The organism is Cupriavidus sp. MPR-AND1C (assembly GCF_058809705.1).
In genome coordinates this window covers 1-55,265 of sequence record NZ_JBXASU010000016.1, presented here as the reverse complement: position 1 = coordinate 55,265, position 55,265 = coordinate 1, and the positions used below count along the sequence as shown (strand labels likewise).

Annotated in this window: 54 protein-coding genes and 1 pseudogene (1 of these 55 running past the window's edge); 34 read left to right on the top strand and 21 right to left on the bottom strand. The window is 66.0% G+C overall.

Annotation, left to right across the window (positions count from 1 at the left end; genetic code table 11):
• A protein-coding gene (locus tag AC1RWI_RS11875) for a site-specific integrase (RefSeq protein ID WP_236702228.1) crosses the window boundary here: on the top strand, positions 1-28 show its final stretch. Its footprint begins 1,169 nt before the window's first position; 28 of the gene's 1,197 nt are visible here — the last part of the coding sequence; the start codon falls outside the window, past its left edge; it ends in the stop codon at positions 26-28.
• 299 nt (positions 29-327) lie between these two features.
• Here the strand turns inward: AC1RWI_RS11875 and AC1RWI_RS11870 are convergent, their stop codons facing one another.
• The 5 genes from AC1RWI_RS11870 to AC1RWI_RS11850 all read right to left on the bottom strand — a co-directional run bounded on the left by AC1RWI_RS11870 (position 328) and on the right by AC1RWI_RS11850 (position 6,969).
• Positions 328-642 (bottom strand): hypothetical protein, encoded by a 315-nt coding sequence (locus tag AC1RWI_RS11870; RefSeq protein WP_492866572.1) that lies wholly within the window; start codon positions 640-642, stop codon positions 328-330.
• 71 nt (positions 643-713) lie between these two features.
• A complete protein-coding gene (locus tag AC1RWI_RS11865) occupies positions 714-1,874 on the bottom strand; it encodes a porin (protein WP_492866571.1) in 1,161 nt (386 codons plus the stop codon).
• 159 nt (positions 1,875-2,033) lie between these two features.
• Positions 2,034-5,156 carry an efflux RND transporter permease subunit gene (locus AC1RWI_RS11860; RefSeq protein ID WP_043355149.1) on the bottom strand — a complete coding sequence of 1,041 codons (3,123 nt, stop codon included), beginning with the start codon at positions 5,154-5,156 and terminating at the stop codon, positions 2,034-2,036.
• Positions 5,153-6,268, bottom strand: a complete 1,116-nt coding sequence (locus AC1RWI_RS11855) for an efflux RND transporter periplasmic adaptor subunit (protein ID WP_043355146.1) — start codon at positions 6,266-6,268, stop codon at positions 5,153-5,155. The genes AC1RWI_RS11860 and AC1RWI_RS11855 overlap by 4 nt, the downstream gene beginning before the upstream one ends.
• A gap of 86 nt (positions 6,269-6,354) precedes the next feature.
• A complete protein-coding gene (locus AC1RWI_RS11850; RefSeq protein WP_043358169.1) occupies positions 6,355-6,969 on the bottom strand; it encodes a TetR/AcrR family transcriptional regulator in 615 nt (204 codons plus the stop codon).
• An 87-nt stretch (positions 6,970-7,056) separates the two neighbouring features.
• Here AC1RWI_RS11850 and AC1RWI_RS11845 point away from each other — a divergent pair, with 87 nt between their 5' ends.
• The 7 genes and pseudogenes from AC1RWI_RS11845 to AC1RWI_RS11815 all read left to right on the top strand — a co-directional run bounded on the left by AC1RWI_RS11845 (position 7,057) and on the right by AC1RWI_RS11815 (position 12,385).
• Positions 7,057-8,517, top strand: coding sequence for an efflux transporter outer membrane subunit (locus AC1RWI_RS11845; RefSeq protein ID WP_492866568.1), 1,461 nt, complete (start codon positions 7,057-7,059; stop codon positions 8,515-8,517).
• A gap of 92 nt (positions 8,518-8,609) precedes the next feature.
• Positions 8,610-9,416, top strand: coding sequence for an oxidoreductase (locus tag AC1RWI_RS11840; RefSeq protein WP_043358168.1), 807 nt, complete (start codon positions 8,610-8,612; stop codon positions 9,414-9,416).
• Between the two features lie 49 nt (positions 9,417-9,465).
• Positions 9,466-9,804 (top strand): annotated as a pseudogene (locus tag AC1RWI_RS11835) (MFS transporter); the annotation flags it as partial.
• 35 nt (positions 9,805-9,839) lie between these two features.
• Entirely contained in the window at positions 9,840-10,118 is a 279-nt protein-coding gene (locus AC1RWI_RS11830) for an NAD(P)-binding domain-containing protein (RefSeq protein ID WP_492866567.1), read from the top strand.
• Positions 10,119-10,316: 198 nt separating this feature from the next.
• Positions 10,317-10,733 carry a hypothetical protein gene (locus tag AC1RWI_RS11825; protein WP_492866565.1) on the top strand — a complete coding sequence of 139 codons (417 nt, stop codon included), beginning with the start codon at positions 10,317-10,319 and terminating at the stop codon, positions 10,731-10,733.
• A gap of 159 nt (positions 10,734-10,892) precedes the next feature.
• Complete coding sequence (locus tag AC1RWI_RS11820) at positions 10,893-11,864, top strand: GGDEF domain-containing protein (RefSeq protein WP_043355135.1); 972 nt, start codon at positions 10,893-10,895, stop codon at positions 11,862-11,864.
• Between the two features lie 95 nt (positions 11,865-11,959).
• Positions 11,960-12,385, top strand: a complete 426-nt coding sequence (locus AC1RWI_RS11815; RefSeq protein WP_043355133.1) for a hypothetical protein — start codon at positions 11,960-11,962, stop codon at positions 12,383-12,385.
• Between the two features lie 34 nt (positions 12,386-12,419).
• On the opposite strand, the gene AC1RWI_RS11810 is transcribed toward AC1RWI_RS11815, so the two are convergent.
• Together AC1RWI_RS11810 and AC1RWI_RS11805 are read right to left on the bottom strand one after the other, a co-directional pair.
• Positions 12,420-12,599, bottom strand: a complete 180-nt coding sequence (locus AC1RWI_RS11810) for a hypothetical protein (protein ID WP_043355131.1) — start codon at positions 12,597-12,599, stop codon at positions 12,420-12,422.
• Between the two features lie 89 nt (positions 12,600-12,688).
• Positions 12,689-13,498 (bottom strand): sulfite exporter TauE/SafE family protein, encoded by an 810-nt coding sequence (locus tag AC1RWI_RS11805; protein ID WP_492866631.1) that lies wholly within the window; start codon positions 13,496-13,498, stop codon positions 12,689-12,691.
• Positions 13,499-13,621: 123 nt separating this feature from the next.
• Here AC1RWI_RS11805 and AC1RWI_RS11800 point away from each other — a divergent pair, with 123 nt between their 5' ends.
• Both AC1RWI_RS11800 and cqsA read left to right on the top strand, forming a co-directional pair.
• Positions 13,622-14,473, top strand: a complete 852-nt coding sequence (locus tag AC1RWI_RS11800; RefSeq protein WP_043355127.1) for an AraC family transcriptional regulator — start codon at positions 13,622-13,624, stop codon at positions 14,471-14,473.
• A gap of 219 nt (positions 14,474-14,692) precedes the next feature.
• Positions 14,693-16,021: an alpha-hydroxyketone-type quorum-sensing autoinducer synthase gene (gene cqsA / locus AC1RWI_RS11795; RefSeq protein WP_236702226.1), complete on the top strand. Its 1,329-nt coding sequence runs from the start codon at positions 14,693-14,695 to the stop codon at positions 16,019-16,021.
• Positions 16,022-16,028: 7 nt separating this feature from the next.
• On the opposite strand, the gene AC1RWI_RS11790 is transcribed toward cqsA, so the two are convergent.
• The 5 genes from AC1RWI_RS11790 to nthA all read right to left on the bottom strand — a co-directional run bounded on the left by AC1RWI_RS11790 (position 16,029) and on the right by nthA (position 20,018).
• The gene (locus AC1RWI_RS11790; RefSeq protein WP_492866562.1) at positions 16,029-17,378 is read right to left on the bottom strand and encodes a sensor histidine kinase; all 1,350 of its coding nucleotides are present in this window, start codon (positions 17,376-17,378) and stop codon (positions 16,029-16,031) included.
• 129 nt (positions 17,379-17,507) lie between these two features.
• The gene (gene ribA / locus AC1RWI_RS11785; RefSeq protein WP_043355124.1) at positions 17,508-18,104 is read right to left on the bottom strand and encodes a GTP cyclohydrolase II; all 597 of its coding nucleotides are present in this window, start codon (positions 18,102-18,104) and stop codon (positions 17,508-17,510) included.
• 174 nt (positions 18,105-18,278) lie between these two features.
• Entirely contained in the window at positions 18,279-18,665 is a 387-nt protein-coding gene (locus AC1RWI_RS11780) for a nitrile hydratase accessory protein (protein ID WP_492866560.1), read from the bottom strand.
• Positions 18,658-19,329 (bottom strand): nitrile hydratase subunit beta, encoded by a 672-nt coding sequence (gene nthB / locus AC1RWI_RS11775; protein ID WP_043355120.1) that lies wholly within the window; start codon positions 19,327-19,329, stop codon positions 18,658-18,660. Before nthB ends, AC1RWI_RS11780 begins: the two co-directional genes overlap by 8 nt.
• Entirely contained in the window at positions 19,326-20,018 is a 693-nt protein-coding gene (nthA, locus tag AC1RWI_RS11770) for a nitrile hydratase subunit alpha (protein WP_492866558.1), read from the bottom strand. The genes nthB and nthA overlap by 4 nt, the downstream gene beginning before the upstream one ends.
• A 379-nt stretch (positions 20,019-20,397) precedes the next feature.
• Here nthA and AC1RWI_RS11765 point away from each other — a divergent pair, with 379 nt between their 5' ends.
• On the top strand, positions 20,398-20,667 hold the full coding sequence (locus AC1RWI_RS11765; protein WP_043355118.1) for a hypothetical protein: 270 nt from the start codon (positions 20,398-20,400) through the stop codon (positions 20,665-20,667).
• A gap of 105 nt (positions 20,668-20,772) precedes the next feature.
• On the opposite strand, the gene AC1RWI_RS11760 is transcribed toward AC1RWI_RS11765, so the two are convergent.
• Positions 20,773-21,387 (bottom strand): TetR/AcrR family transcriptional regulator, encoded by a 615-nt coding sequence (locus AC1RWI_RS11760; protein WP_043355116.1) that lies wholly within the window; start codon positions 21,385-21,387, stop codon positions 20,773-20,775.
• 188 nt (positions 21,388-21,575) lie between these two features.
• Between AC1RWI_RS11760 and AC1RWI_RS11755 the strand changes: the two genes are divergently transcribed.
• The 9 genes from AC1RWI_RS11755 (at position 21,576) to AC1RWI_RS11715 (ending at position 29,387) form a co-directional block, all read left to right on the top strand.
• Entirely contained in the window at positions 21,576-22,898 is a 1,323-nt protein-coding gene (locus AC1RWI_RS11755; protein ID WP_492866556.1) for an NAD(P)/FAD-dependent oxidoreductase, read from the top strand.
• Between the two features lie 5 nt (positions 22,899-22,903).
• On the top strand, positions 22,904-23,752 hold the full coding sequence (locus AC1RWI_RS11750; RefSeq protein WP_492866554.1) for a DUF1365 domain-containing protein: 849 nt from the start codon (positions 22,904-22,906) through the stop codon (positions 23,750-23,752).
• Complete coding sequence (locus AC1RWI_RS11745; protein ID WP_492866552.1) at positions 23,749-24,963, top strand: class I SAM-dependent methyltransferase; 1,215 nt, start codon at positions 23,749-23,751, stop codon at positions 24,961-24,963. The genes AC1RWI_RS11750 and AC1RWI_RS11745 overlap by 4 nt, the downstream gene beginning before the upstream one ends.
• A 28-nt stretch (positions 24,964-24,991) precedes the next feature.
• Positions 24,992-25,504 carry a chalcone isomerase family protein gene (locus AC1RWI_RS11740; RefSeq protein ID WP_492866550.1) on the top strand — a complete coding sequence of 171 codons (513 nt, stop codon included), beginning with the start codon at positions 24,992-24,994 and terminating at the stop codon, positions 25,502-25,504.
• On the top strand, positions 25,501-26,847 hold the full coding sequence (locus tag AC1RWI_RS11735) for an MFS transporter (protein ID WP_492866548.1): 1,347 nt from the start codon (positions 25,501-25,503) through the stop codon (positions 26,845-26,847). The genes AC1RWI_RS11740 and AC1RWI_RS11735 overlap by 4 nt, the downstream gene beginning before the upstream one ends.
• Complete coding sequence (locus AC1RWI_RS11730) at positions 26,844-27,437, top strand: DUF3833 domain-containing protein (protein ID WP_492866546.1); 594 nt, start codon at positions 26,844-26,846, stop codon at positions 27,435-27,437. Before AC1RWI_RS11735 ends, AC1RWI_RS11730 begins: the two co-directional genes overlap by 4 nt.
• A 46-nt stretch (positions 27,438-27,483) precedes the next feature.
• Positions 27,484-28,269, top strand: coding sequence for an SDR family NAD(P)-dependent oxidoreductase (locus AC1RWI_RS11725; RefSeq protein ID WP_492866544.1), 786 nt, complete (start codon positions 27,484-27,486; stop codon positions 28,267-28,269).
• Positions 28,269-28,742: a nuclear transport factor 2 family protein gene (locus tag AC1RWI_RS11720; protein ID WP_082055142.1), complete on the top strand. Its 474-nt coding sequence runs from the start codon at positions 28,269-28,271 to the stop codon at positions 28,740-28,742. Before AC1RWI_RS11725 ends, AC1RWI_RS11720 begins: the two co-directional genes overlap by 1 nt.
• Positions 28,743-28,916: 174 nt before the next feature.
• Entirely contained in the window at positions 28,917-29,387 is a 471-nt protein-coding gene (locus AC1RWI_RS11715) for an ion channel (RefSeq protein WP_043355107.1), read from the top strand.
• A 13-nt stretch (positions 29,388-29,400) separates the two neighbouring features.
• Here AC1RWI_RS11715 and cls read toward each other — a convergent pair whose 3' ends face one another.
• Positions 29,401-30,834, bottom strand: a complete 1,434-nt coding sequence (gene cls / locus AC1RWI_RS11710; protein ID WP_144409987.1) for a cardiolipin synthase — start codon at positions 30,832-30,834, stop codon at positions 29,401-29,403.
• Positions 30,835-30,989: 155 nt separating this feature from the next.
• On the opposite strand from cls, the gene AC1RWI_RS11705 reads away from it, so the two are divergent.
• From AC1RWI_RS11705 to AC1RWI_RS11695, 3 genes are all read left to right on the top strand, one after another.
• Positions 30,990-32,015 (top strand): aldo/keto reductase, encoded by a 1,026-nt coding sequence (locus tag AC1RWI_RS11705; protein WP_492866542.1) that lies wholly within the window; start codon positions 30,990-30,992, stop codon positions 32,013-32,015.
• Between the two features lie 272 nt (positions 32,016-32,287).
• Positions 32,288-32,431: a KUP/HAK/KT family potassium transporter gene (locus AC1RWI_RS11700; RefSeq protein ID WP_162484921.1), complete on the top strand. Its 144-nt coding sequence runs from the start codon at positions 32,288-32,290 to the stop codon at positions 32,429-32,431.
• A gap of 482 nt (positions 32,432-32,913) precedes the next feature.
• Positions 32,914-33,639 (top strand): response regulator transcription factor, encoded by a 726-nt coding sequence (locus tag AC1RWI_RS11695; protein ID WP_043355101.1) that lies wholly within the window; start codon positions 32,914-32,916, stop codon positions 33,637-33,639.
• Here AC1RWI_RS11695 and AC1RWI_RS11690 read toward each other — a convergent pair.
• Positions 33,626-34,375, bottom strand: a complete 750-nt coding sequence (locus AC1RWI_RS11690; protein WP_492866540.1) for an EAL domain-containing protein — start codon at positions 34,373-34,375, stop codon at positions 33,626-33,628. The genes AC1RWI_RS11695 and AC1RWI_RS11690 overlap by 14 nt on opposite strands.
• 288 nt (positions 34,376-34,663) lie before the next feature.
• Here AC1RWI_RS11690 and AC1RWI_RS11685 point away from each other — a divergent pair, with 288 nt between their 5' ends.
• The 4 genes from AC1RWI_RS11685 to AC1RWI_RS11670 all read left to right on the top strand — a co-directional run bounded on the left by AC1RWI_RS11685 (position 34,664) and on the right by AC1RWI_RS11670 (position 39,537).
• Complete coding sequence (locus AC1RWI_RS11685) at positions 34,664-36,268, top strand: methyl-accepting chemotaxis protein (RefSeq protein ID WP_492866538.1); 1,605 nt, start codon at positions 34,664-34,666, stop codon at positions 36,266-36,268.
• A gap of 133 nt (positions 36,269-36,401) precedes the next feature.
• Positions 36,402-37,946, top strand: coding sequence for a class I adenylate-forming enzyme family protein (locus AC1RWI_RS11680; RefSeq protein ID WP_492866536.1), 1,545 nt, complete (start codon positions 36,402-36,404; stop codon positions 37,944-37,946).
• Positions 37,947-38,036: 90 nt separating this feature from the next.
• Positions 38,037-38,831, top strand: a complete 795-nt coding sequence (locus AC1RWI_RS11675; RefSeq protein ID WP_492866629.1) for an IclR family transcriptional regulator — start codon at positions 38,037-38,039, stop codon at positions 38,829-38,831.
• A 142-nt stretch (positions 38,832-38,973) separates the two neighbouring features.
• Positions 38,974-39,537, top strand: a complete 564-nt coding sequence (locus AC1RWI_RS11670; RefSeq protein WP_492866534.1) for a nucleoside deaminase — start codon at positions 38,974-38,976, stop codon at positions 39,535-39,537.
• Between the two features lie 97 nt (positions 39,538-39,634).
• Here the strand turns inward: AC1RWI_RS11670 and AC1RWI_RS11665 are convergent, their stop codons facing one another.
• Positions 39,635-41,338 (bottom strand): thiamine pyrophosphate-binding protein, encoded by a 1,704-nt coding sequence (locus AC1RWI_RS11665; protein ID WP_492866532.1) that lies wholly within the window; start codon positions 41,336-41,338, stop codon positions 39,635-39,637.
• 280 nt (positions 41,339-41,618) lie between these two features.
• Between AC1RWI_RS11665 and AC1RWI_RS11660 the strand changes: the two genes are divergently transcribed.
• The 6 genes from AC1RWI_RS11660 (at position 41,619) to AC1RWI_RS11635 (ending at position 46,868) form a co-directional block, all read left to right on the top strand.
• Entirely contained in the window at positions 41,619-42,725 is a 1,107-nt protein-coding gene (locus tag AC1RWI_RS11660; protein ID WP_492866530.1) for a Bug family tripartite tricarboxylate transporter substrate binding protein, read from the top strand.
• Between the two features lie 135 nt (positions 42,726-42,860).
• Positions 42,861-43,955: a malate/lactate/ureidoglycolate dehydrogenase gene (locus AC1RWI_RS11655; protein WP_043355098.1), complete on the top strand. Its 1,095-nt coding sequence runs from the start codon at positions 42,861-42,863 to the stop codon at positions 43,953-43,955.
• Between the two features lie 45 nt (positions 43,956-44,000).
• Positions 44,001-44,375 carry a 5-carboxymethyl-2-hydroxymuconate Delta-isomerase gene (locus AC1RWI_RS11650; RefSeq protein WP_043355096.1) on the top strand — a complete coding sequence of 125 codons (375 nt, stop codon included), beginning with the start codon at positions 44,001-44,003 and terminating at the stop codon, positions 44,373-44,375.
• Positions 44,376-44,527: 152 nt separating this feature from the next.
• A complete protein-coding gene (gene garL, locus AC1RWI_RS11645; RefSeq protein WP_492866528.1) occupies positions 44,528-45,319 on the top strand; it encodes a 2-dehydro-3-deoxyglucarate aldolase in 792 nt (263 codons plus the stop codon).
• A gap of 8 nt (positions 45,320-45,327) precedes the next feature.
• Positions 45,328-46,254 (top strand): LysR family transcriptional regulator, encoded by a 927-nt coding sequence (locus AC1RWI_RS11640; protein WP_492866526.1) that lies wholly within the window; start codon positions 45,328-45,330, stop codon positions 46,252-46,254.
• Positions 46,255-46,346: 92 nt separating this feature from the next.
• Positions 46,347-46,868, top strand: coding sequence for an OsmC family protein (locus AC1RWI_RS11635; RefSeq protein ID WP_492866524.1), 522 nt, complete (start codon positions 46,347-46,349; stop codon positions 46,866-46,868).
• Between the two features lie 15 nt (positions 46,869-46,883).
• Here the strand turns inward: AC1RWI_RS11635 and AC1RWI_RS11630 are convergent, their stop codons facing one another.
• The 5 genes from AC1RWI_RS11630 to AC1RWI_RS11610 all read right to left on the bottom strand — a co-directional run bounded on the left by AC1RWI_RS11630 (position 46,884) and on the right by AC1RWI_RS11610 (position 53,763).
• Complete coding sequence (locus AC1RWI_RS11630; protein WP_043355089.1) at positions 46,884-48,266, bottom strand: FAD-binding oxidoreductase; 1,383 nt, start codon at positions 48,264-48,266, stop codon at positions 46,884-46,886.
• Positions 48,267-48,760: 494 nt separating this feature from the next.
• Positions 48,761-50,098 (bottom strand): type II toxin-antitoxin system HipA family toxin, encoded by a 1,338-nt coding sequence (locus tag AC1RWI_RS11625; RefSeq protein ID WP_492866522.1) that lies wholly within the window; start codon positions 50,096-50,098, stop codon positions 48,761-48,763.
• 12 nt (positions 50,099-50,110) lie between these two features.
• On the bottom strand, positions 50,111-50,500 hold the full coding sequence (locus tag AC1RWI_RS11620) for a helix-turn-helix domain-containing protein (protein ID WP_492866520.1): 390 nt from the start codon (positions 50,498-50,500) through the stop codon (positions 50,111-50,113).
• Between the two features lie 233 nt (positions 50,501-50,733).
• Positions 50,734-52,329, bottom strand: coding sequence for a galactarate dehydratase (gene garD / locus AC1RWI_RS11615; protein ID WP_492866518.1), 1,596 nt, complete (start codon positions 52,327-52,329; stop codon positions 50,734-50,736).
• 78 nt (positions 52,330-52,407) lie between these two features.
• A complete protein-coding gene (locus tag AC1RWI_RS11610; RefSeq protein ID WP_492866516.1) occupies positions 52,408-53,763 on the bottom strand; it encodes an MFS transporter in 1,356 nt (451 codons plus the stop codon).
• 523 nt (positions 53,764-54,286) lie between these two features.
• On the opposite strand from AC1RWI_RS11610, the gene kdgD reads away from it, so the two are divergent.
• A complete protein-coding gene (gene kdgD / locus AC1RWI_RS11605) occupies positions 54,287-55,201 on the top strand; it encodes a 5-dehydro-4-deoxyglucarate dehydratase (protein WP_006160033.1) in 915 nt (304 codons plus the stop codon).
• Positions 55,202-55,265 lie beyond the last annotated feature (64 nt).

The following is a 55,265-nucleotide window of genomic DNA, read 5'->3' as shown; positions in this document are numbered from 1 at the left end:
GGTGTCTCAATCATTGACAGCGCGCTAAACGAAAGTCCGTGGGTGACGCCTTGAACGAGGCAATTCCTCGCGGAATCGTGATGGCGCGCGTCGTCTGATATTTGTGAGGAAGCGATCGCCTGTCACGAAGCCCACGTAACCGTAGCAGCATGATGGTCGCACCCCGGCGTCGCGGAAGTGCCCGTGTCGGACATGGCTCGGAAAGCAATCGGACAAGAAAAAAGACCGCCTGCCCCAAGGTCAAGAGAACCACGGAGGTAGACAAGGGCAGGCGGGTACAGAAATTTGCCACTGCTTACGCAGCGTCCAGCATCGAAAGCATCGGATTCAGGTCAAGCCGTTACTTGGCGAATCGCGGCCGGTCGGTCGCATGTCGAAGCCAGCACCGAACGTGTCGAGCACCTTGCGCTTTGCCATGTCCACATGTGGATCGGGCGCGCCAGTTCGCGTGCCGTCGCTGAACGGATCGAAGGGCCCCAACTTCGCCGCACTGCCTTTGGCGTCCAGCTTGACATGGAGCACAACGTCCACCCAAGGGCGTGCCTTTGCGCCCTTGCTTCCAGCGAGCGCTACGGTGGTGAAGCTCGAAGCCGCCAGCACCGCGACGGTAAGCCCACTAAAAATGACCGATTTGGTAATCATTTTCTCTCCTTGGTGTAAACACCATCTGACTAAAACGCCGAGAATTCTTGCAGGGCATCTCAAAACGTCACTCAAAACGTGTGACGGATTCCAAGCCCCACCCCGACCATGGACGTTTCGCCTGCACCGAGAGCGTAGCTATTCCCCGTCCCCAGACTGTTGGCGTAATTTATGGCGGCATTGTCAAGATTGAGCCCCGCGTTCTTTGCGAAAGAAGTTGCGACGTAGGCGCTCGTACGTTTTGAAAATGAATAGTTCGCGATTACCGTTACTTGCCATGGATTGCCCAATTTTGATTCGCTCACTATGCGATGGATCTTGTCGTACGCATACTCAAAAGTGAGATCCACATTTCCGGTCATCTTGTAGTTTGCACCGATCCAATAGAAATCGTCTCGCAGGATTTCATTACCGGCTCCATCATTATTCTTTCCCCAACGGTATCCTGCCATGAGCTTTGCGGGCCCCGCAGCATAGCTTCCTGCAATCGCGAGTTTTTTGAAACCTCCCGTCCCGTTCACCATGCTGGGGTTGAATTCATCAAAAGCCAGCGCGGCGCCAAGACCGCCGGCAAAGTAATTCACGCCAACGCCATATGCCGAATCTCGGCGGAACTGCCCCGGAACCTCCCCAGTTCCTGTGAGCGGGCTTGTACTAGCTGCGGTGGCGGGTAACGCAAGACCTGTCCCAAACGACCAATGGGCGCCGACAACGAAGGGGCCAAAGACACCGCTATACTTCGCCGTGTTGTCTTCTCGATAGGCCGCGCCAAGAAGCAGTACCGTTGGGGAGTACTGCGTCGCGTAGATCGTTGGTGAAAAATTCGCAATGGAATCGAACAGCGATGTGTATTGGCGGCCGAATGTGAATTTCCCGAGTGAGCTGCTTTGCAATCCAACAAACGCCTGGCGTCCAAAAAGTCGGCCTTGCATCTGATTACCATTATCCATACTCACGCCGCTTTCCAGGACAAAAACGGACTGCAGGCCGCCACCAATATCCTCTGTGCCGCGAATCCCCCAGCGCGATCCGGACAGACCACCAGAATCCATGCGATAGACGCTTTTTCCGGCTCCGCTATTGAACCCATTGCTGGCCAATGGCACCGTCCCGACGTGACTTGCGTATTCCACGCTCATGTCGGCAACGCCATACAGAACGACGCTCGACTGAGCCCAGGTCGTGCCAGAAAAAAGGCTCAAAGCACCCAGAATAATTGGATTTACTTTCATTATTTGTCTCCCCACCATGATTTATACGGCCTCTCGCACAGCAGCCCGCATTGGGCGGAGGCCACGCACCCAATGTCCCGTCTCGTCTAGAAGACGCTTTAATGCAAGTGGTCTAAAATCAAGGGCAATGCGGCGAGCGCATGCCCTTGCTGGTCGGCATTACTCCGGCACCAGTTGTCCGGCTGGCTGCGCTTGCTCATGCCGATCCTGCTGGGCGTTGGCCGCATTGCCGGGCCGGATCTTGAACCAGATGGAGTACATGGCCGGCAGGAATACCAGGGTCAAAATCGTCCCGGCAAATGTCCCGCCGATGAGCGTGTAAGCGAGTGCCCCCCAGAACACCGAATGGGTCAGCGGAATAAAGGCCAGGATGGCGGCCAACGCAGTCAGAATCACCGGCCGCGCACGCTGGACGGTGGCTTCCACGACGGCCCTGAACGGGTCCAACCCTTCCTCTTTGTTGTGCTGAATCTGCCCGATCAGGATCAGCGTGTTGCGCATCAAGATGCCCGACAGCGCAATCAGGCCGACCAGCGCGTTGATGCCAAACGGCTGCCCGAACAGAATCAGCATCGGCACCACGCCGATCAGGCCGAGGGGGCTGGTCAGGAACACCATGACCATCGCCGCGATGGACCGCACCTGGAAGATGAGAATCAGCAGGGTAACCGCCAGCATGATCGGGAACAGCGGCAGCATGGCCTTCGTCGCCTTGCCCGATTCCTCGATCGACCCCGCTTGTTCAATGCGGTATCCGCTGGGCAGTTTCTCGATGATCGGCGCAAGCTGCTTGCTGATGGCTGTCGACACGTCGGGCGGTTGCAGTCCATCGGCAATATCGCCCCGGACCGTAATGGTCGGCATGCGATCGCGCCGGCGGATGATGGGCTCCTCCATGCGCACATCGATCTTGCCCACCTGCGAGAGCGGGATGCGCTGCCCGTTGGCGCCAGCCAGCGTGAAGTCGCCAATCCTGGCCGGATCCAGCCGGATGTCGCCGGCCGAGCGCGCGGTCACCTGCACGGTGCGGATGTCCTCGCGCACGGCCGTCACCGGAATGCCGTTAAGCAGGAATTGCAGTTGTTGCGCGACCGCGCTGGAGGTCAGCCCCACGGCCTGCAAGCGGTCCTGCTCCAAGGTGAAGTGCAGCGTGGGCACGCGCATCCCCCAGTCGGTGTTGACCGTGCGCATCATCGGGCTCGCGTCCATGACTTGCCGGACATCGGCCGCGATGCGGCGCAACGTCTGCGCATCCGGGCCGGTCACGCGGTAGGCTACCGGGAACGGCGAATACGGACCGAACACGAGCTGGGTGACCCGTACGCGCGCCTCCGGGGCAAGACCGTCGGCAACGGCCTGGCGCAGGCGCTGCTTCAACGCGTCGCGCTCTTCCTGGCTATCGGTGCGCACTACGATCTTGGCGAACGACGGATCTGGCAGTTCCGGCCCCATCGCGAAATAGAAGCGCGGCGCACCCTGGCCAACATAAGCCGTCACGATCCTGGCTTCCTTCTGTTTGGCCAGCCACGCTTCGAGCTTCGCCGTGGCGGCGCTGGTCTGGTTGATCGACGTGCCATAGGGCATCTGCACTTCGACCAGCACTTCGGGTCGATCCGAGATCGGAAAGAACTGTTTCTTGACCACCGCCATGCCAAGGATGGCCAAGACGAAGAGCCCGACGACCGAACCCGCGACCAGCCATTTGCGCGCAATCACATACCCGAGCAGCGCACGGAAGCGGTTGTAGCGCGGGGTGTCGTAAATCGCATCGTGGCCGCCTTCGACCTTTTTGAAGTCGGGCAGCATCTTCACGCCCAGGTAAGGCGTGAACACCACCGCGACCACCCAGGACGCAATCAACGCAATGCCCACGATCCAGAACATATTGCTGGTGTATTCACCCGCGGAAGAACGGGCAAAGCCGTTGGGCATGAAGCCGACGGCGGTCACCAGCGTGCCCGACAGCATGGGCGCGGCGGTGTGGCTCCACGCATAGGCCGAAGCGGCCACGCGGCTATAGCCCTCTTCCATCTTCACCACCATCATTTCGATGGCGATGATCGCGTCGTCCACCAGCAGGCCTAGCGCCAGAATCAAAGAGCCGAGGGTGATGCGATCGAAGTTCTTGCCTGTCGCGACCATCACCACGAACACCACCGCCAGGGTCAACGGCACGGCCGCGGCCACCACCAGGCCCGCGCGCCAGCCCATGCTGACGAAGCTCACCAGCATGACCACCACAAGCGCAGCGAAGAACTTGAGCATGAACTCATCGACGGCAGCGCTGATGTTGACCGCCTGGTCCGTTACCTTGGTCAGGCTCATGCCGAGCGGCATATCAGCGTTGATGGCGCCGACCTCCTTGTCCAGCGCCTTGCCAAGGTCCAGCCCGTTCCAGCCTTCGCGCATGACGATGCCCAGCAGCAAGGCGGGCTGCCCACCGTTGCGCACCATGAACGTGGCCGGATCTTCATAGCCGCGCTTGACCGTAGCAATGTCCGACAGCTTCAACGTGCGGCCCTGAGAGACAACCGGCGTATCGCGAATCTTCTGCAGTTGGTCGAACGCGCCGTCCAGACGGATGAAGACCTGCGGCCCTTTCGTTTCTACCGAGCCGGCAGCCGTCAGAGCATTCTGGCCGTTGAGCGCCGCAAACACGTCTTGCGGACTCACTCCCAGCGTCGCCAGCCGGTCATGTGAAAACTCGACGTAGATGCGCTCCGGCTGCTCGCCGATGATGTTGACTTTCTTCACGCCAGGCACGTGCAGCAACCGCTGGCGCAGTGTCTCCGCGTCGCGCACGAGCACGCGTTGCGGCTCGCCCTGCGCCTTGAGTGCAAACAGCGCAAAGGTCACATCCGCATATTCGTCGTTGACCATCGGCCCGATCACGCCGGGCGGAAGGTTAGCCACCTCGTCGCTGACTTTCTTGCGCGCCTGGTAGAACTCCTCCTGGACTTCGGATGGCGGCGTGCTGTCAAGCAGGGACAACGTGGTGAACGCCAGGCCCGGCCGAGTGTACGTTTCCGTGCGGTCATACCAGCGCAGTTCCTGCATGCGCTTCTCGATCTTCTCGGCCACCTGGTCCTGCATTTCCTGTGCGGTCGCGCCGGGCCACGCGGTGATGATGGTCATCACCTTGACCGTAAACGCCGGGTCTTCCGCACGGCCCAGCTTGAAGAAGGAAACGAGCCCAGCCACAGAGATCAGGCCGATCAGGAACAGGGTGATGGCGCGCTCGCGCACCGCGAGCGCCGATAGGTTGAATCGACCTTGGCTCACAGGCGCACCCCCGCGACGGTCGTACTGGCGCCTTGACCCGCCACGCGGACTTGCTGTCCCTCTCGCAGCAGTTGTGCACCAAGCGCGACGATCCGGTCCCCTTGCTTGACTTGGCCGGCAACCCGAGCCCCTTCGTCACCGAGGCGCACGATGCTGACGGATCGCCACGACACCTTGGCCGGATCCCCCTGGATAACCCACACGCCGGGGCCCTTGCCTGCATCGAACACGGCGCCCAGCGGTACCTGCAGATCGCCTTGCGCAGTGGCAAGCCGATCAGGAATCTGGATCGTCACCGTGGCGCCCAGCGGTGCATTGGCCAGTTCGCCATCCAGCACGTAGCGCGCTTCGAAGGTGCGGGTAAGCCGATCCGCAGCATCTGACAATTGCCGCAGCCTGGCAGGCACGCCCGCGCTTTCCCCACCGAAAAGCATTGCCTGTGCGACAGACCCAACTGCCGGCCGCAGCGTTTCAGGCAACTGGACTACCGCTTCGCGGCGGCCAGCGTGGGCCAGGCGCACAACGGCCTGCCCCGCATTGACGACCTGGCCGGGCTCGGCCAGCGTTTCCATGACCACGCCATCGCCATCGGCAACGAGCTCTGCGTAGCGGCTGGCGTTACGCGCGACGTCTGCCTGCGCTTGCGCCGCGCTTAACTGGGCTTTGGCCGCGTCCGCCGCCGCCTTGGCCTGGTCATAGGCCGAGGCGGAAATTGCCCCCGTTCCGCGCAGATCGCGGTAGCGGGCTTCGTCTTCCGCCGTCTGTTGCGCGCGTGCCCGTGCGGCGTTCACGGCTTCTTGCTGTGCATGCGCCGCGAGATTCAGGTCGACAGGGTCGATGCGCATGAGCGGCTGCCCGCGCTTGACGGTTTGCCCCGCATCCACAAGCCGCTCCAGTACCTTGCCGGGCACGCGGAACCCGAGCTCGCTCTGCACCCGGGCAGCGACCACCCCCGTGAAGGAACGCGATGCGGAAGCAACTGGCTGGACGAACGCGGCACGCACCAAGGGCGCCTCGGTGCGCGGATCGGCAGGGGCCTTTTCGCCACAAGCGCTCAACGCGAGCGGCAGCGCACAAATAACGGTAGAGGTAACAAAGCGACGCCAAAACATGACAGCCCCATCGACGAGATGATCTAGGCTTTCATTCTGGTTCTTGTGACCGTTTTAGTCAATGGTCACAACAAAAAATCTGCACGTCAGGGTGAAAGACTTCGGAGCACCAGGCTGGAGAGCAGCGCCGGAGCGCCTTCCGTGTAGTCAAAGCTGTGCTGCAAAAGCAACGGATTGAGGTACGGCCGCATGACCAGGTAGATGGCCATCGTGGCTTCGTCCAGCGGCGTCTTGCGCTCAAAGTCTCCGGTCTCCCGGCCTTCCTGCAGCACATCGCGCAGCAGCTTCTGGATGCGCTCTTCGTAGGCGAGCACCGCTTGCCAGCGTTCAGTCGCCGCCGAAGCCGCAATCTCGTACAGCTTGCGGTCCTGGAAAAACAGCCGCAGGCTGGCTTCCGTCGAGGCTTTGAACATGCGCCGCAGCTTCTCCGGCGGTGAATCGGCCTGCGCCAAGGCGGCGCTAACGTCGGCCTCGATCTCGCGCAGGCAGTTGGCGCAGATCATCTCGCCAATGGCCTGCTTGGACTCGAAGAACTTGTAGATATAGGCCTTGGAAAAACCGATGGCCTTGGCCAGGTCGGAAACGGCGGTCTTCTCATAGCCATAGCGGCTGAAGTGCTCGGTAGCGGCGGCAACGATCTGGTCCCGCACGTCATGGTCCGCCGGGCCGCGGGCGGGAACGGGGTAAGGGGTGGTCTTCATGGGCTCCAGCTTACGCGAGTTGCGATAGTTGAACAACGCGTGACCATTTTGTACTATAGTCACTAAAAATTCCGATGGAAGACCGCCATGTTGCCAAAACACGCCCTTGCGGCCCTCTTCGTTGCCAGTGTGGCAACGGGCTGTGCCGTCGGCCCCGACTACGTGAAGCCCGATGCGCCGGTTCCGGAACGATTCCTGGGCCAGACCGCCGTTGAACAGCGCGCAGCCAATGCCCCAGCGGATCTGTCCGCATGGTGGGCTGGCTTTGGCGATCCGCAACTCACGCGGTTCGTGCAACTCGCGTTGGAACAGAACCTGGACCTCGCACAGGCATTCGCCCGCGTTACCCAGGCGCGCGCAGGCCTTGGCGCCGCCAATGCTGCGTTACTGCCCTCCGGCAATGGCACAGGCCAGGCCGCCCGCGCATACCAGTCGGTCGAAACGCCCTTGGGCAGAGTCTTGAATTCGAGGCCCGGCTTTGACCGCTACGGCAACGCTTTCGAGGCCGATGTCAACGCGAGCTGGGAGTTGGACGTATTCGGCGGTCTTCGCCGTGGCCGCGAGGCAGCACTGGCCGACTACCAGGCCTCCCAGGCGGGCGCAGTCGCCACGCGGCTGGCCGTGGCTGCTCAGACCGCTGACATCTACATCGCCGTGCGTGGCTTGCAGACGCGCCTGAAGGTGGCCCGTCACCAGGTGCAGACGCAAGAGGAATTACTCTCCACCGTCAACCTGCTCTACGGCAAAGGGCTGGCGGCTGAGCTCCAAGTCCGGCAGGCCGAAGGCGCACTCGCTCAGGTTCGCGCGTCCATCCCACAGCTTGAGGCGGGCCTCGACGCGGCGATGAACGCGCTGGACGTGATGCTCGGCTCGCTGCCGGGTACGCGCCGGACCGAACTGGCGCAAGGCGCAGACATCCCGGCCGCTCCGCAGATTGCGATCAGCGGATCGCCTGGCGAATTGCTGAGGCGCCGCCCCGACCTCATCGTCGCCGAGCGTCGCCTTGCGGCCTCCAACGCGCGCATCGGTGTCGCCATTGCGGAGTACTACCCGAAGTTCTCCCTCAGCGGACTGCTCGGCAGCGCCACATCGGTAGGCGCCGGAAGCCTGTTCGGCAGCGGTGCCAGTCAGTTTGCGGGCGTGCTCGGTCTGCGCTGGCGCCTGTTCGACTTCGGCCGTATCAACGCGCAAATCGATCAAGCCAAGGGGCAAGAGGCCGAGATGCTCGCCGCATACCGGCTCGCCGTGCTGCGCGCCACGCAAGACGTGGAAGACGCCTTCTCTGCCCTGGTGAAGCGCGAGGAACAAACGGCCATGCTCACGCAAGGCGTGGATTCACTCGGCCGCGCCCGAAACGCTTCGTTTGCCGCCTACCAGAAAGGCGTCGTCAGCCTGATCGAAGTCCTGCAAGCCGATGAAAGCCTGTTGCGAGCGTCAGACGCGCGCGCCCAGGCGCAAACGGAATCTGCGCGCGCTGCCGTCGCGGCATTCAAAGCGCTGGGCGGCGGCTGGCAGCCGGACGAATCGACCGCCGTTGCAAGCAAATAGTCACCCCGTGAATGAGGCGGCACATCCAGCGCGGCGCATCGCAACAACCGATTTACCGCAGCACCAACCCACTCACACAGAAAGAAACTGCCATGTCGAATTCCAAAGTTGTCGTCATCACAGGCGTGTCTTCGGGCATTGGCCGCGCAACCGCCGCAAGGTTTGCCCTGCGGGGCTGCCGGGTATTCGGCACCGTGCGTCACCTCGCAAAAGCGCAGCCGATGCCGGGCGTTGAACTGGTCGAGATGGATATCCGCGATGAAGCCTCGGTTCAGCAGGGGATCCAGGCCATTCTCGCGAAGGCCAAGCGCGTCGATGTGCTTGTCAACAATGCCGGCGTGGGGCTGCTCGGCGCGACCGAAGAAACATCGATTGCCGAAGCGCAGGCGCTGTTCGACACCAACGTGTTTGGCATCCTGCGCACCACGCGAGCCGTATTGCCGCACATGCGTGCGCAACGTTCGGGAAGAATCATCAACATCAGCTCGGTGCTCGGCTTTCTGCCGGCGCCGTACATGGGGCTCTATTCGGCGTCCAAGCACGCCGTGGAGGGGATGTCAGAAACGCTGGACCATGAGGTGCGCAAATTCGGCGTCCGTGTGGTGCTTGTCGAACCTTCATTCACCAAGACCAGCCTGGATACCAATGCCCCCCACGCGGCTTCCAAGGTATCTGCCTACGACAACGAGCGCAGCGTCGTTTCGCAAGCGATTCAGAAAAGTGTCCAAAAGGCAGCGGAACCCGACGGCGTCGCGAGCACGGTCGTCGATGCCGCCCTGGGTGCGTGGAAGATGCGCCGCACCCCCAAAGGCGAAGCCTCCCTTCTGAGCAAGCTGCGCCGTTTCATGCCGGCAGGGCCGGTCGATGCGAGTCTGCGCAAGACGTTCGGACTCTCCTGAAGCGCGTTGCCAGAAACAGGTCCGGCGCACACATCATCGGAAGAGCCTCATGACGCATCCAGACAGCTCAGCAACCGGGGGTGCTGCCGCAATGGCTCCGGCTTCGCCCAATGCACAGATCAACACCGCACCACCTTGGCCAGCGTTCTGGGTCGCCAGCGTGGCGGTGTTCCTTGTTTCGATGGACGGCACGATGCTGTCCGCCGCCTTCAGTGCCTTACGCGCGGGGTTTCCTCAAGCCACTGCGGCGGACCTTTCCTGGGTGCTCAATGCCTGCACCGTCACCTACGCGGCAACGCGCATTCCCTCGGGCGGATTGGCGGACAAGCATGGGCGCAAGAAGATGTTTCTGGCCGGTGTTGCATTGGAACCGGCAACATCGGCGGCACGCTAACCCGCAAGCTCAGTGCGGCAGGACACGACGTGCGCGTCGCAAATTCGAGCGCTATTGAAGGTGTGCGCGCGTTTGCCCGCGAGATCGGAGCAGAACCAAGGGATGTACACGGAGCCATCACTGGCGCCGACGTCGTCGTCCTGGCCATTCCTCTGCCGGCAATGCGCGAGCCGCCCGCTGCGGCAATCCCTGGCGTTGCCACCATGAAGCGGGACCAATTGCCAGAGCACTTCGCAAAGTTGGGGCCGAATGCCAGCCATGCCGATGTCGTGGCTATGAACCGTAGGGTGAATTCCGTTGTCGGGTAAGTACCGTCACGACGGTGCGCATGGGCGCAATGGGTCTGCGGATTGCGAGGTGGTCGGCCTTGATGTTCCCGCTGGTTGTTGTACTGGACAAGCCGCCCTGGGGAGGACAAGAATATGGGCCGGGTTGCGCACATGCCCACCAGATACCAGATCGACAATCACGGCGGCCGCCACCGGCGGTGCCAACGGGAGACTGCCATGCGGCACTGGCTTGTCCTGCTTGCGCTTGCCTGCTGCATGGGCCTGGCCCACGCGGGCAAATGCGTAAGCGGCAACAAAACGCTCTACACCGACGCGCCCTGCCCGGCCGGCTGGCAGGGCGCGGCGCTGGGCGGCAATCTCTCCCGTATCAGCCCCGAGCCGGCTACCGACGCGGCCAACCAGCAGTTCCTGAAAAAGCGCGAGGCGGAGGAGCGCGAATACCAGGCGCGGCTGATGCGCGAGCAAAACGAGGCCGCCCGCACCGAGGTCAACCAGTGTTACTGGCTGGCCAACCAGATGCGGCTGCTGGAGTCCGACTACAGTGCGCGCCGCCTGGCCCGGCTGCCGGAGCAGGAGGACTACCGCCGGCGCTACCGCAACCTGCGCGACCAGCAGGCGCGGCTGCGCTGCTGAGGCCTGGGACATTGTTCGAATGCTCGTTTGAATCCCTGCTTGAATCCCGCAAGCCATTACAATCCGCGCCGGGTATGCCGATATGCAGGCGGTGCGCGTGCATGTCGCAGCCCGCGAGCGTGACGCCGCACACTATCCCCTGCCAGTAGCTGAACCCCTATGACGCCGCCTCCGATCCCCGCCAACGAACAGCTTCGGCTGGATACGCTGCGCGCCCTGAATATCCTCGACACCTCGGCGGAAGAGCGCTTCGACCGCCTGACCCGGCTGGCGCGGCGCTTGTTTGGCGTGCCCATCGCACTGGTCAGCCTGGTGGACGCTAACCGCCAGTGGTTCAAGTCCTGCATTGGCTTGTCTTCCACCGAGTCCTCTCGCGAAATCTCGTTCTGCGGGCACGCGATCCTCGACGACGGCATCCTGATGGTGCCCGACGCGCTGCTCGACGAACGCTTTCACGACAACCCGCTGGTGGTCGACGAGCCCGGCATCCGCTTTTATGCGGGCTGTCCTTTATCGGTGGCCAACGGCAGCAAGCTGGGTACGCTGTGCCTGATCGATGTGCAGCCCCGCGAGTTTGGCGAGGAGGACCGCGCCTTGTTGCGCGACCTGGCTCACATGGCCGAGCAGGAGTTGGCCGCGCTGCAACTGGCCACCATGGACGAGCTGACGCTGTTGTCCAATCGCCGCGGCTTCTCGGCGCTGGCGCAACACGCGCTCAATGTGTGCAAGCGGCTGGACAAGCCCGCCACGCTGCTGTTCTTCGACCTGGATGGTTTCAAAGGCATCAACGACCGCTTCGGCCATGCCGAGGGCGACCGCGCCCTGTCGGTCTTTGCCTCGCAGTTGCGCCAGTCGCTGCGTGACTGCGATGTGATCGGCCGCCTGGGCGGCGATGAGTTCGTGGCGCTGCTGACCAGCACCGACGCCGCGCTGTGCCAGGCCACGCTGGCGCGCTTGAAGATGGCCATGGATGCGATCAACGAGCAGGCCGCGCGAGGCTATGAGATCGCGTTCAGCGTCGGCTCCGTCGAGTTCGACGCGGCGCGCCACGATGGCACCGCCGCGCTGCTGGCCGAGGCCGACGCGGCCATGTATGCCAACAAGGCATCCCGCAAGGCAAGCCAGCGCTAACCCTAGGGGTTGTTGCCAGGCCACGCGCCCGCCGCCGGGCGCGCCCTCCTGCCTATACTGACAAGCAGCCCCACCGAGCCAACAAGAAAAGGAGAATGGCTATGCCACACGAGCAATTCCTGGCCAAGCAGGAGGACCGCCGCAGCGGCCTGCGCGCCCTGCGGGCCGCGCTCCTGAAGGTGCACAAGGAAGTGATCGCGCTCAATCGCGTGGAGTACGAACGCCTGCACGGCCCGATCCCGGCCGGGCTGTTCGTGCAGGTTGTGACCGAGGAGACCTATTTCCGCTGGCTGGACCCGCTCTCGCGGCTGATCATCGAGATCGACGAAGAACTGGACGCGCCCGAGCATCACGATGAAACCTGCAAGGCGGTGGCCACGGCCACCGAGAAACTGTTTGGGCCAGACAGCGACCCGGCGTTTCGTGACCGATACCAGCAAGCGCTGCAGGACGAATCAGGCGTGATCGTGGCGCACGGGCAACTGATGAAAGTCGTCGCGCAGTTGCGGCAACTGGTCTAGCGGAGCGGCTGGATGCTGCGGCGCGGTGTTTCGTCTATTTTTCCGGGCGGGTGACGCGCCCATGGTCCACCGAAATCGGGTCGCTCGCCGGAAAGGTTTCCCGCAGGGCTTCGTCGAGTTCGTCCTCCACGTGATCCTCCTTGCTACCCGGCGATGGCTTGGCTTTGGACGGCTTGGGGGGCGTTGGCGTTACAGGCTTGCTCAGATTGGTCATGGTGATGTCCCCGCACGGGTGGGTGTGCCTTGATCTTAGAAGGCTCTTGGGCGGGATACCAATCCCGCCCCTGCACGCCAGGCTCGCGCTTACTTGAACATCATGCTGACCATCACCAGGGCCAGCAGGCCGAGATAGACGCGCGCATGCATGCGGTCGGGGATGCGCCCGGCCAGCGGGGCGGCAAGGCGGATGCCAGCCAGGGCACCGATCGATAGCAGGCCGAACGCGGCGAGGTCGATGTACCCCAGGTAACCGCGGCCCAGCGCCACCGGCTGGTACCACGCCATGGCCACGTAAGCCAGGGTGCCCGGCACGGCAACCGGCAGGCTCAAGGGGTTCGCCATCGCCGTAGCTTGCACCATGCTCAGCCCGCGGCGGCGCAGCAGGGGCACGGTCATGACGCTGCCCCCCACGCCGAGGAACGTGGCGACCGCGCCGATCGCCAGGCCGCCCGCCACCGTCCGTGCCTGCCCGAGGCGCTGCGGTGAGTCCTGCCCGGCGCGCGCGAGAAATCCGCGCCGTGCCAGGCAATCGAGCAGCGTGACGCCAAGGTAGGCCACAAAGGCCAGGCGAATCACGTCGCTGCTCGCCAGCGCGGCGGCGCCGGCGCCCATGATGGCACCCAACCCGATGAATCCCGCCAGCGGCCACACATAGGGCCACAGGATGTTGCCCGCCAGGCGATGCTTGCGCGTGGCGAGCGAGGCGCTCAGGATCATCACCGCCGTTGAGGTCGCCACGGCGATATGCATGGCGGACTGGCCTGGCCCATGCGCGTCGGCGGCGCTCAATGCGCGGTAAAGCAAAGGCACCACCACAAACCCGCCGCCGAAGCCGAACAAGACGGTAGTCAGGCCAGTCAGGCAGCCGAACAGGACAAAAAGGAGATAGAGCATCGCAAAGGAGGAGTGGGTTCCAGGTCCGCCCACGATACGTACGGTTGACATGGCCAACTTTCGAAGATTGGTCAATAATGTTTGTGTTTCGGCCATTCCGCTTGTCCGCCGCCCTTTCCTTCCATGCGCAACGCCCGCATCGACGACTACGACCACGTGCCCAGGCCCGTGGTCGCGATCGGCACCGACTATCCCAAGGGCTACCGGCTGCCGTGCCATGCCCATCGCCGCGCGCAGCTGCTCTATGGCGCCACGGGTGTGATGCATGTGTCGACGCGCGATGGCAACTGGATCGTTCCGCCGCAGCGCGCGGTCTGGATTCCGCCGGGGATGGTGCATGAGGTCACGATGCTGGGCGTCAGCACGCGCAGCCTGTATATCGAGCCCGGCGCCGTGCCGGGGCCGGGCGATACGTGCCAGGTGGTGGGGATATCCGCCCTGATGCGGCAGTTGCTGATTGGCGCGGTGGAGATGCCGGCGCACTACGATCCCGATGGCCGGGACGGCGCGCTGGTCGCCCTGCTGCTGTATGAGATCGCGGGCATGACGGCGCTGCCCTTGCATATTCCGCTGCCGCGCGATGCGCGGCTCGCGCCGCTTTGCCACGCCTTTGTCCGGCACCCCGACACGCATGATTCGCCGCAACGCTGGGCCCTGTCGCTGCATATGAGCAGCCGGACCTTCAGCCGGTTTTTCCGCGAGCAGACCGGCATGGCGTTCTCGGCATGGCGCCAGCGCGCCTGCGTGGTCCTGGCCTTGTCGCGGCTGGCCGCCGGCGACGCCGTCACGCGCATTGCCCTAGATTTCGGCTACGACAGCCCGGCGGCCTTCTCGACCATGTTCCGCCGCGTGCTAGGCCACGCCCCCACAGAATATTTGCACCAAGGCATGGCCAGCCCGCGCGCTGCCGGCGAGCCGCTGGCCGCCGCATTGCCGCCTGCCGGCTTGCCCGCCGACGCCTTGGCCCGCCGCTAGGCGTGGCGTCGCCGCGCCATTTATCTGCCAAGGAACGAGGCGAATTCCCGGACACGCGTCAGAATAGCTTGTCGACGCAACATCAGACATACGGCAGGCTGCCATTCCGCCCCGGAACCTATATTGCAAACAAAGGACGCGGGAAGCGCCTGTGTTGCCTCGACCTTCATCGGCCGTTTCGGCCATTTTCTTTAGTCGGAGTACTTCAAGGGGGTTGTAATGAGCAATATGGATTCGGGTTGCCTGCAAGCTAGCCGTACGTCGCACCAGGCCGCCGCCACGGTGGCTGCCTGGCCGGATTTTGTCACCACGCGGGTGGCGGGCCACGAGGTGGAACGCGTACAGAAGCGCTGGGGCGGCAGCCACTTGCTGCACGGCCGGCAACCCGGGCCCGACGCCGTGCATTTCTCCAGCAACGACTATCTTTGCCTGCTCGGCGAAGACAAGCTGGTGCGCGCGCAGACGGCCGCCATGCGCGGGCCGGAGAGCGAGTTGCTGATGTCGGCCGTGTTCCAGTATGGCGACAACCCCACCGCCCGGCTGGAGCGCAAGCTGGCGCAGTTCAGCGGCGCCGAGGACAGCATCCTCTGCCAGTCGGGCTGGGTGGCCAATGTGGGCCTGCTGCAGAGCATCGCCAACGAGCGCACGCCGGTCTACCTGGACATGCTGGCCCATATGTCGCTGTGGGAAGGCGCCCACGCGGCGCGCGCCCGCGCCGTGCCGTTCATGCACAACGACGCGGAGCACGCCGAGCGCCAGATCCGCAAGGAGGGCCCCGGCATCATCGTGGTGGATTCTGTCTACAGCACCAACGGCAGCCTGTGCCCGCTGACCGATTTCGTGGAAGTCGCGGAGCGTACCGGTAGTGTGATCGTAGTGGATGAGTCACATTCTCTCGGCACGCATGGCCCCGGCGGCGCAGGCCTGGTGGCGCAGCTCGGACTGTCGAAGCGGGTCCACTTCCAGACGGCCAGCCTGGCCAAGGCGTTTGGCGGCCGCGCGGGGCTGGTGACGTGCCCGTCGTCGTTCAAGGGGTACTTCGCCGCGGAATCGCGCCCGGCCATTTTCAGCTCAGGGCTGCTCAGCCACGAACTGGCCTGGTTCGACGCCGCAGCGGATTTCATCGTCGGGGCGAACGATCGCCGCAGGCAATTGCATGCAGTATCGGCTCAGGTGCGCGAAGCGCTGTCCGGGCTGGGCTACAACGTCTCGGCGGGATCCGAGCAGATCATCGCGCTGGAGTCTGGCACCGAGGAGCAGACGCTGGTGCTGCGCAATGCCTTGCAGTCACGCGGGATCTTTGGTGCCGTGTTCTGCGCGCCGGCCACCGCGCGGGACCGCGCGCTGATGCGGCTGACCATGCATGCCCATCTCACCGCCGTGGAAATCGAGCGCCTGATCCAGGTCTGCGCGGAAATCCGCGATGAGGTGAACCTGGCCGGCTGGCGTTCCACGCAGCGCAAGCCGCGCACGCCGGTGGCGCGCCCGCCGATGGCCATGCAGACCACGCTGCAAGCCAGCCTCGAAGCGCTGCACGGCACGGCCTGATGCCGGCTCAGCTTGCCGGGCTGTCGCCCTCCGGGTGCGGCTTGGCAAGCGGGAACTCGAGGACGAACTCCGTGTACTCGTGTTCAACCGAGCTGCAATGGATGCGCCCGTCCCAGGCCTCGAGCGTCTCTCGGCAAAAGGCCAGGCCGATGCCGGTTCCCTCGTTGCGCGGGTAGGTGTGGAAACGCTTGAAGATGGACGGCAGCTCGCGCTCCGGCACGCCGGTGCCGGTATCGCGAAAGATCAGCCGGTTGCGCCGGGTGCCGCGCTCCAGCCGAAGCCGGATATCGCCGTGCCCTGCCCGCGCCAGCGCGTGCAGCGCGTTCTTGATCAGGTTGAACAGCACCATGACCATCAGCTTCTGGTCCGCGTGGACCAGGAAATCCTCTTCCAGATCCACGCGCACCAGTTCCCGCTGGCTGGCTTCGAAGGGGTAGCGGGAAATCGCTTCCTCCACGGCCTGGCCGAGCAGGAAAACCTCGCTGGGCCCGTGCAGGGCCTTGGCGCGCGCATTGACCAGCAGCACGTCGATGCCGTGGTTCATGCGGTCGACCTCCAGCTGGATCCGCGGCAGCGCATCCTTGAGCAGGCCAAAATGGGCTCGCGGCAGGTGCAGTGAGTTCTCCGGCGTCTCGTTTTCCTCATAGAAACGGATCAGGCCCGGCAGATACCGGCCCATGCCGAGCGCCGTGGAGCCGATGCTGCGGATCGGCGTGCGCAACTCATGGGCCACCGTGCCCAGCGCAATCGCCATGCCGTCCAGCTTTTCCTGGATCAGGATGCGCTGGTCGATCTTCAGCACGGCAATGGTGCAGATGGTGAAACCGATGATCGGCAACTCCATCGGCCAGTTCACCTCCAGCATCGCGGCCGGCGGCGGCGTCACGCAGTTGTAGACCAGCCACGCCAGGGCCGTCCCCACCACCAGGGAGGTGGCGCCACCCAGCCAGCCGCTGAAGTTGAACAGGATGATGACGGCGATCACTAGCGACTGGGACCACACCAGGTTGCCGTGATTCATCAAATACATGTAGACGAAGAAAAACGACAGGCTGTACGTCAGGGTCGCCAAAAAATGCGCAGGAAGCCATTTTTTGTCACGCAGATCGCGCGAGACGATCAGCGGCAGGCACATGACCATGGCCACCAGCCGCAGGGCCAGGCTCTCGTAAGGCTGGGGAAACCAGAATTTCCAGATCAGGTAGAACGCCGGGTAGCCCGTAAAGGCGAGCCACCCCAGCAGGCGGATGCGCTTGACCTGGGCCGGCTGGCGGATGTCGAGATGGACTTCCCTGGCAAGCACCCGGCGCAGGCGCATCGCGCTTTCACCGCAACTGCGTTGAATCTGGGCAAGCATGTTGAGAACCGGCTGAGGGCTGATGGTGGCAACGATGCGAAAGTGTAGCCGGATAGCGCGGTTCTTTTCTCGATTTTGTGCGCTTTTCGCGGCTTAGGCCGGAATCCGCTGCTGGCTTGCCCCGCAGCGTCAATCCAGCAGGTGGCCCATGCGCTCGCGCTTGGTCTCCAGGTATTTTTCGTTCTCGGCGTTGGACGGCACGATATGGCGCATCTGCTCCACCACCTTGATGCCCGCGGCTTCCAGCGCCTGCTTTTTCTTGGGATTGTTGCTCATCAGCCGGATCGACTTGACGCCCCACTGATGCAGCAGGTCGGCGGCAAAGGCGTAGTTGCGGCTATCGATTTCCTGGCCCAGCGCCAGGTTGGCGTCGACCGTATCGAGCCCGCCGTCCTGCAGCGCATAGGCGCGGATCTTGTGGCCCAGGCCAATCCCGCGCCCTTCCTGGCCGCGCAGGTACAACAGGATGCCGCGGCCTTCCTCGGCGATCTTCTTCATGGCCAGGTCGAGCTGCTCGCCGCAGTCACAACGGCACGAGCCGAACACGTCGCCGGTCAGGCATTCGGAATGCAGGCGGGTCAGCACAGCCTCGCCAGTGATGTCGCCAACGCTCAACGCAAGGTGTTCGATGCCCGAAACGGCACCCTTGAAGGCGTGGGCGGTAAATTCGCCAAAACGGGTCGGCAAGCGGGCCGAGCCGATCAGCTGGATCTCTGTGTCATTCATGTCAGTCGGAGTGTTGCGCCGGCCTTGGCGGCTCGGCATCGGGGCGCTTGATAGCGTCTAGTCCGATACGGTAGCACGAGCGGGGCCGGATCGCTGGCGGGCAAGTGGCCGTGGGCGCTCCGGCGGCATGTCCCTGGCCTGAAAGTCGCGTTAAAACCGGCCCCCTTTGGCGCCTCAGCGAAGCTCGATCGGCTGGCCGTGGGGCGTGCGCCGGGCCGCCGCGTCCCACGCGTCGCGCCGGTTCAGCAGCGCGCTGGCGTCGACCAGGCCTTTGGCCGCGGCGAGCCGCTCCAGCGCGGTCAGCCAGAAGCGGTAGTAATGCTCGCAGTTGTCGGGATCCCCACCCGCCTGGGCTTCGCGGATGACCTGGGACAGGGCGGCCGCCCATTCCGTCCAGGTAAAGGCACCGCGCTCATGCAAGGCCAGCGCCAGCGCAAAGGCCTGTGCTTCCCACGGCTCACGGAACACCGGTCCGGTGCTGTCGCAAGGCAGTGCAGGCAGCGCTGCCCGCATGGCCCGCAGGCTTGCGGGCAAGGGCAAAGTCGACGCCGGATCAGCCATGGGCCACCTCCGCCGGGTCAAGATAGGACTCCCAGCAATCCGCACAGACCGAGGCCGCGGTGGTGTCGGGGCCCCACAACTCGGTGGCGGCAAAGCGCACGGTGTAGAGCCACTGCGGCTGGTCGCCGGCCCCGGCGGCGCTGGCGTCCGGGAACACATGGGCGCCGTGCACGGCCGCGATCTCGCCTTGCCGTCCACGGCAATAGCGTGGCAGCCGGGTGTGGCCGGCGGGATGCATCTGGCGGGTGCGTACCCGGTCGCCCACCTGGAATCGGGCTGCTCCCGGCGCGGGCCGGGCGCTGGGCGTGCCGCGCGCCAGGGCCGGCGCAACCTGATCCGCGCTCAGGATGCGCGCGAGGGGCAGCGGCGGCGTGGTGGATGCGCCGCTGGCGATTTCTTCCGCGTTGGCCATGCCGGTCCTGAGCAGCATGGCTTTGAGGCCTTCGAACCAGATCTGGTAGTAGCTGCTGCCAAGGTACTGCGCCGGCGGCAGGCTTTCGCGGGCCGCGCGCATGGTGTCGATATTCCACTTGCCGAGCGCACCCATGGCGAGCGTCAGCGCGAGCATGCGGCGCTCCCAGCCGGCGTGGAATACCGGCTCATCGGCTTCCGGGCGAACCGGGCCGAAGCCCTGCATGCCGCCGAGATCCTGGCCACCGTTCATCGCGGCTCCCCTGCCGTTGCCGGCGTGGTCACATCCGGCAGCAGGCCCGTGCCGATCATCGCGTCACGGGTCACCAGTTCCGCCAGCGCTTGCTCGCCCCAGCCCTCGGTACCAGCCGGACGCATGGGCAGCACCAGGTAGCGCAGTTCAGCGGTGGAATCCCACACCTGGATCTGCACCGCCTGCGGCAGCGTAAAGCCAAAATCGCGCAACACGCCGCGCGGGTCGATCACCGCCCGCGCGCGGTACGGGGCGGACTTGTACCAGACCGGTGGCAGTCCCAGCACCGGCCAGGGATAGCAGGAGCACAGCGTGCAGACCACCATGTTGTGGGTGGTGGGCGTGTTCTCCAGCACGATCATGTGCTCGCCCTGGCGCCCGGTAAAACCGAGCGAGGCGATGGCCGCTGTGGCGTCCGCCAGCAGCCACGCCTTGTAGGCAGGTTCGGCCCAGGCCTTGGCGACCACGCGCGCCCCGTTGCGTGGGCCGATGTGTTGCTCGTAGGTCTCGATCAGGACATCCAGCGCCGCCGGATCGACATAGCCCTTCTCCACCAGCAGGGATTCCAGCGCGCGCACGCGCAGGTCCATCTCGGAGAGCGCGCTGCCGCCGTGCTCGTGCTCGTGCTCGTGGTCGTGATCAGGGCCATGCGGGGGACTGGATGGCGAGTCGGGAGAGTCTTGGCGCATCGATGTCTGGGGAGATCGTTCCGGGATCGTTCTGGCACGGACACTGCTGAGCGCCCAGTATGGCCGCACCCGCGGCGCCTGGCAATCCGGGCCGCCCGGCGCCTTCGGCAAACCATGATCCCCGCCCACCGGGCATCGAGTGCCCCTCGGCCGATCAATCCCCTCGAAAGAGGGGCAGCAGCACGGCGGGGATCTGCGCAGACTTGTATGCAAAGCCTGTAGGGACATTGACCACCCGGCTGCGTGGCTGGTCACGTTTCAATTTGATTTTGCGTTGCCACCGGTGCGGCAGCATAGCTGCCTGGACCGATTTCCCCGCCCCTGCCCTCTCCTCCCCTTTTCGGCCATTGACGGCCATTGACGGCGACCATTGACGGCGATGAAGGAAAAACAAGAGTACTGCCCGCTTTGCGGCACCCAGGCCGTAGCCCGCGCCCGTCGAGGCAGCTACGGGCAATGGGTGCGGTACGACTGCGGCAACCCGCAGTGCGGCCCGGTCGAGATCAGCACCAAGGCCCGCCGCAGCCTGCGCGAGCCCGCCCGGCAGGCCGAGCTTCGCGCCCTGGCCCGCTCCAGCCGCGAACACGGCAAGGTGCCACGCGTCGGCTTTGACGGGCCGCGCGGCGAGTTCTACGTCGAGTTCGACTAGGCCCCGCCTCACCGGGGCCGGGCGCAGCCGGCGCGCATCCATTCCCTGCAGCGCACCGTACATGTAGGCATCAGGACCACCAGAGCGCGGCTTGCCCGCGCCCGCCTACACGTGACTACGCATTCCCTCGAAGCTGACCTTGAGCATGTGCTCGACGATCGCGTCGGTGCCCAGCTTGCTGTACAGCTGCAGGTACTCCACGGCCGGATCGCAAGTGCGCGCGTAATAGCTGAACAGAATCACCTCGTCGGGCAACGACGGGTCGAGCTCGCCCGCCGCCTTGGCCTCGGCCACGAGCTTTTCCAGTTGCCGGTTGAGCTTGAGCACGCGCGTGACGTAGCGCAGGTTGCGCGTGAGCATTTCGCGCACATGCGGGCTGGTGGATGGCAGGAACGGCAGCCCGCCGGTCAGGCGTACCCGCAGCGCCCACTCGAGCAAGGCGCGCAAGCGCGCCAGCCCCGTGAGATCGCCCGGGAGCTGCTCCAGGTACTCGAGCGCGCCGTCGATCAGCCGGATCAGCGCTTCGCCGACCAGGTCCTCCTTGGATTTGAAGTGCTTGTAGAGGCTGGGCTTGGAGATGCCAACCTCCAGCGCCACGTCGTCCATGGTCATCAGGTCGAAGCCCTTGCCAGCCAGGATGCGGGTCGCCGCGTCGAGGATCGCGTCCTCGCGCAGCTTGAAAGCCTGGTCCTTGAAACTCAGCCTGCCGAAAATACTCATTAGTAAATCTCGCTACTATGTAGTAATCTTTTTTCCAGAGCGGTACGAAACCATCTTAGCACCCATCCAGGCAAAGCGATGTCGAATTCAGGAAATCCCCAGCACTGCCACCCTGCAACCGCCGCCAGCCAAGCTGCCACAAGGGCTGGCGCGATTGGCGAGCGCGCGCTCGCCAGCAAGGATGCGGCATGAGCGGCGCGCCCGGAACCTATCCACGCGGCCAGCGCATCGCCGTAGTCGGCGCAGGCATCTCCGGCCTCGCGAGCGCCTATCTACTGTCGCGTCGGCACAACGTCACACTGTTTGAAGCTGGTAACTACCTGGGTGGGCATACCAACACGGTCGAGGTCGAGCTGGAGGGGGCGCGCCATCCCGTGGACACCGGCTTCCTGGTGTTCAACGACCGCACCTATCCCAACCTGATCGCGCTGTTCGCCGAGCTTGGGGTCACGGCCTATCCCACCGATATGTCGTTCTCCGTATCGCTGGACCAGGGCCGGCTGGAATGGGCCGGCAGCAACCTGAACACCGTGTTCGCGCAGCGCCGCAACCTCTTCTCGCCTAGCTTCCTGTCGATGCTGCGCGATATCGTGCGCTTCAACGGTGCCGCCGAGCGCAACCTGGCGCTGGCCACCCGGAGCGGCTGCTCGGTGGACCAGTTGCTGCTCGACGGCGGCTATGGCCAGCCCTTTCGCCACAACTACCTGCTGCCGATGGCGGCGGCGATCTGGTCCAGCGCAACCGCCGATATCCTGCGTTTTCCTGCCGCCACCTTCCTGCGCTTCTGCCTCAACCACGCCTTGCTGCAGGTCAACAACCGGCCGCAGTGGAAAACGGTGCAGGGCGGCGGGCGTGATTATGTACGGCGGATCTGCGCGCAACTGGCGCAGCGCGATGCCGCCATCCGGATATCGACGCCCGTGCGCAGCATCCGCAGGCATGACTGCGGCGTTGACTTGCTGACCGACGATGGCCCCGAGCATTTCGACGCGGCGGTGCTGGCCACCCACGCGCCCACCACGCTGCGCATGCTGGCGGACGCGGATCCCGGCGAGCGCCGTACGCTTGGCGCGGTGCAGTACCAGCCGAACCTGGCGATCCTGCATACCGACCCGGCCCTGCTGCCGCGCCGGCGCAAGGTGTGGTCAGCCTGGAACTACCTGGGCGGTGCCGTTGGCACGCACGATCATGCCGGCCACAACCGCCCGGTCTGCGTGAGCTACCTGTGCAACCAGCTCCAGCCATTGCCCTTCAAGACCCCGGTGGTGGTGACGCTCAACCCCGTCACCGCGCCGGCGCCCGGCACGGAACTGGGCCGCTACCACTACCAGCATCCGGTCTTCGACCTGGCCGCCGTGGCGGCGCAGTCCGCGCTGCCCGCGTTGCAGGGTCGGCGCCGCACCTGGTTTGCCGGAGCCTGGACGGGCTACGGCTTCCATGAGGACGGGCTCAAGTCCGCGCTGCGCGTGGCCACCGATTTCGATGTGCTGCCGGACTGGGCCAGGCTATGAGCGGCATGGAAGACCACCTTGCCAGCAGCCCCGCCGACGCGCCGCCCGCGTGGTTGCTGCTTGGCCGCGTGATGCATGAACGCCTGCGTCCCACACGCCACCGCTTTGTGTATCCGGTGTTCTACCTGCGCTGCAATCTCGACCGCCTGCCTGCCTTGCGCCACTGGTGGTTCGGCATCGACCGCTGGGCGCCGCTGTCGCTTGCCACGCGCGACTACGGCCCGCGCGATGGCAGCGACCTGGCCGCGTGGATGCGCAGGCTGCTGGTCGAGGCCAACCTGCCGGCCGACGGCGAGATCTGGCTGCAGACGTTCCCGCGCGTGTTCGGCTATGCCTTCAACCCGGTGAGCTTCTGGCATTGCCATGACCGCGCCGGCCAGTTGCGCGCGGTGCTGGCCGAGGTCAACAACACCTTCGGCGCCAGCCACCGTTACTTGCTGTGCGCGCCCGACCGCTGCGCAATCGGCCCCGACACCGTGCTGACCTGCCACAAGGCACTGCATGTGTCGCCGTTCTGCTTGGTCGAGGGCAGTTATGCGTTCCGCCTGCGCGATACCGGCGGCACCAGCTTTGCCGGCATTGACTACTACGACGCCACGGGCCTCGTGATCCGTACCGCGATCGGTGGGCGCCGCCTGCCGTTTTCGCGCGCCAATGTGCTGGGTGCGCTGGCGCGGCAGCCCTGGCTCACGGTGTCGGTGATGGCGCGCATCCACTGGCAGGCCCTGCGCCTGTGGCTGAAGAACGTGCCGTTCCGCGGCAAAGATCCAGGCCCCGGTGCCGGTCCGCACGGCCCGACGAGTTTCCCCAACCCATCCGCCAACCTGTCGCAGTCCGAGGAAAACAAACCATGACGCCCTCTCGCGCGCTAACCCTGCCGCCCGACGGTGCCCCTGCGTCAGCCCGTCTTTTCTTAACCCTGCTCGAGCGCATCCGCGTTGGCCACCTGTTGCTGGTCGCGCCCTCGGGCGAGCAATGCCTGTTTGGCGATCCGCATGCCGGACCCGGCGCGCGCCTGGAGCTGCGCGACTGGCGTGCCTGTGCCGAGATCCTGCGCGCCGGGGACATCGGCTTTGCCGAGGCCTACCGCGCAGGCTGGCTCGATACGCCGGATCTCACCGCGCTGCTGCGCCTGGCCATCCGCAATGAGTCCGCGCTGGCGCGGACCGTGGTCGGCAGCTGGCTGGCGCGGTGGTGGTACGGCCTGCGCCACCGGTTGCGCCCCAACAGCCGCACCGGCAGCCGCCGCAACATCCACGCGCACTACGACCTGGGCAACGCCTTCTACCAGCGCTGGCTGGACCCGACCTGGACTTATTCTGCCGCGCTGTTCCAGGGCGAGCGGAGCCGGCCGCTGGAAGCGGCGCAGGACGCCAAGTACCAGCATATCGTCGACACGCTTGGCCTCAAGCCCGGCATGCGCGTGCTGGAAGTGGGCTGCGGCTGGGGCGGCTTTGCCATGCATGCGGCAAGGCAAGGGATCCACGTGCACGGCATCACCATCTCCGCCGCACAGCTTGAGGTAGCGCAGCAGCGCGTGACCCAGGCCGGTCTGCAAGGGCTCGCCCGGCTGGAGCTGCGCGACTACAGGGACCTTGATGGCGAGTACGACGCCATTGTCTCCATCGAGATGTTCGAGGCCGTGGGCGAGCGCTATTGGCCCGGCTACTTCCAGATGCTGCGCCAGCGCCTGCGGCCCGGCGCGTGCGCGCTGGTCCAGTCGATCACCATCGAAGAGCCGCGCTTCAAGGCCTACCGCGCGAGCAGCGACTTTATCCGCGAGTACGTGTTCCCAGGCGGCATGCTGCCCAGCCCCGGGCGTTTCCTGAAGGCCGGGTTGCGGGCCGGGCTGGAAAGCCGCGTCACGCTGGCGTTTGGCCCGGACTACGCCGAGACGCTGCGGCGCTGGCGCGCGGCCTTCGAGCAGGGGCTTGATGATGTCACCGCGCAAGGCTTCGATGCGGTCTTCATCCGTACCTGGCGCCTGTACCTGTGCTACTGCGAAGCCGGATTCGACGAAGGCCGCACCGACGTCATGCAGTTCGTGCTGCAGCGGCAGGCCTGAGATGCGCCGCGCTGCCGCCGCCCTTGCCATGGCCATCCTATGTGTCCCGGCGCTTGCCGCGGCGGGCTGGCGCGCAGACGTGCAGCCCGCCCGCTTGTCGGGCGAAGGCGAATTCCGCGTGTTCGGGTTTCGCCTCTATTCCGCCCAGCTCTGGAGCGCGCAGCTGCCGATCGCGCCAGACGCGCCGGATGTGCCCTTTGCGCTGCAACTCACCTACGACCGCAGCATCAAGCGCGAGCGCCTGGTCGAAACCAGCCTCGACGAGATGACGCGCATCGGCAGCGCCGGCAATATGCCGCCCAGCCCGCAAATGCTCGATCGCTGGCGCGCAAGCCTGGCACAGGCGTTTGTCGACGTGCGCCCGGGCGACACGCTCACCGGCGTGTTCATGCCCGGCAAGGGCGTGCGCTTCTACGCAGGCGATCGGCTGACCACCGAGATCGACGACTCCGCCTTTGCGCTGGCGTTTTTCTCGATCTGGCTCGACCCCGCCACGCGCGCGCCGGCGCTGCGCCAGCGCCTGCTCGGGCTCGCACGATGAACGCGCCGCACCTCGGCAGCGCGACAGCCGCGACGCCCACCGCGCCCGCCGCGCCCACGGCGCCCAATCCCGATCCGGCCCTGCCCGCGCCCGCCCCGGCATCCGCCATGGCTGCCTATGGCCTGCTCGGCATGCCACTGGCCATGGCTGCCCTGCCGGTCTACGTGCAGGTGCCCGCCTACTACGCGAGCGAGCTCGGGCTGGCCTTGTCCGCGACCGGCACGGTGTTGTTCGCCGCGCGGCTGATCGACACCGTGCAGGACCCGTTCCTCGGCCGCTGGATCGACCACCTGGCACAGCGCGGCAAGCTGGCGCCCGCGTTATGGCTAGCGTGCCTGGTGCTCTCGGCGACCTTTGCCATGCTGTGGCTGCCGCCTGTGCGCGGCGGGGCGCTGGCCGCCTGGCTGGCGCTCTCGCTGATACTGGTCTACAGCGCACACAGCGTGGTCAACATTGCTTATCTGGCCTGGGGCGCGCGCGTGTCTGGCGAGCCGGCCACGCTGACCCGCGCCGCGGCCTGGCGCGAGGCAGCGGGCCTGGCCGGGGTGATGCTGGCCAGCGTCTTGCCTACCTGGCTTCTGGGCGCATCGGGCTGGCCCGCCGCGCCGGCCATGGCGGGCTATGCCTTGGTGTTCGCCGCCTTGCTGCTGGGCGCGCTGGCGTTGCTGCTGCGGCACGCGCCGGCCTGGCGCCACCACAGCGCTGGCGTGCACGGCTGGCGCGCCACGCTCGCCAACCGTGCATTCCGGCGCCTGCTGCTGCCGTATTTCCTTAACGCGATATCGGTCTCGATACCGGCTACGCTGGTTCTGTTCTTCATCCAGGATCGGCTGGGCGCGCCGCAGTGGTCCGGCGCGTTCCTCGCCACCTATTTTGCGGCGGGCGCCTGCGGCCTGCCGCTTTGGACCCGCCTCTGCGCGCGCATCGGCCCCATAGGGGCCTGGCGGCTTGGCATGACGCTGGCGGTGGCCGCCTTTGTCTGGGCGGCCGGCCTGGGCACAGGCGACACCAGCGCCTACCTGGCCGTGTGCGTGCTGGCGGGACTTGCGCTTGGCGCCGACCTGGCGCTGCCGCCGGTGCTGCTGGCCTGCCTGATTCCCCCCGGCGAGCAACCCGGCGGCTACTACGGCATCTGGAGCTTGCTGGGCAAGCTGGCGCTCGCGCTGTCGGGCCTGGCGCTGCCGTTGCTGGCCTGGTGCGGCTACCAGCCGGGCGCCGGCGGCACGGCGCCCGGCAGCCATGCCCTGGCGCTGGTCTACGGCGGCTTGCCCTGCCTGTTCAAGCTCGCCGCCATGCTGTGCCTGCGCACGGCCCCGGCACCACCGATGGAGGACCCGACATGATTCGCCTTGACCCTTCGCACTGCGGCAAACGCCTGCTGCTGTACGCCGCGCTATGGCTGGCTGCCTGCGCCGGCCCGGACGTTTCGCAGTATGCGCAGCAGCAGCCCGTGCTCGATGTGCCGGCTTTCTTCAGTGGCAAGACCGAGGCCTGGGGCATGTTCCAGAAGCGCAGCGGCGAGGTCGTCAAGCGCTTCACGGTAACCATCGAGGGCCGCCGGGAAGGCAGCGATTTCTTACTGGACGAGCACTTCACCTACAGCGACGGCAGCACCGAGCAGCGCACCTGGACGCTGGCGCGCCAGCCCGACGGCACCTGGCGCGGCCGCGCCGGCGACGTGGTGGGCGAAGCGATCGGGCACAGCGCGGGCAACACGCTGAACTGGCGCTACACGCTGCGGCTGCCGGTGGGAGACGCCACGTATGACGTGCAGTTCGACGACTGGATGTACCTGGTCGACGCGCGCACCATGATCAATCGCGCCAGCGTCTCGAAATTCGGTTTCGAGGTTGGCCAGGTCACGGTGTTCTTCCGGCGCCCGCAATCACCGCAATCACCGCAATCTCAGCAATCTCAGCCATCTCAGCAATAGCCGCGATGGCCGAATCGCGCCTGCGGCGCAAATCAGAGAGGCAACCATGGCCAGGACGGCACTCAACCCCCGCTGGACGGATTGGCACGAAAAGCGGGTCTGGCTGGTCGGCGCATCGAGCGGCATCGGCGCGGCGCTGGCGCGCGCCCTGCTTGCGCGCGGCGCCTGGGTAGCCCTGTCGGCGCGCCGGGCTGAAGCCCTCAAGGCGGTTGCCGGCGATCACGCCACGGCGCTGCTGCTGCCGATGGACGCCACCGATCCACACGCCTGGCGCCTGGCGCATGACACACTGCGCGAGGCCTGGGAGGGCGTGGACCTGGTGGTGTTTTGCGCCGCCGATTATCGTGCGTTACGCCCCTGGGAGCTGGAGGCCGAGAGCGTGCGCCACACCATCGAGACCAACCTGAACAGCGTCTACTACGGGCTGCAGGCCACGCTCACCGACATGCTCGCGCGCGGCAGCGGCAGCCTGGTGCTGGTCGCCAGCGTGGCCGGCTACATGGGCCTGCCCAACGCCACCGTCTACGGGCCAACCAAGGCCGCCCTGATCAACCTGGCCGAACTGCTCTACGCCGAACTGCGTCCGCGCGGGCTGGGCGTCTACCTGGTCAACCCGGGATTCGTCAAGACACGCCTGACGGCCAACAACGCGTTCCCGATGCCTGCCCTGCTCACCCCCGAGGCCGCCGCCGAGGCCATCCTGCAGGGGCTGGCGCGCGGCCGCTTCGAGATCGATTTCCCGCGCCGCTTCACCCGCCTGCTCAAGCTCGCCAGCCTGTTACCCTACCGGCTGCGCCTTGCGGCGCTGCAAAGAGTGATGGACGCGCCGTGATGCCCCTGACCGGCCCGAACGCACTGACGGAGTTGACCGCATTGACTGAATTGACCGAGTTGACCGCCCTGCTGCGATGGTACGAAACGCTCTCGCCCGCCTCGCTGGGCGACATCGCGCGCTTCTATGCCGACGATGCCCGCTTCAAGGATCCCTTCAACGATGTGCGCGGACGAGAGGCGATCCGCCGGATCTTTGCGCACATGTTCGTCGCCACGGACAACCCGCGCTTTGTGATCGGTGAGCAATTCCGGCAGCCGGGCCAGGCGTTTGTGCTGTGGGACTTCCACTTCACCCTGAAGGGCAAGCCCTACCAGGTGCACGGTAGCTCGCATTTTCGCTTTGACGGCGATGGACGCGTGACACTCCATCGCGACTACTGGGACGCCGCGCAGGAGCTCTGGCAGCAACTGCCCTGGCTCGGGCCGCTGGTAGGCTGGCTGCGCCGCCGCTTCGCCGCGCCGCTTTCCTAGCCGCGCCAGTGCGCTACTGCGCTTCGGGCTGGCATTGCGCGTGATCCCCCGTTACATTCCAAGCAGTTTGTGACCGTGTGCGCCCATGCCCCGGGGAACATCCCGGCGGCAAGGGCGGTCACTATCGCGTGCCGCGCCCAACCGAGGCGATCCCGGCCCGACAAGGAACGCTCAATGAACCTCACCGTCCACGACCTCCTGGCCTTGGCCTGCGTCAGTATCCTGACCGTAACCGTGGTCGCCATCCACTACGAAGCCCTGCGCCTGCTGTCCGGCATGAATCCGCGCCGCTGGACCGGCCGCGTCAACGTTGGCGTGCTGATCGTCTGCATCATCCTGGCCCATGGCCTCGAGGCCATGGTGTTTGCCGTCGGCTACTGGGTGGCGGGCCATGTGCTGGGCCTGGGCGGCCTTGCCAGCGCCCATCCCATCACGCCCATCGTCTACCTTTACTTCTCGCTTGAAACCTTCACCACGCAAAGCCTGGGCGACATCGCGCCGGTTGGCGCCACGCGCCTGCTCGCCAGCATCGAGCCGCTGGTGGGCCTGATCCTGATCGGCTGGTCGACATCCTTCACCTACATCATCATGCGCCGCGACTGGCCAACCGGCACCTCAAGGCAAGCGGCGCAAGCGGATCTGTAGGCACGACGCATGGTTACAGGATCGGCGCAAACAGCGTGGCCACGTGCATCGCCACGCGGCGCAGCGTCGGCGCGGCAGTGTATTCGCTGCGCTCGATCTGGCAGGCCTGCGCGAAGTCCGCCTCCAGCATGCGCGTCACGCTGGCGGCAAAATCGCGGTCCGCGGTCATCACCATCAGTTCGAAATTGAGCCGGAACGAGCGGTTATCGAGATTTGCGCTGCCGACCGCCGCGGCCTCATCGTCGATCAGGATGACCTTCTGGTGCAGGAAGCCCGGCTGGTAGCGATAGAGCTTCACGCCCGCACAGACGGCCCGGTAGGCATACAGCGTGGAGGCGGCGAACACCACGAGATGGTCGGGGCGCGCCGGCAGCAGGATGCGCACGTCAACCCCGCGCAGCACCGCCAGCCGGAGTACGGCGAACACGGCCTCGTCCGGCACGAAGTACGGGCTGGTGATCCACACCCGCCGGCGCGCCGCCTGGATTGCCTCGACGAAAAACAGCGAGCAGGTTTCCTGCGCGTCCGCGGGGCCGGACGGCACCACCTGGCAGGTCATGCCCCCGGCAGGTGCTGCCGGCGGGGGCAGCAGCATGGGCACCTCCCGCGCGGCCCAGAACCAGTCTTCGGCAAACACCATCTGCAAGTCCAGCACGGCGCTGCCGCGGATCTCGATATGCGTGTCGCGCCAGGGCGCCAGCGGCGGTTTTTGCCCGAGGTACTCGTTGCCGACGTTGTGACCGCCCGTAAACGCGCACTCCCCATCCACCACCACCAGCTTGCGGTGGTTGCGGAAATTGAGCTGAAAGCGGTTGACAAAGCCGCGCCGCGTGGCAAAGGCGCGCGCCTCTACCCCTGCGGCCAGCAGCACCTTGACGTATTGGCCCGGCAACGCATGCGAGCCGATGCTGTCGTAGAGGAAATACACCTTCACGCCCGCGGCAGCGCGTTCGCACAGCAGGCTCTGCAGGCGCCGCCCAAGCGCATCGTCGTGGACGATGAAGAACTGCACGATCACCACCTGCCGCGCGGCGGCGATCGCCGCAAAGATGGCCTCGAACGTCGCCTCGCCGTTGACCAGCAGCCGCACCGCGTTGTTGGCCAGGCACGGCGTGCCGGTCAGCCGGGGCAAGGCGCGCAGGTAAGGCTGCGGGGGCGAGTGCACCACGCTGGCGTCGCGCGCCTCGCGCTCGTGCGGCTCCATCTCGTGCGTGACCTCGCGCAGCCGGTCGTTATTGAAGCGCCGGGCATTCACGTAGCCGGCAAAACTGCTGCTGCCGAGGATCAGGTACGGGATCAGCGTGAAGTACGGCATCATCACCAGCGAGCCGGCCCACGCGATGGCGCCGGGCGCGGTGCGCACCGTCATCACAGCGTGCAAAGCCGCAACGACGCCAAGCAGATGGAACGCCAGCACGATCGCCGCGACGAGGGAGGGGCTGAGCATGATTGTTGGATTTCGCCTTGGCGGAGCCAGACCACAATGGCTAGCATTCTGGCATAGCCGCGGCCCGGGGGCAGGCAGAATTTCCCCACAGGCGTTAAGCTTGCACGCCTTACCGCGTTACCGCCTGACCGCCAGCCATATCAAGGAAGACCGCAATGTCAGAGTTCAAGATGGAATACCGGCGCCTGGGCGCCAGCAACCTCAAGGTGTCGGCCTTGTGCCTCGGCACCATGATGTTCGCCGACCAGACCGACGAAGCCGAGGCCGGCCGCATCGTCGTTAGCGCTCGCGCGCACGGCGTCAACTTCATCGACACCGCGGACGTGTATAGCAAGGGCGGCTCCGAGCGCATGGTGGGCAAGCTGCTCGCCGCCGACCGCCATGACTGGATCCTGGCCAGCAAGCTCGGCAACCCGATGCAGGCTGCGCCCAACCATTCGCACTACTCGCGCGTCTGGATCCTGCGCGAAGTCGAGCAAAGCCTGGGCCGCCTTGGCACCGACTACCTCGACATCCTCTACCTGCACCGCGACTACCCCGGCGAAAACCTGGAAGAAGCCGTGCGCGCCATGGGCGACCTGGTCCGTGCCGGCAAGATCCGCTACTGGGCCTTGTCCAATTTCCGCGGCTGGCGCATCGCCGAGGCCGCACGCTTGTGCGACCAGCTGGGTGTGCCGCGCCCGGTGGTTTGCCAGCCTTACTACAACCTGCTCAACCGCATGCCCGAGGTGGAAATCCTGCCGGCCTGCCAGCACTTCGGCCTTGGCGTGGTGCCCTACAGCCCGATCGCGCGCGGCGTGCTCACCGGCAAGTACCTGCCCGGCCAGCAGCCCCCGCAAGACTCACGCGCGGGCCGCGCCGACCGCCGCATGATGGAAACGGAATTCCGCGAGGAATCGCTGGTGATTGCCCAGACGCTGAAGGCGCATGCCGATGCGCGTGGCCTCAAGCTGGGCCAGTTCGCTACCGCCTGGGTGCTGGCCAACCCGATTGTCAGCTCGGTGATTGCCGGGCCGCGCACGCTGGCACAGTTCGAGGATTACTTTGACGCCGTCGGCGTGCCCATCTCCCCCGAAGAGGAGGCCCTGGTCGACCAGTTGGTGCGGCCCGGACATGCCTCCACGCATGGCTACAACGATCCGAACTATCCGCTGACCGGGCGACCGGTTCCTGCAGCCTGAATCCCGGGCTTGCCGCAATGTTCTTCAATGGGTTGCCTGGAGAGATAGTCATGCCGCAAGCCCCTGCGCTGATCGATACACGCTGAAAACCGTGCTCGCGCTCTCGGGGGGCAAGCCGTCGGCGCCGGTTATCCTGGGCCGCTTGAGCCTGCTGATCTGGAATCGGATCAACTGGCTTGCGCGTATGGCATCGCCGTTTCCCTCACCATGCTGATGACGTCCGTGCAGCTGTTTATCGCCATGCGCGATACTACATTGGCCTGGAAACCATCGTGCTGCGCGAGGGCGATAGCCGGATGCCGCACTGGCAAGGCAAGCTGTTCGCCTTGATGGTCAGGAACGGCATGCACGTTACCGATCTTTTCCGGCTGCCCAGCAATCAGGTGGTGGAGATTGGCCGCCGCGTCTCGATCTGACAATCTGACGATCACGCCCCCCTGCCGGCCAACGCATTGCAATACGCACCTACCTTCATGACCAGCCTCTCTGCCGCGCTTGCTGCCTTGCACGCTGCAGCACTGAATTTGTCCGCCTCCACGGTCGCTGGCGAGGCGTCACCCGCCTTCCTGTTCAAAATTTAGGCAGCCCGATACATAACCGCCACCATTGGCCAAGCGCGGCACGTCAAGCGCGGTTATCCACACAAGCTGTGGATAACACGATCCGGCAATCGTGGACAAAATGTGTACGTGCACCGCAACAATCGACCGTGGGCTGGTGCGATGCCGGTCGCCTTGTGGCTTGGCGCCCCGCTGCTTTGGGAATTTTCTGCCCGTCCTTGCAGATTGTTCCAGGTGATATCCCTCGCGCCGCGGACTATCCTGCCTGAGTCGCCTTGCGGGCAGCCGATGCGCGCACCGGCCCTGCGAACCGCGTCAATGCCAGATGGACAATTCCTATGAAGATCGCACTGCTAGCGGATCTGTCGCTGCAGGCCAAGGCCATTGCAGATGCCCTCGCTCGCGCCGGCGTGCCTTGCCACACCTACCCCGCAAGCGCGGAGCTTTTCCGTGGCATTGACCAAGCCGGCTACGACGTCCTGCTGATCGACCACGACCTTGCCGACATGCCTGCCGTGGAAGCCGTGCGCGCGGTGCGCGGCGCCTGGCGCAGCGAAGTGCCGGTGATGGTGGTTTCCCACCAGCGCGACGAAGACTCGGTCGTCAATACCTTGCAGGCGGGCGCAGACGACTACATGATCCGCCCGTTGCGCGCGCGCGAGCTGGTGGCCCGGCTGCACGCCCTGCAGCGCCGTGCCGCCGCGCGCCGGCAAACGCCGAGCCCGGACCTGGCGGTCGGGCTCTATTCACTGGACTGCCTGGCGCACGAGGTCGTGTTCCAGGGACGCCGGCTCACGCTGCCCCGCAAGGAGTTCGAGCTGGCAGCGTTGCTGTTTGGCAGCGTCGGCCGGGTCTTGTCCCGTGCCCATATCGAACGCGCAATCTGGGGCTGTCCGCTGCCACCGTTGTCCCGCGCCCTGGCGAGCCTGGTATCGCGCCTGCGCAGGGCACTGGGGCTCCACCCCCGCAATGGGCTGGTCATCACGGTGGTGTATGGCAAGGGATATCGCCTGGATGAGACCGGCGGGCGGCTGCCTCGGACTGGCCCGCTCAGCACTGGCTGAGCACCGGGTGCGGCGCCGGCCTGCCGAGGTAGTAGCCCTGCCCGAAGGGCACGCCGAGATCGCGCAGCACCGCCAGTTCATCGGCATCCTCGATGCCTTCGGCGATCACTTCGCCGTCCAGCGCCTTGACCAGGGCCAGCACCGTGCGCACGACCTCAAGCCGGCGCGAGCACGTGCCGATGCCACGCACCAGCGACTTGTCCAGCTTGGTGTAGTGCGGCGCGAGGTGTACCAGCCGGTCGAGATTGGCGTGGCCGGTGCCGAAATCGTCCAGCGCATACTGCATGCCCAGCTCGCGGAGCACGGCCATGGCCTGCCCGAAGCGCTCCGCGTCCTCGATGGGGGTCTGCTCGGTCACCTCGATCACGACCCGATCCGGCGCGATGCTGTTCGCCACCAGGGCCCGCATGGCACGCCCGCCGTTGGCCAGCAGGTAGCGCAGCGCCATGGCGCTGAAGTTGAGGAACAACTTGCCGCGCAAGCCATTCGCCAGGCACGCGGACAGCCCGGTGCGCGCCGCCCGCAGCTCCAGCTCGATGGTCTCGGCCTCGTCGCGGGCCAGGCGGAACAAGGCGTCCGGCATGGCCAGCGGCGACTCGGCGGGCCCCCTGACCAGCGCCTCGTAGCCCAGCACATGGCCGGTCCCGAACACCACAATAGGCTGGAAGACGGCGTGGAGCGGCGGCAAGCGTAGCCGCAGCACGGGCGCGCCGCCCAGGGGGTAGGCAATCTGCATGGACGGAGTGAACGTGACGTGGGGAGGCGCGGCGCCAGGCGCAAGAAGCTGGTGAGCCAATGTGACTCGCCCTCTATTGCATGTCAGCCATGTGTCACGCGGATGACAAAGCCGATTACCCCTGCGCAATGGCGGGATGTCATTAATGCGTCACAGATGGCGGCGAGCATGCAGCCCACAACAAAGTCATGCCGTCACCCGTGGTAAGCCGGCGCTGCAAACCGGAGCGCGAGATGGCGGCACCCCAGGGTCAGCATATGGGCCGCGTGGTCCATCGGAGTCTCAACCGTGTTGCAAGCCATCCACCTTCGCCTTCCACGCCGCGCCGGCCGGCGCATGCCCGCCTGGCTGGGCCGGCTTCCCCTCAGCGCGCGCATGTGCGTGGCATTTGCGCTGGTCTATGTGTTCGGCGCCGTGGTGGGGCTGACGGGCATTTTCAGCCTCGTCTCGGTCAAGCAGATGACAGATACGCTCTATCAACGCGATATGCAGGGCGCCATCGCCGCGGAGCGCGCACAATCGGCGCTGGCCCGGCTGGGCCGCGCCCAGCTTGCCCTGACCATGGCGACCAGCAGCACCGAGCGCGACGGCGCAACCGCCGACATCGATGGCGCCCTCGCGCGCCTCGACCAGGCACTTGGCACCGTGCGCACGGCCGCACCCGCCCAGGCCACCGCGCTGCAAGCCGAACGCAACAGCGCCGCGGCGATGCTGCGTGACTATGTCACGTTGCTGCGCAAGCAGCCGCTCGATGCCCTGCAGTTCGACAGCGCCGTTTCGGTCGACGGCCATTTTCTTGGCGAGCAATTGCAGAAGCTGGCCGATCTGGTCGAGGTCACGCGCGAGCAGCAGGAGCGGCAGGCCGCCGCTACGGTAGCCACCGTGACGGCCAGCCAGTTGCGCGGCCAGGCCGTGATGGTTGGCATGCTGGTGGCTAGCCTTGCAGCAGCGGCCGCGCTGGCCTGGTTCGCCTCGCGCCTGCTGCACTCGGAGCTGGGCGGCGAGCCGGCGGACGCGGCCAAGGTGGCCAGCCGCATCGCCTCGGGCGACCTGCAGCAAGCCGTGCGCGTGCGCGCCGGAGATGACCACAGCCTGATGAGCCTGCTGGCGCGCATGCGCGACCAGCTCGCCGGCGTGCTGGAAGGGATCCAGCGCTCCGCCGCCGAGATCGCCGCGGCCAGCGAAGGCATCGCCAGCGGCAACCACGATCTGTCGCGCCGCACCGCGCTGCAGGCCACCGCGCTGGCCGCCGCCGCCGACAGCGTCGAGCGCCTCACCGCGCTGGTCGGCCAAGCCCACGCCCAGGCCACCGAATCGAGCGCCATGGCACGCCAGGCACGCGAAGCCACCGACGCCGGCATGGCGGTGGTGAGCGAGATGAGCGGCGCCATGGACACGGTGAACCAGCACTCGCGCAATATCGCGGAAATGGTCGAAGTGATCGAGAGCATCGCCTTCCAGACCAACATCCTGGCGCTCAACGCCGCCGTGGAAGCAGCCCGCGCGGGCGAGGCCGGGCGCGGCTTCGCCGTGGTGGCGCAGGAGGTGCGCGGGCTGGCGCAGCGCAGCGCCAACTCCGCGCGCGAGATTCGCACCACCATTGGCCAGGCCAGCTCGGAGATCGCCCGTGGGGCACGGCTTAGCGGGCAAGTAGTCAGCGCGATGAGCGGCATCGAGCAGGCGGTCGGCCAGAGCCATCAGTTGGCCGAACGCCTGTGCGGGGTGGCTGACGAACAAGCGCGCGGCATCCGCTCGGTGGGCGAGGCAGTGGCCCAACTCGACCAGACCAGCCGGCAGAACGCCGAGCTGGTCGAAGCCGTTACGGCGCAGGCGGCCAGCCTGGATGAGCAAGCGGCAGGCCTGTCGGCTGGGGTCGCGCGCTTCCGGTTCTGAGGCCGGATGATCCATGTTCTGCAATGCAGAACATGAATTCCACAGTGCAGTTGACGCGTAAGGTGATCGGTGGGAGTATTCCGCCATCGAAAAATCCGGCGGCCCACGCCGGACGCCTGACCTGGAGACTGTGATGAGTAGCACCCCCACGCCCGCCGCGCACGCACCGGCTGCCACTTCATTTTCCCGCCTGCACCAGACCATCGGCCCCTGGGTCCAGAGCCACCCCGAGCGCGTGGCCCTGATGGACGCCGAGCGGTCCCTGCGCTACGGCGAGCTGAGCGGCGCCATTGCCGAAACCGCCCGTGCACTGGCTGGCGCCGGTGTGCGCGGCGGCGATCGCGTGGTGCTGGTGACCGAGAACAGCGTGGGCTGCGCGGTGCTGATCCTGGCGCTTAGCGCGCTGGACGCATGGGCCGTTCCGGTCAATGCTCGCCTGTCCGCCCGCGAGATCGATAACATCATCGAACACTCGGGCGCGCGCATCGCGCTCTACCTCGACAACGCCCATCCCGAAGCGCGCGAGCACGGCCTGGCGCGTGGCGCGCAACCGGCCGAATGGCCGCATGCGGGCAAGCTGCTGCTGGGCGCGCTCAATGCGGCCGCCGTGGCTGAGCCGGTGGACGCAGCAGCGCGCGACCAGGTCGCCGCGCTGATCTACACCACTGGCACCACCGGCGCCGCCAAGGCCGTGATGCTGACGCACGCCAACCTGATGTTCATCGGCCGCTCCAACCGCATGCAGGCGCGCGTGCAGCCGGGCGACCGGGTCTACGGCGTGCTGCCGATCTCGCACGTCTACGGTCTTTCCGTGCTGCTGGTGGGCCCGCTCTCCAACGGCGCCACGGTGTTCTACGAACCGCGATTCCGCCCCGAGAAGCTAGCGCACGCGCTGGCCGCGCAGCGGCTCACTGTGCTGCATGGCGTGCCCGCCATGTATGCCAAGCTGATCGAATGGAGCCGCGCCCAGGCAACGCCGCTGCAAGCGAGCGCGCTGCGCATGGCGCAATCCGGTGGCGCGCCGCTCACCGCCACGCTCAAGGCGGCGTTTGAAGCGAGCTTCGGCATCATCCTGCACAACGGCTATGGCATGACCGAGACTTCGCCCACGGTCTGCCAGACCCGGGTGGAGTCGCCGCGCACGGATTGCTCGGTGGGCCCGGTGGTGCCTGAGGTGGAGATCCGCCTGGGCGAGCGCCTGCCCGACGGCAGCGGCGAGTTGCTGGTGCGCGGCCCCAACGTGATGAAGGGATACTACCGCCGAGCCGACCTGACCGCGCAGGTAATCGACGCCGACGGCTGGCTGCACACCGGAGACCTGGCGCGCATCGATGCCGACGGCGCGGTCTCCATCGTGGGGCGCTCCAAGGAAATCATCATCCACTCCGGCTTCAACGTGTACCCGGAGGAGGTCGAGCAATCGATCAATGCCTACCCGGCCGTGCTGCAGTCTGCGGTGGTGGGACGCGCGGTAGAAGGCAACGAGGAAGTCATCGCCTTTGTGGAAGTGCGCGAGGGCATGACGCTGGACCAGGCCGCGCTGCGCGCCTTCCTGCGTGAGCAGCTGTCGCCCTACAAGATGCCGGCGGAGGTCCGGATCGTGGCCCACCTGCCGGCCGCACCGTCCGGCAAGATACTCAAGGCCAGGCTGCGCGAGCTGCTGGCCAGCGCAGGCTGAGACGCAAGCTCAGCCCCAAGCCAGCCGAGGCCGCCCATGTCCGAACCGCAGACCGAAGATCCACCGCACGAAACGCAAGTGCAGCGGCACATGCAGCAGCATATGCAGCTGCACAAGGAAGACCGGCATTTCGTGACCGCGCTGGCGCGGGGTCTCGATGTGCTGGCGAGTTTCCGCAGCTTTGAGACGCGGCTGGGCAATGCCGAGCTGGCGCAGCGCTGCGGCCTGCCCAAATCCACGGTGTCGCGCCTCACGCATACGCTGACGGAGCTGGGCTACCTGCGGCTGGACCCGGAGCAGGCCAAGTACCAGCTCGGCAGCTCGGCGCTGGCCCTCGCGCCGGCGGCGCAGCATGGCGTGGATGTGCTGGCGGTGGTGCGGCCGTTCATGCAGGAGCTGGCCGACCTGTCCCAGGGCGTGACGTCACTGATCGTGCGCGATCGGGCGCAGATGCTGATCTTCGAGAACTGCCAGTCGGAGTCGTACCTGACGTTGCGGGTGGCGGTCGGTACGCGCATTTCCGGGCTGACCTCGGCCGCGGGGCGTGCCTACCTGCAAGCGTTGCCCGCCGTGGAACAACGACAAGCACTGGCCGCCTTCCAGCAACAGGAAGGGATGGACGGCGCCAGTGCGCAGGCCATTGCGCAGCGCAGCCGCGCGGAGGTGGAGCGTCAGGGCTGCACCACGTCGTTTGGCGAATGGCTGCCGGACATCAACTCGATCGCCGCCGCGTTCCGGCCCGGCCCCGCGCTGCCGCCGATGACGTTGTCGTGCAGCGGGCCCACCGCCATCGTGCCGGCCGCGCTACTGCTTGAAACGGTGCGCCCGCGCCTGCTCGAGAGCATTCGCGGCATCGAAGCGGCGCTGCGCGCGCAGGATCGCTAGGCACCCGCGTTCTGGCGCCCCTTTGGCCTATTTTTGACGCCCTGATGGCGGTGGCCGTGATCAGGCCCTGCGGCTTGCATGTCATGATTCGCACCACGCCGTCACGCCGCCACGCGCCTCACGAACCCACCGGGACCAGACCATGACCACATTGATTGCCGCCGACGCCACCGCTGCTGCCACGGCGCTGAGCCAACAGGACCTGCGCCTGCTGCGCGAGGCCATCCGCCTGTCGGAGGCGTCCCGTGCCCGCGGACGCCATCCTTTTGCGGCGCTGGTGGCGGACGCCGACGGCAATGTCATCGCCAGCGCCGGCAACAACTCGATGCCGCCCGAGGGCGACCCCACCCAGCATGCCGAACTGGCCGCCGCGGCCGAAGCCGCCCGCAAGCTGTCGCCGCAGGCGCTCGCCAGCGCCACGCTCTATACCAGCGCGGAGCCCTGCTGCATGTGTGCCGGCGCCATCTACTGGTGCAACATCGGGCGGGTGGTGTATGCGCTGTCCGAACACCGGCTGCTGACGCTGACCGGCGCGCACCCCGAGAACCCCACCTTCTCGCTGCCCTGCCGGGAGATTTTCGCACGCGGGCAGCACAGCGTCGCCGTGCTGGGCCCCGCGCTTGAGGACGAAGCGGCGCGGGCGCACGCGGGCTTCTGGCAGGACAGCCCAGCCGTCAGCGCCTCCACCATCAGCGACAGCGCGTAGCCCTTATGGCCGGCAAACTGGCTGCGCAAGTCGGCCAGCGTGGCATCGGTCATGGGCGTCTCCTGTCTTGTATTTTTTTGCTTTTTGTCTTCTTTCGTCAGTCCGCGATCCGCATCGCCGGGGTGATCTGGCGCGGGTCCGTGACCAGTTCCAGCACGGCGGGCTTGCCCGCGGCCTGCGCACGCGCAAAGGCCGCGGCGAAATCTTCCGTCTGCGTCACGCGCTCCGCCCAGGCCCCGCACGACTGCGCCATCGCCACAAAATCCGGGCTCGGGATGTCCGTGCCGCTGACGCGCCCGGGATAGCGCTTTTCCTGGTGCATGCGGATGGTGCCGTACATGCCGTTGTTGACTACCAACACGATCAGGTTGGCGCCATACTGCGCGGCCGTGGCCACTTCCTGCGGGTACATCAGGAAGCAGCCGTCGCCGGCGAAGCACACCACGGTGCGCTGTGGGTCGCGCAGCTTGGCGGCAACCGCAGCAGGCAGACCATAGCCCATGGCGCCGCAGGTGGGTGCCAGCTCGGTGCGCGGCTGGCGATAGGCGTAGTAGCGATGCAGCCAGACCGTGTAGTTGCCGGCGCCGTTGGTCAGCACGGCGTCGTCGGGCAAGATCCGGTCCAGGTGCGCGACCACCGCGCCCATGTCCACGCCGGTGAGCTGCGGGTGCGGCTTGGCGGGGGCCACGAAGGCGCCATGCGCGGCGCGCGCGGCGCTGGTCCAGTCGCCCCAGCGCACCGCCGCTGGCGGCGTCAGCGCGGCCAGCATGGCGGCGCCGGGCTCGATGCCCGCATGGATGGCCAGCTCGGGCTGGTAGACGCGGCCCAGCTCGGCGCTGTCGGCGTGCAGGTGGAACAGGCGCTGGCGCGGCTGCGGGGCCTCCAGCAAGGTGTAGCCGTCGGTCGCGATATCGCCCAGCCGCGTGCCGAAGGCCAGGATCACGTCGGCCGTGCGCACGCGCTCGGCCAACGCCGGGTTGACCCCCAGGCTGAGGTGCCCAACGTAGTGCGGGTCGCGATTGTCGAATACGTCCTGGCGGCGAAAGGCACAGGCCACCGGCAGGTTCCACCGCTGCACGAAGGCCGCAAAATCGGCCGCCGCCTGCGCGCTCCAGTTAGCGCCGCCGGCAATCACCAGCGGGCGCTCGGCCCCGGCCAGCGCCGCAGCGAGCGCATCGGCATCGGCCGCGCGCGGTGCCGCCGCCACCGGGCGGTAGCGGCCGGTATCGGCCACCTCGCACAGGCCGTCCAGGACGTCTTCCGGCAGGGAAATCACCACCGGCCCCGGCCGGCCCGAAGTCGCGCACTGGAACGCGCGTGCCACCAGTTCAGGAATACGAGCCGGATCCTCGATCTCCACCACCCACTTGGCGATGGAGCCGAACATGGCGCCGTAGTCGACCTCCTGGAAGGCCTCCCGTCCCTTGTGGCCGCGAGCGATCTGCCCAACGAAGAGCAGCATCGGCGTGGAATCCTGCGCTGCGATATGCACGCCAATGCTGGCGTGCGTGGCGCCCGGGCCGCGCGTGACAAAGCAGATGCCCGGGCGGCCCGTGAGCTTGCCGTCGGCCTCGGCCATATTGGCCGCGGCGCCCTCATGCTTGCAGACGATCAGGTCAATGGCGGGCTGGTCGTGCAGCGCGTCGAGGACATCCAGGAAGCTCTCACCCGGCACGCAGAAGATACGCTGCGCGCCGTGGATGCGCAGCGCGTCCACCAGGACCCGGCCGCCGGAGCGCGCCGCCGGCTTGGCGGAGGAGGAAGTGGAAGGCAAGGTAGCTGCAACGGATTGGCTGGTCATGGCAGAAAGAAAATGGTGCAGTGCGATCAAGCCGGAGCCGGAACGGGAGAGATCCGGAACCTCCAGGAATGGAGCGATTGTTACGTCGCGAACGCTTTGGGCGCCTGGCTTCAGGCGCATTTCTGTTATGCGTAAAACGCAAGGCTACTACCACGGCACGCGTGTAGCCTGTTGCCAGGCGATCCCACCCTGCCACATGCGCCGCTTGCCAGAGCATAGCGGCCGCGTCACGCAGCGCAAAGGACGATGGCCCAGACAAAAATACAATGGAGACCAAGACATGCTTCTGCACCTGCGGCCCTTGCGGGCCGGCCAGCCAGCCCATCCGTCCCATCCCGCTTCCCACGCCGCTTTCCGCTGCGCTTCCCACGTCGTTTCCCGCGCTATTTCCCGCGCTGTTTCCCAATCTCGCCTCGCCCGTGGCCTGCTCGCCTGCGCCCTGGCCGCCGTTGGCGCGCTGCCGGCCCATGCGCAGGACACCTGGCCGGCCAAGCCGGTCAACTACGTGGTGCCCTTTGCCGCGGGCGGCACCACGGACGTGCTCGGCCGCCTGATCGGCCAGCGCCTGTCGCAGATGATCGGCCAGCCGGTGGTGGTGGAGAACCGCGCCGGCGCGGGCGGCAATATCGGCTCCGACTATGTGGCCAAGGCCGCGCCGGACGGTTACACCCTGGTTGGCGGCACCATCAGCTCGCACTCGATCAATGTGAGCCTGTATCCGAAGATGCCTTACGACCCGATCAAGAACTTCCAGCCCGTGGCCCTGATCGGCACCCTGCCCAACCTGCTGGTGGTCAACGCCAACAGCCCGTGGAAGACCGTGCAGGACGTGATCGCCGCTGCCAAGGCCAAGCCCGGCGCGGTCTCCTTCGGCTCGGCCGGCAACGGCACCTCGCAGCACCTGGCCGGCGAGCTGTTCTCCAGCATGGCGGGCGTCAAGCTGCTCCACGTGCCGTTCAAGGGCAGCAGCCCGGCCGTGCAAGCCTTGCTGGGCAACCAGGTCGATGTCTTGTTCGAGAACAGCGTGGCCGCCATGCCGATGATCCAGTCCGGCAAGTTCCGCGCGCTGGCCACCACGGCCGCCAAGCGCGCCCGCGAACTGCCGGACGTGCCGACCGTGGCAGAAGCCGGTGGCCCGAAGCTGCAAGGCTACGAGATCGTTTCCTGGCAGGCCGTGTTTGCCCCCGCTGGTACGCCTGCACCCATCGTCAACCGCCTTGCCGCGGACATCGGCAAGATCATCCAGGAGCCCGACATGCGCGCCCGGCTGGCCTCGCTCGGGATCGAGCCGTCCGGCGCCGGCCCGGCCGAATTGGGCGCGTTCCAGAAAAGCGAGGTGGCCAAGTGGGCGCAGCTGATCAAGAGCGCGAACATCCGGCCGGAATGACGCCGGTGCATGGCTCGCATGGCTTGCCGGGTACCCAAGCCGGGCCCGGCGGCTTATCATGGGGGCCGCCATGTTCCACCGATTTCCCCGTCGATCTCCCCACCGATCTCCCCTCTTCTTCCGAACCCCAAGCCCATGAGTGAACACCGCATCCCGACGCCCGCCCTCCATCAATGGGTGGTCGATCTCTGGCGCGCCGCCGGCTCCGATGCCCGCGAGGCCCGCCTGACCGCCGACCACCTCGTCGGCGCCAACCTGTCAGGCCACGACTCGCACGGGGTCGGCATGATCCCGAAGTACGTGATGTCCTGGCAAGGCGAGCAGCTTCAACTGAACCAGCGCGTGAGCGTGGTGCACGAGGCTGGCGGCATCCTCAGCCTGGATGGCAATCGCGGCATGGGCCAGGCGGTGACAGAGGAAGCCATGGGCCTGGCCATCGAGCGCGCGCGCGAACACGGCGTATGCGTGCTGGGGCTGCGCGCCTCGCACCACCTGGGCCGGGTTGGGCACTGGGCCGAGCAGGCTACCGCTGCCGGCATGATCTCCATCCACTTCGTCAATGTGCTATCCAAGCCGATCGTGGCCCCGCATGGCGGCTATGAGGCGCGCTACGGCACCAACCCGTTCACCATCGGCGTGCCGGTGGCCGGCGGCGAGCCGCTGGTGATGGATTTCGCCACCAGCGCGATCGCGCTGGGCAAGGTGCGCGTGGCCAACAACAAGGGCGTGGCGGTGCCTCCGGGCTGCCTGCTCGACACCGAAGGCCACCCCACCGACGACCCGGCCGTGATGTTCCCGCCCGCTGGCGAGGCGCAGGGCGCGCTGCGCCCCTTTGGCGAGCACAAGGGCTACGTGCTGGCGGTGATGTGCGAACTGCTGGGCGCGGCGGTCACCGGTGGCCACACCATTCGCCCGGAAACCCTGACCCACGAGCACGCGGTCTGGAACAATATGCTGGCCATCGTGTTCGACCCCGAGCGCCTGGGCAGCAGCACCACCTTTGGCCATGAAGTGCAGGCCTTCGTCGACTGGCTGCGCTCGTCGCACCTGCAGCCCGGCACCGATGCCATCCTGCTGCCCGGCGAGCCGGAACGCGCCTGGCGCCGCGCCCGCGCCGAATTCATGCCGGTGGACAGCGGCACGCTGGCCCAGCTTGACGACGCCGCGGCGCGCGTGCAGGCAGCGCGCGGCAAGTCGCCCGGCCCGTTGTCGCGCCTGGCGGTGGACTGATCCCCCCGCCCCGGCAACTCACCGAAACCTTCAGGCCCAGCCACCATGCCCCACCTCATCATTGAAATTACCGAAAACACCCGCCTCACCTGCTCGCAGGAAGAACTGCTGGACGAGGCCAATGCCGCGCTGCTGGCCTCCGGCCAGTTCGGCGAGCCGGACATCAAGTCGCGCTGCATCACGCTGACCTCCTACCGCCAGGGCACCGAAGCGCGCGAGCGTGCCTTCGTCCATGCGCGCCTGCACATCCTGGACGGCCGCGACCTGGCCGTGCGCCAGGCACTGAGCCAAGCGATCTGCGAGGTCATTGCCGACGCGGTGCGCCCGGCCAACGCGGAAGACAGCGTGCAGGTCAGCGTGGAGGTGGTGGAGATGGAACGCGCCAGCTTCACAAAACAGATCGTCAGCGGATCGCACTGACCCGCCAGACCCGCCAGACCAGCAAGCCATCTGGCATCGGCGATGGCCCCGCAGCCGGCCAAAGGCTGCATGTTGGGCCACACCGCCCTGGCAGAGCGGGGTCATCGGCTGACCCGCTCGCTTCCCAGACTGAAAACAGGAACACCATCGTCATGTCCTCCCTCCCGAATTCCACCTTGCCCTCGCCCCTGCCCAACCGCTTTCGTGCCGATGTGCTGGCGCACAAGCGCGTAATCGGGTGCTGGTGCTCGCTGGGCAACGCCACCACCACCGAGATCCTCGGCCTGGCCGGCTTCGACTGGCTGCTGCTCGACGGCGAGCATTCGCCCAACGACGTGCTGACCTTCATCCCGCAGTTGATGGCGCTGCAAGGCAGCGTGAGCGCGCCGGTAGTGCGCCCGCCCGCCAACGATCCGGTGCTGATCAAGCGCCTGCTGGACATCGGCTTCTACAATTTCCTGATTCCCTTTGTGGAGAGCGCCGAGCAGGCCGGGCGCGCGGTGAGCGCCACCCGTTACCCGCCAGCGGGCGTGCGTGGCGTGTCGTCGGCCCAGCGCAGCAACCGCTATGGCACGGTGCCGGAGTACTTCAGCCAGATCAATGACAATATCTGCGTGCTGGTGCAGATCGAAAGCCGCAAAGGCGTGGACGCGGCCGACGAGATCTGCGCGGTCGATGGGGTCGACGGCATCTTTATCGGCCCGAACGACCTCGCGGCCGCGTACGGCCACCTCGGCAACCCCAACCATCCCGAAGTGCAGGCGCAGGTGGCGCGCATCTTCGCGGCCGCCAGGCGCGCCGGCAAGGCCGTGGGCACGCTGACACCGGTAGAAGCCGACGCGCGCCGCTACCTGGACATGGGCGCGAGCTTCGTGGCGGTGGGCGTGGACCAGGGTCTCTTCCGTACCGCGACGCAGGCGCTGCGCGATCGTTTCGCCGGCTAAGCGTCGCGATGAACTCCGAGGACCTGGCCTGCTTCGTCTGCGTCGCCAACACGCAGAGCATCTCGCGCGCCGCGCTCGAAATGGGCGCGGACCAGTCCACCGTAAGCCGGCAGATCGCCCGGCTGGAAGCCGCGCTGGACACCCGCCTGTTCCATCGCAGCGGGCGCGGCGTGGTGCTGACCGAAGCCGGCCAGACGCTGATCGTCTATGCGCGGCAGGTAGCGGCCACGCTGGCCGAAGCCCGCGAAGCCATCCGCGCTTCGTCGGCGCAAGGCCCTGCGCAACTGGTGATCGCGGCGCAGCCCACCATCGCCAACACCGCATTCGCCAGCATCGGCACCGCGCTCAAGCAACGCTTCCCGGCGACCAAGGTGCGCTTTGTCGAAGGACTGGCCAGCCCCGTGCTCGCCTGGCTGGCGGCTGGCGAGATCGACGTAGCCCTGCTCTACCTGCCCGAGCAGCAAGGGGCGCTGAAGGTCGACATCCTGCTGGAAGAAGACCTGACACTCGTCACGCCGACATCCTGGAGCCACCTCGGCCCGACCTTTCCCGTGCGCCGCCTTGGCGAAGTGCCGCTGATCCTGCCCAGCACGGGACACGGCCTGCGCGTGCTGGCCGAATCGCTCGCTGCTCGCGCGGGCACCAGCCTGCAACTGGCGCTGGAATGCGACGCGTCCAATACCGTATCGATGCGCCTGGTGGAAGACGGCTGCGGCGCCACCCTGCTGCCGTTTGCCGCGGTCGCCGATCGCGTAGCGCAAGGCCGGCTGCATTCAGCCCGGCTGGTGGAACCGGTGGTGACGCGGCAGGTGGCGCTTGCCACCGCGCGTAACCGCGCACCGGTGCCGGAATTGTGGGACATCATGCAGACGGTGAGGCAGTCTGTGCGCAATATCGTGATGTCGGGAGCGTGGCCGGGGGCGCGGTTGATCTGACACCCCGGATTCCGGCTGCCTGTTGCCGCCTTGAAGATTTTGCAACCGCCGCCTAGGCTCGATGCCTGAAGCCAACGCTTGGGAGAACGCCCGTGCACGCCGACCAACTCCGCACTCTCCAGGCCCCGCTCAAGGAAAAGTACCGAGAACACCCCGAGGCTGCCTTGATCACCTTGCGTGCGTCGAGCCGCCTGGGCGAGGGCGTTACCTGCCACGTCGAAACCGGCAAGGCGCTGGTCGAAGCCGGCCTGCATCCTGCCACCGGCGGCACCGGGCTGAGCGCCTGCTCTGGCGACATGCTGCTGGAAGCCCTGGCCGCCTGCGCTGGCGTCACGTTGAATGCGGTGGCTACCGCGCTGGGCATCGTGCTGCGCGATGCGCGCGTGCTGGTGGAAGGCGACCTCGATTTTCGCGGCACGCTTGGCGTGAGCAAGGACGCCGCCGTGGGCTTCCGTGCGATCCGGATGCGCTTTGAACTGAATACCGACGCGCAGGCCGACCAACTCGAATCGCTGCTGCGGCTGACCGAGCGGTATTGCGTGGTGTACCAGACGCTCGCCGGCGGCACGAAGATTGACGTGACCCATGCCGTCGGCTTGGGGCCGGCGGCATAGCCTGTGGGGAAGCGCTCAGGGCTTGATGTTCTGGTTGTGGCGGAACAGGTTGTCGGGGTCGTACCGCCGCTTGACCTCGACCAGCCGGGCATGGTTCGGCCCGTATGCGGCGCCGACGCGATCGCCCTCTTCCTGCGTCAGGAAGTTCACGTATACCGAGCCAAGCGCGTACGGCGCCGCGGCCTGGAACACCTCGCGCGACCAGGCAATGCAGGCGGCGTCGTCAGCCGGCTCGGTCCAGCGTCCGTGCACGTTCATGACGTAGTTGGCATCGCGATTGGGGTAAGCCATGGCGTCTGCCGCGACCCGGTTGGTCTGGCCGCCCATGGCGCCAATGAAGATCTCGGTGTGCGGCGAGGGCAGCTTGTTGACGTAATCCGTCAACAACGTGAGCAGGCCATCGTCCAGCCCGGCGAAATTGTGCGATTTCCAGTAGTTGCGCGCCCCCGGCGTGAGCAGAGGATCGAACGCCTGCTGCCAGGCGGTAAACGGCATGGGCCCGACATGCTCGCCGTAGGGCGTGCCGAGATGGCGCAATGGCTCGACCAGTTGCGGGCCGTTGGCTGGCGGCCCGATGTAGCAGATGGCCAGGGCCACGATGGGCTTGCCATGGGTCTGCGGCGGCAGGAACGGCAGTGGCGGCGCGAGCCGCATCACGGCCCACACGGTCAGCTCGTCGGGCATGCCGTCGAAGCGCTCGCGCAGGGCTTGCAACACGGCCACGCCCTGCTCCAGCGGATAGACGATCAGGCCACCATAGATTTCCGGGCCGACTGGCCGCAGGGCGAACTCGAACATGGTGACCACGCCGAAGTTGCCGCCGCCGCCGCGAATGGCCCAAAACAGGTCGGGATGCTCGGTGGCGCTGGCGTGCACCAGCTTGCCATCGGCTGTCACCACCTGGGCGCTGACCAGGTTATCCACGGTGGTGCCGTACTTGCGGCTGATCCAGCCAAAGCCGCCGCCCAGGGTGAGTCCGGCCACACCGGTGGTGGAGTTGATGCCAAGCGGCGTGGCAAGGCCGAAGGCCTGCGCCTCGTGGTCGAAATCACCCAGCGTGGCACCGGGCTCCACATAGGCGCGCAGCGCAGTGGGATCGATCCGCACCGATTTCATGCCCGACAGGTCCAGCGTAACGCCGCCATCGCAAAGGGCCAGGCCGCCGATATTGTGGCCGCCGGCGCGTACCGACAGCGCCACGCCATTGGCCCGCGCGAACGCTACGGTATCGATGACATCGGCCGCGCCGGCGCTTTTGACGATCAGCGCGGGCCGGCGGTCGATCATGGCGTTCCAGACTTGCCGCGCCTGGTCATAGCCCGGCTCGCCAGGTTGCAGCACCTGGCCTCTCAGTTTCGACTTCAACCCATTGACCAGCTCACTCGACAGATCTGCCATGATGCACCTCGCGACGGAATCCCGGATAGGGGTCCGGCCACGGCACTGGCCGCGCGCCACCAGGCAAGGCTTGATCCGTCTCCGGCGTCATGTCGGGGAGAGGATGGCATGGCGAATTGAAGGGGGGGACGGCAGCAGGCGTGGCAGCCAGGAGAAGGGCCGAATCCTTCCTCATTTAAGGTTGGCCTCGAACGAATGTAAAGCGGCCGGGACACGGGTCCCGGCCGCTTATCGCCGCATCGGTTCTTGCTTCGTCGGTGTCAGCTAAACCGATTCTCTGGTCAAAGATAAACCGATTCGCTGGACTTTTCTGATGGGTCAGGTGCTCAAGGCGCCCTTCGCGTAAAGCAATGCGCTGGATTTCATGCACGGCCCTAACCCGCGGTGCTTTATCGCATACAAAGCCGTATCGGTCTGCTGGCAAACTGCAAGCGCTCTACCAACTGTATGCCCGCGTCGGTCATTCTGGGCTGGTCCTTACCAGCGGCGGAGGGTCAGGGCAGGTGGCGTCGTGTCTCGGCGCTGCAAATGTCGTCCAAGTGCCGGAATGCAGGCGCGATCTTGTCACAGTCCAAGGCACCGACACCGTACTGCTCAAAGAACACCCGCCACTCCCGCACGACAGCCCAAATCCCCGCGATCAACTCTCCAGCGCGCGCAGTGCTGATCGAGAACCGCTGGCACCCGGCCAGCGCGTTGTCGATCGTCGCGCTCCGCCCTTGAGGCCCGATTTCGAGGTGCAACTGGCGTTCGGTAGCGTGCGAAGGCCGTGGCAGCACGTCGTAGAGCGGGCTCAGCCGCCAGCCGGGCAGCCGCGGATCCCAGATGAACCCATGGTTGCGCAGGTGGTCATCGTCGTTGGTCACTAAGATATTGAACACCATGCGCTTGAACAGCTCTTCGTTGTCGGCGCGAACGACGGCCGTATGGCAGTATTTACGAATCGCCGCGGCCAAATCGGAGTAGGCCTTTGTGCGCGATTCCGTCTCATCGCAACCGATCAGGGTCAGGCCGCTGACAAATGCCATGCGGCGCTCCGTTCTAGTTGCCGCCGGCGCCAGCAAGAGATCCGTGTTTGCCTGCGGCATTACCCCACGGTCGAGCCAGTACCGGTCAAACCGGCGGATCATCATGAGGCGGCGATCGCCGAGCATGCGGGTCTCCACCGCAGGGACGTTTAGCCCGGCTTCCTTGGCCAGCAGCAACGACGCAGTCTCGATGAGGGGAACGTCGAAGGCGTCGGTTTTGCTGGGGAACTTGGCCAGGACCAGGTGACCAGCGTCGTCCCGGATGGTGGCCTTCGGCCGAGCGCCACCCAGGCCGGTGCCCTGCACGAAGATCAGCTCGAGGTTGGCCGGGACAGGCAGTCCTTCTTCGATACGCTCTGCGGCCTCCATCAGATACTCGATCGCGTAAATATCGCCCACCGCGCTCGTTGGAGGGGTATCGATGTCCGAGCGAATGTCCAGCGCACCCACGCGGTCACTACCCGCGTGCAGCAGGTACTGCGACTCCGGCAGGCTGTTCGCGGGCACCTTGAGCTTGGCCTCAATCACCCGGCGCCCCCACGAATCCGGCGCCGCGTCGCGGATGCCACCGAAGCCCGTCAGCTCGTTCACGGGCAGCAGCAGCCGGCCCTTTATCGGCTGCCCGTGAATGCCGAGGCTCACGGGGTCAACTTCGATTGCATCCGGACGATCCAAATATCTGAGGCCGTAGGCAAAGCGCGAGGCGAGCAGCGCCGAGCCCTCCTCTGTCATGGTGAGCTGGCCACACGGCGCCCAAGCTTCGCCCAGACAAGCGAAGGTCATCAGTTGCTGGTCTCTTGCCATCGGAACGAGTCCTCAAAAGTCGAGGTTCTGGAGCTCTGAGGCAGACAGATCCCGGACGCGCCGGGTTGCTTCGCGTGACTGAAGCGCCTTGAGTGCTGGATCGGTCTCCGCCAGAAGGCTCGCAAGTGTTGCCCCTGGAGAGATAGCGTCCAGATAGCGAAGCACCTGGCCGAATGCGAGGCCTGGATCACCCTTCTCAATCCGATAGGCCGTGTTGCGAGAAAGCCCCGCGCGCACAGCCGCATCGGCTTGCTTGATGTGGCGAGCCTGACGTAGCCGGGCCAGCAACTGGCCAACTTTGGCCGATTGCTGAGCCATAGCTGGAGAGAGGACAGAGGACTGGGAGACTTTCATGTTCGGAAAATCGCTCGTAAAAGCGATATTGCTCGATTTAACGAACATTGTATGGCACGGAATTGGAGGAATCAATATGCTCGTAAAACAGTGCACTACATACTCAATACTCGATTTTAGAGGCTTTAGAGCTTGAAAATGTGCGGCAAGCTGTCTCTGGAAGGGAGCTGCGGCGTGGCTCACCTGCCGGCCGAGAGCTTTCCTATGGACCGGCCAAATTGGCACCCGCGGGCACCTCCAGATCCGCCAGCGCCATGGGCCGCGCTGGCCAGGCCAACGGGTCAGGTCACCGGCGCCGGGTTGAACAGCACCAGCGAATTGTGCAGCTTATGGTGCTCGGCCCAGGTCTTCTTGCGCCCGCTCGCCACATCCAGCATCAACCGGAACAACTCCCAGCCCACATCCTCGATGGTGGCCTCCCCGGTGGCAATGCGGCCCGCATTCACGTCCATCAGGTCGTGCCAGCGGCGTGCCAGATCGCTACGCGTTGCCACCTTGATCACCGGCACTTCGGCCAGGCCATACGGCGTGCCGCGGCCGGTGGTGAACACGTGAAGGTTCATGCCGGCGGCCAATTGCAGGGTGCCGCAGATAAAGTCGCTGGCGGGCGTGGCCGCGTAGATCAGGCCCTTTTGCTTGAGCTTCTCGCCGGGGGAGAGCACGCCGGTGATGGCCGTGCTGCCCGACTTGACGATCGAGCCCATGGCCTTCTCGACGATATTGGACAGGCCGCCCTTCTTGTTGCCGGGCGTGGTGTTGGCGCTGCGGTCGACCCGGCCCTTTTCCAGGTAGCGGTCGTACCAGTCCATCTCGCGGATCATGGCCTGCGCCACTTCCGGCGTGGCGGCGCGCGCGGTGAGCTGGTCGATGCCATCGCGCACTTCAGTGACTTCCGAAAACATCACGGTGGCGCCGGCGCGCACCAGCAAGTCGGTGGCAAACCCCACGGCGGGATTGGCGGTCACACCCGAAAAAGCATCGCTGCCGCCGCACTGCACGCCCACCACCAGCTCCGAGGCCGGGCAGCTTTCGCGGCGGCGCTGGTCCAGCCTGGCCAGGTGCGTATGCGCCATTGCCATGATGGAATCGATCATGCTCTCGAAGCCGACGTGTTCTTCGTCCTGCAGGCACACCACGCCAACATCCAGGCCGCCAGGCAAGCTGCCGGCCGGCAGCAGGCGCTCCGGCTGCAGCTTCTCGCAACCCAGGCTCACCATCATGGCGGTGCCGCCGAAATTCGGGTTCAGCGCGATATTGCGCAGCGTGCGGATCGGCACGATCGCGTCCGGCGCATCGATGGCCACGCCGCAGCCGTAGGTGTGCTCCAGCCCCACCACGTCGTCCACATTGGGATACTGCGGCAGCAGCTCGGCCCGGATACGCCGCACCGCATGCTCCACCACGCCCGACACGCACTGCACGGTGGTGGTGATGGCGAGGATGTTGCGGGTGCCGACCGAGCCGTCCGGATTGCGAAAGCCCTCGAAGCTATAGCCTTCCAGCGGCGGCAGCGGTTCCGCCACGCGCGTGCCGACAGGCAGGTTGTCCAGCCCGGGCGCCACCGGCATCTCGATCACGCGCTCGTTGACCCAGCTGCCCTTGGGCAGGTCGCGCAGGGCGTAGCCGATCACCACGTTGTAGCGCACCACGGCATCGCCGGCCGCCAGGTCCACCAGCGCCACCTTGTGGCCCTGGGGCACCCGCTCGCGCAGCGTCAGCCCGCAGGGAAATACCGTGCCCTCGGGCAGGCCGCCATCGTTGGCGACGATCGCCACGTTGTCCAGCGCGTGGATGCGGATGTACAGCGCAGTGCCCTGCACCTGCGCAGCCGGCTGCGAACCGCCTGGCTGCTCTACTTTGATATCGATCACCGACATGTCTTTTTTCCTTGCGAAACACTTGGCCGCTGCGCCACAGTGGCGCCCGCGCAGCAGGCACCACGCAATTCAGGGATTTCAGGGATGCTTGAGCTCGACGCGCTTGATTTCCTTGACGATCACCAGGTAGCTGATCACCGTCACCAGCGCGTTGGCGCCGACAAAGACCAGCGCGCCATTGAAGGAACCGGTGGTGCCAAGGATATATCCGATCACGATCGGCGTGACGATGCCCGCGATATTTCCGAACATGTTAAAGATGCTGCCGGCCAGGCCAATCACTTCCTTCGGTGCCGTATCCGCCACAACGGCCCAGCCCAGCGCGCCGATGCCCTTGCCGAAAAAGGCCAGTGCCATGAAGCCCACCACCAGCCACTCGCTATCCACGTAGTTGCAGGCAATCATGCTGACCGACAGCAGCATGCCGGCGACGATCGGCACCTTGCGAGCCACCGTCAACGAATAGCCGCGGCGCAGGAACCCATCGGAAATCACGCCGCCCAGCACGCCGCCCAGGAACCCGCAGATCGCCGGCAGCGACGCGACAAACCCCGCCTTCAGGATCGACATGCCACGGGCCTGCACCAGATACACCGGAAACCACGTCAGGAAGAAGTACGTCAGCACGTTGATGCAGTACTGGCCCAGGTACACGCCCAGCAGCATCCGGTTGGAGAGCAGCTGGCGCACATAGAACCAGCGCGTGCCGGCGGCTTCCTTGTCCTTCTTGCCAGCGTCGCCGCTCATCTCGATCAGGCCGCCGCCCTGCTTGATGTGGTCAAGCTCGGCGCGATTCACGCCCGGATGGGTCGCCGGGCTACGCACCACCTTGAGCCAGAGACCGGCCAGCACCATGCCCAGCGCGCCCATCCACAGATAGACGTGGTGCCAGCCCAGCGCGTGGGTCAGCCAGGCCATCAGGGGCGTAAACAGCACCGCGGCAAAATACTGCGCGGAATTGAAGATGGCCGAGGCCGTGCCGCGCTCGGCCGTGGGAAACCAGCTGGCCACAACCTTGGCGTTGGCCGGGAACGCCGGCGACTCGGCCAGGCCCACGGCAAAACGCAGCACGAACAGCGTGGTCACGGCCGCGCCAACGGTGGCGAATACGCCGATAAAGCCCTGCAGCAGGGTAAAGAACGACCACAGGAAAATGCTGCAGGCATAGATACGGCGCGCGCCAAAGCGGTCCAGCAGCCAGCCGCCCGGAATCTGCGCCATCACATAGGCCCAGCTGAAGGCCGAGAAGATAAACCCCATCTGCACGGCATCGAAGCCGAATTCCGAGCGCATTGCCGGGCCGGTGATGGAAAGCGTGGCGCGGTCGGCATAGTTCACCGTCGTCACCACGAAGATCATCAGCAGGATCCAGTAACGGACGTGGCTGCGACGGGTGGCCTCGCCGGCCACGTTGATGGTATTGCTGAGATTCATGGTGTCTCCTGCACGAGCCGGATTGGAGATGGGGCCGTCTTACGTCGTACGGCACGCGGCCATCTCGCAGACTTAGCCGGCTACGTGATATGTCATCGTATGACTTGAATTATAAGCACCAGGTTTCATCGGCAACATTGAGTGTTTACCCTAACTCGAAGGCAGCGACCCTGGGGAGGGTGCGTTAGCCGTTGCAGCGGCGCGGCCGGTCCGGGTGCGTCGACCGGAAGATGCCATGCCCCCAAGCTTTCAGGCACCTTTCAAGAGGGCTTCACGCGATTCTGCCACGCGCATTCCATTCCGCGTCCGGACAGTTTTACCCCCTGCCCTGTCTCTTCATGCTGTCTCTTCATATTGACGGACACTGGCAAGGCCGAGTGCCGAAGCCCTTTGCCAAAACAAAAGTACTTGCACATTCAAATCTCTAGTTGTACGATGACGTATCTCGAAATTGTGCAGACGAAAGTCATGTACAAGAACCACTGAACCAACACCGCCCTTGCGGGTATCAGGACCAGCCATCATGACCACACCACAAGAACTCAAGCAGATCGTCTCGGAAGGCCTGCTTTCCTTCCCCGTGACCGACTTCGACGCGCAAGGCAACTTCCGCCCCGAGACCTATGTAGAGCGCCTGGAATGGCTGGCCCCCTACGGCGCCACCGCCCTGTTCGCCGCCGGTGGCACCGGTGAGTTCTTCTCGCTGACGCCGGACGACTACGCCAACGTCATCCGCACCGCGGTGGAAACCTGCGCAGGCAAGGTGCCCATCCTGGCCGGCGCCGGCGGCCCGACCCGCATGGCCATCGCCTACGCCAAGGAAGCCCAGCGCCTGGGCGCCAAGGGTATCCTGCTGCTGCCGCACTACCTGACCGAAGCTTGCCAGGACGGCATTGCCAACCATATCGAAGAAGTCTGCAAGTCGGTCCACATCGGCGTGATCGTGTACAACCGCGGCAATTCCCGCATCAACGCGGACATGCTCGAACGCCTGGCCGACCGCTGCCCCAACCTGATCGGCTTCAAGGATGGCGTCGGCGAGATCGAAGGCATGGTCCGCATCCGCCGCAAGCTGGGCGACCGCCTGTCCTACCTGGGCGGCCTGCCCACCGCGGAAGTCTATGCCGCCGCCTACAAGGCGCTGGGCGTGCCCGTGTACTCGTCAGCCGTATTCAACTTCATCCCCAAGACGGCGATGGACTTCTACCGCGCGATTGCCGCCGACGACCACGCCACCACCAACCGCCTGATCGACGAGTTCTTCCTGCCCTACCTCGACATCCGCAACCGCCGCGCAGGCTACGCGGTGAGCATCGTCAAGGCCGGCGCCAAGCTGGTCGGGCACGATGCCGGCCCGGTCCGCGCGCCGCTGACGGATCTGGACGAGCAGGAACTGGCGATGCTGGATGCGCTGATCAAGAAGCTGGGGCCGCAGTAATCCAGACAGGCTTGCCCAGCCAACCGCCGCAGGCGCGGCTGGCGCAGGCCTGCGCCAGCCGCGC

What these genes read in the sequence shown, in the direction of transcription:
- AC1RWI_RS11790 (WP_492866562.1), bottom strand. Translation starts at nt 17,378, where the DNA reads ATGCTTGCCCAGATTCAACGCAGTTGCGGTGAAAGCGCGATGCGCCTG.
- AC1RWI_RS11680 (WP_492866536.1), top strand. Translation starts at nt 36,402, where the DNA reads ATGAGTAGCACCCCCACGCCCGCCGCGCACGCACCGGCTGCCACTTCA.
- nthB (WP_043355120.1), bottom strand. Translation starts at nt 19,329, where the DNA reads ATGAACGGTGGCCAGGATCTCGGCGGCATGCAGGGCTTCGGCCCGGTT.
- AC1RWI_RS11630 (WP_043355089.1), bottom strand. Translation starts at nt 48,266, where the DNA reads ATGGCAGATCTGTCGAGTGAGCTGGTCAATGGGTTGAAGTCGAAACTG.
- AC1RWI_RS11735 (WP_492866548.1), top strand. Translation starts at nt 25,501, where the DNA reads ATGAACGCGCCGCACCTCGGCAGCGCGACAGCCGCGACGCCCACCGCG.
- AC1RWI_RS11820 (WP_043355135.1), top strand. Translation starts at nt 10,893, where the DNA reads ATGACGCCGCCTCCGATCCCCGCCAACGAACAGCTTCGGCTGGATACG.
- AC1RWI_RS11715 (WP_043355107.1), top strand. Translation starts at nt 28,917, where the DNA reads ATGAACCTCACCGTCCACGACCTCCTGGCCTTGGCCTGCGTCAGTATC.
- AC1RWI_RS11695 (WP_043355101.1), top strand. Translation starts at nt 32,914, where the DNA reads ATGAAGATCGCACTGCTAGCGGATCTGTCGCTGCAGGCCAAGGCCATT.
- AC1RWI_RS11665 (WP_492866532.1), bottom strand. Translation starts at nt 41,338, where the DNA reads ATGACCAGCCAATCCGTTGCAGCTACCTTGCCTTCCACTTCCTCCTCC.
- AC1RWI_RS11810 (WP_043355131.1), bottom strand. Translation starts at nt 12,599, where the DNA reads ATGACCAATCTGAGCAAGCCTGTAACGCCAACGCCCCCCAAGCCGTCC.
- nthA (WP_492866558.1), bottom strand. Translation starts at nt 20,018, where the DNA reads ATGCGCCAAGACTCTCCCGACTCGCCATCCAGTCCCCCGCATGGCCCT.
- AC1RWI_RS11670 (WP_492866534.1), top strand. Translation starts at nt 38,974, where the DNA reads ATGACCACATTGATTGCCGCCGACGCCACCGCTGCTGCCACGGCGCTG.
- AC1RWI_RS11625 (WP_492866522.1), bottom strand. Translation starts at nt 50,098, where the DNA reads ATGGCAAGAGACCAGCAACTGATGACCTTCGCTTGTCTGGGCGAAGCT.
- AC1RWI_RS11745 (WP_492866552.1), top strand. Translation starts at nt 23,749, where the DNA reads ATGACGCCCTCTCGCGCGCTAACCCTGCCGCCCGACGGTGCCCCTGCG.
- AC1RWI_RS11855 (WP_043355146.1), bottom strand. Translation starts at nt 6,268, where the DNA reads ATGTTTTGGCGTCGCTTTGTTACCTCTACCGTTATTTGTGCGCTGCCG.
- AC1RWI_RS11720 (WP_082055142.1), top strand. Translation starts at nt 28,269, where the DNA reads ATGCCCCTGACCGGCCCGAACGCACTGACGGAGTTGACCGCATTGACT.
- garD (WP_492866518.1), bottom strand. Translation starts at nt 52,329, where the DNA reads ATGTCGGTGATCGATATCAAAGTAGAGCAGCCAGGCGGTTCGCAGCCG.
- AC1RWI_RS11660 (WP_492866530.1), top strand. Translation starts at nt 41,619, where the DNA reads ATGCTTCTGCACCTGCGGCCCTTGCGGGCCGGCCAGCCAGCCCATCCG.
- AC1RWI_RS11675 (WP_492866629.1), top strand. Translation starts at nt 38,037, where the DNA reads ATGCAGCAGCATATGCAGCTGCACAAGGAAGACCGGCATTTCGTGACC.
- AC1RWI_RS11865 (WP_492866571.1), bottom strand. Translation starts at nt 1,874, where the DNA reads ATGAAAGTAAATCCAATTATTCTGGGTGCTTTGAGCCTTTTTTCTGGC.
- kdgD (WP_006160033.1), top strand. Translation starts at nt 54,287, where the DNA reads ATGACCACACCACAAGAACTCAAGCAGATCGTCTCGGAAGGCCTGCTT.
- AC1RWI_RS11730 (WP_492866546.1), top strand. Translation starts at nt 26,844, where the DNA reads ATGATTCGCCTTGACCCTTCGCACTGCGGCAAACGCCTGCTGCTGTAC.
- AC1RWI_RS11705 (WP_492866542.1), top strand. Translation starts at nt 30,990, where the DNA reads ATGTCAGAGTTCAAGATGGAATACCGGCGCCTGGGCGCCAGCAACCTC.
- AC1RWI_RS11655 (WP_043355098.1), top strand. Translation starts at nt 42,861, where the DNA reads ATGAGTGAACACCGCATCCCGACGCCCGCCCTCCATCAATGGGTGGTC.
- AC1RWI_RS11780 (WP_492866560.1), bottom strand. Translation starts at nt 18,665, where the DNA reads ATGGCTGATCCGGCGTCGACTTTGCCCTTGCCCGCAAGCCTGCGGGCC.
- AC1RWI_RS11725 (WP_492866544.1), top strand. Translation starts at nt 27,484, where the DNA reads ATGGCCAGGACGGCACTCAACCCCCGCTGGACGGATTGGCACGAAAAG.
- AC1RWI_RS11610 (WP_492866516.1), bottom strand. Translation starts at nt 53,763, where the DNA reads ATGAATCTCAGCAATACCATCAACGTGGCCGGCGAGGCCACCCGTCGC.
- AC1RWI_RS11870 (WP_492866572.1), bottom strand. Translation starts at nt 642, where the DNA reads ATGATTACCAAATCGGTCATTTTTAGTGGGCTTACCGTCGCGGTGCTG.
- AC1RWI_RS11650 (WP_043355096.1), top strand. Translation starts at nt 44,001, where the DNA reads ATGCCCCACCTCATCATTGAAATTACCGAAAACACCCGCCTCACCTGC.
- garL (WP_492866528.1), top strand. Translation starts at nt 44,528, where the DNA reads ATGTCCTCCCTCCCGAATTCCACCTTGCCCTCGCCCCTGCCCAACCGC.
- AC1RWI_RS11620 (WP_492866520.1), bottom strand. Translation starts at nt 50,500, where the DNA reads ATGTTCGTTAAATCGAGCAATATCGCTTTTACGAGCGATTTTCCGAAC.
- AC1RWI_RS11640 (WP_492866526.1), top strand. Translation starts at nt 45,328, where the DNA reads ATGAACTCCGAGGACCTGGCCTGCTTCGTCTGCGTCGCCAACACGCAG.
- AC1RWI_RS11750 (WP_492866554.1), top strand. Translation starts at nt 22,904, where the DNA reads ATGGAAGACCACCTTGCCAGCAGCCCCGCCGACGCGCCGCCCGCGTGG.
- AC1RWI_RS11845 (WP_492866568.1), top strand. Translation starts at nt 7,057, where the DNA reads ATGTTGCCAAAACACGCCCTTGCGGCCCTCTTCGTTGCCAGTGTGGCA.
- AC1RWI_RS11805 (WP_492866631.1), bottom strand. Translation starts at nt 13,498, where the DNA reads ATGCTCTATCTCCTTTTTGTCCTGTTCGGCTGCCTGACTGGCCTGACT.
- AC1RWI_RS11840 (WP_043358168.1), top strand. Translation starts at nt 8,610, where the DNA reads ATGTCGAATTCCAAAGTTGTCGTCATCACAGGCGTGTCTTCGGGCATT.
- AC1RWI_RS11800 (WP_043355127.1), top strand. Translation starts at nt 13,622, where the DNA reads ATGCGCAACGCCCGCATCGACGACTACGACCACGTGCCCAGGCCCGTG.
- AC1RWI_RS11740 (WP_492866550.1), top strand. Translation starts at nt 24,992, where the DNA reads ATGGCCATCCTATGTGTCCCGGCGCTTGCCGCGGCGGGCTGGCGCGCA.
- cls (WP_144409987.1), bottom strand. Translation starts at nt 30,834, where the DNA reads ATGCTCAGCCCCTCCCTCGTCGCGGCGATCGTGCTGGCGTTCCATCTG.
- AC1RWI_RS11690 (WP_492866540.1), bottom strand. Translation starts at nt 34,375, where the DNA reads ATGCAGATTGCCTACCCCCTGGGCGGCGCGCCCGTGCTGCGGCTACGC.
- AC1RWI_RS11825 (WP_492866565.1), top strand. Translation starts at nt 10,317, where the DNA reads ATGCGGCACTGGCTTGTCCTGCTTGCGCTTGCCTGCTGCATGGGCCTG.
- cqsA (WP_236702226.1), top strand. Translation starts at nt 14,693, where the DNA reads ATGAGCAATATGGATTCGGGTTGCCTGCAAGCTAGCCGTACGTCGCAC.
- ribA (WP_043355124.1), bottom strand. Translation starts at nt 18,104, where the DNA reads ATGAATGACACAGAGATCCAGCTGATCGGCTCGGCCCGCTTGCCGACC.
- AC1RWI_RS11815 (WP_043355133.1), top strand. Translation starts at nt 11,960, where the DNA reads ATGGCTATGCCACACGAGCAATTCCTGGCCAAGCAGGAGGACCGCCGC.
- AC1RWI_RS11760 (WP_043355116.1), bottom strand. Translation starts at nt 21,387, where the DNA reads ATGAGTATTTTCGGCAGGCTGAGTTTCAAGGACCAGGCTTTCAAGCTG.
- AC1RWI_RS11850 (WP_043358169.1), bottom strand. Translation starts at nt 6,969, where the DNA reads ATGAAGACCACCCCTTACCCCGTTCCCGCCCGCGGCCCGGCGGACCAT.
- AC1RWI_RS11765 (WP_043355118.1), top strand. Translation starts at nt 20,398, where the DNA reads ATGAAGGAAAAACAAGAGTACTGCCCGCTTTGCGGCACCCAGGCCGTA.
- AC1RWI_RS11755 (WP_492866556.1), top strand. Translation starts at nt 21,576, where the DNA reads ATGAGCGGCGCGCCCGGAACCTATCCACGCGGCCAGCGCATCGCCGTA.